Genomic DNA, 40,750 nt, shown 5'->3' with positions numbered 1-40,750 from the left:
AGATGGGACTCGTGTCACTGCTCGATCATCTACACTATATCCAATGTGTTTCATGAACCGCCGGATGCGGAACCGCATGTCCGGTGGTGTGGGAGGACGGCGGGGGCAACTCCGCCTCCTACCCGATTGTGAGGTGATACGAGCGCAATGGCTTCCCCACAGCAAGTGATCGACGTCCACACGCACATCCTGCCACCGGAAATTATCGCCGCCGAGGGCGACTTCCGCAAGCGCGACCGCCACTTCGACAGCCTTGCCGGATCCTCCGTGAACAGGTACGCCACCGCATGTGACCTCATTGAACAAATGGCGGACACCGGAGTGTCCATTTCAGTAACATTCGGGTTCGCGTTCGCGGATCCCGGCCTTTGCGCGGAGGTCAACGACTACATAGCGGAGACGGTTAAACAGTATCCTGAGAGGCTGGTAGGTTTCATGTGCGTCCAGCCTGCCGACCCCGGCCTGGAGCGGGAAGTTTCGCGGTGCATCTCGAACGGCCTCCGGGGAATCGGGGAGCTGTTCCCCGACGGTCAGGGCTTCTCGCTGCGCGGGGGACTGTCCAGAGTGGCCGGGATATGCCGTGAAGCGGGGCTTCCGCTGCTCGTGCACGTTAACGAGCAGGTGGGCCACGCATACCCCGGCAAGGGGTCCCAGGGACCCGAAGAGGCATTCGGCTTCGCGCAGGCAAATCCCGATCTACGAATATGCTTCGCGCACTGGGGTGGAGGATTATTCGTATACGAGCTCATGCCCGAGGTCAGGTCAGTCCTCGCGAACGTGTTTTACGACACAGCGGCCTCCCCCTTCCTCTACGAGCCCGCAGTGTACCGGGCTGCCTCCGTCTCGGGGTGTATCCACAAGGTACTCTTCGGGAGCGACTACCCGCTGCTTTCGCCGCGCCGGTACTTCAAACAGATGGATTCCCTGCCACTACCTGAGGAGGACGCCAGAATGGTACTCGAAACCAACGCCAGGAGGTTCCTGGGCATCCCGTGAACGACGGAGATCGCGCCGACCTGCACGTACATACTACGGCCTCGGACGGAACGTACACCCCCTCGCGCGCGGTTCTGGCGGCGAAGCGGGCCGGCCTCGCGGCGGTGGCAATAACCGACCACGACACTGCCGGCGGAGTCGCTGAAGCGCTGCGGGCGGGGCTGGAGGCTGGGATCGAGGTAATACCGGGCCTCGAGATCAACACCGACTTCGGTAGCACGGAGATCCACGTGCTCGGGTACCTCGCATGGCCGCTCCCCGAGAGGCTGTCGGGGCTCCTGGCAAGGATGAGAGAGGCTCGCGAGGGCCGGGTGGACGAGATGGTGAGGCGATTGAGCAGGGCCGGGGTGAAGATCAGCGCCTCGCGGGTGCGGGAGATCGCCGCTGGCGGCGTGGTGGGTAGGCCACACGTCGCAAGGGCAATGGTTGAGGCGGGATCCGTCCGCTCGGTCCCTGAGGCGTTCGAGTTGTACCTGAACGTCGGCAGGCCTTGTTACGTCGAGCGGTACAAAATCACGCCGCACGATGCGGTCAGGGAACTCGTCGTGGCTGGAGCGGTCACTGTGCTGGCGCACCCGGGTTCGGCGCGCCGGGATGACGTTATTCCCGAACTCGTAGGCGCTGGCCTGCGAGGGATCGAGGTGTATCACCCCGACCACGACCACGCGGCCGTGGCAAGGTATCTCGAGATTGCGTCGGAGTACAGTCTGCTCGTCACGGGCGGTTCAGACTCGCACGGGGAGGACGAATACGGTTCCACGATAGGGCGGGTCACCGTGCCGCACGTGGCCGTTACCAGGATGAAGGCCATAAGGGCGGAGATGGAATACGGCCCCAGCGCACCAGATATAATAGCAACCGGAAGGACAAAGCCGGGAGGCGATCAGGGTGAGGTGCACCGGGCCCACGGTCGACGACCTGGCGCGGGAGATACAGCACCTTGAGGACAGGGTGAGGGCGCTCCGGCTGGGCAGGCGCGTGCTCATGAACATAATTTACGCGCAGGTAGCGGACAGACAGGTTTCAATGGCCCGGCTGCGCTCCGAGAATCGCCGCCTGAAGGACGCCAACGTGAGGTACGCAAGAGCCATCCTCGAAAGCCACAACCGCGTTCGCCGGCTTGAGGAGCAGCTCGAGCGCAATTCCCCTCAGTCGGGCGGTTCGGGCGCCCTGGCCTGCTCGGGCCAGGCCTCGTCGTCGTAGACCTCGTCGTTGAGCGCGTCGATAGACCACGATTCGCTCCACCAGAGAGGATGAGCCCCTCCGGCTCCGGCTCCGACTCCGACTTCGGCTACGGCCTCCATTATCGCGTGAGGTGTGCGGGCCTTATGCCCGCTTGCGGGGGCGCCACTGTCGCCCATGGAGAAAACCTCCTCCGCCCCAAAGGGTGCTCTCAGATTCCGGGGGCGCCAAACGTCCTCGCCAGGACCTCTGCGAACAGCCCCATCGACCTTACCGCGAGGGCTCTCGGGACGTGCTCGGAACCGACCTCGATCAGAAGCGCCCCTGGATCGAGGTCCTGGTTATAGTGTCCCCGCGCGAGGAAGATCCCCTTTATCAGCCCAGGGTACGATGCGTCGGCGGCGGCCTTTATTCGCCTGGCGACGCTCAGGTTCGCCGCCATGAGAGGGTTCTGCCTACCCACAACGAGCAGGATCTGGCACGTGGTCTGGCCGCCCACGTCGGTGAGGTAACCGCTCGCGGGGCCCCCGTCTCTGTGGATGTCGAATGTCAAATAGGGCTGGTACTTGAGGTTGGAGTAGGCGGTCCTGCGCGAGCGGACGTAGGCCATCGCATCGTGGGGCGCGTGTACCGTCTGGTCGTGGATGACGGCGTATCCGACCGATTCGAGCGCCTGCCGCAGGGATCCGCCCACAGCGACGATTCCGCCCCGTCCGGGGGTGGACGCCGAACCATCGCCTGGCACGTATGACTCGTCCGTATGGGTGTGATAAATCACTATGACGCGCGTGGTCAGCCCGAGGGGCATCGCCGACAATCCCCCGGGGCCACCGTTCGCCGCCGCGCCGTGGGCGTAGCACGGTTCGGTCACGACCGGCTGTTCCCCCTCGGTGACTGGTTCCGCCCTTGCGTAGTCGCCGCCTACCTCCACTACCCTGTACGACCGGTTGGATGATGCCACGAACCCGTCCCCAGTGAACACCGGGAGTGAGGTGTGGAGCAGGACCTCGCCGCCGGGTCCGCTGATGACCCTGCAGGCGCCGCGGAGTTCCCGCGCGTGGCCGGTCAGGCCGTCGCGGAATACAGTGATCGCGGCGCCGGTCACTGCGATCGCGAGGAGCAGCGCGGGCGCCCAGCGCGGTGTGGGATGTCTGGGTCTGGTGTCAGAACGGCCCATAATCAATATGATCCCAAGGGCCGATCAAGCGTATACGGCCTGCGGCGCTCGCGCCGGAAAGGAAACGCAACCGGACGCGTAGAATCTTGCGGGAATCTATTCCACAACTGCCAAGGAGGCGCCAATGGAAACAGACTGCGCCATACCGCTTTCGAAGGTCTGCGACGATCTCGGGGTCACGCCCTCCGTCCTGAGGAAGATCATCGCCGATTTCCCGGATATACTCGGAATCCCTTCCGGCGCTCGCGAGGCCGGGGTGGAACCGGGCGATGGGGAAAGGGAACCGTGGCTGGACCTGCTCGAGGAGGGCACTGAGAGGGCGCAACGGGCCGAGGAGGCCGCGACGGAAGCCGGGGATGCTCCGGAAGCCCACGGCAGCGCTGTGACGGGTGGGCTCCCCGCGAGCCTCGTGCCTGTCATACGGCGAATTGTCGCCCTCCGCAACGACGGCGCGTCTGATGAGGAAGTACGGCGCCTCATGACCGATAATCCTGAAGCCTCGCCCGAGGAGAGACTGGAATCCAAGCTCGACAGGCTTACCAGGGATCTCGAACTGAGCGAGAAGCGGCGGGCGGAAGACAGAGACAGGCTCCTGACGGCCCTGATGAGGACCCACCAGGAGGTCAGGCAACTCAGGACTGAATTGATCACGCATGCGTCCAGGCGGACGCGGAGGAAGTCGTTCCTCGGGAGGCTTTTCGGCGGTTGAACCGGCATTTCATCTCCGAGGGGCCGGTGTGGATCCACTTCGGATACGGCGAGGGCCAGGAGCGGGATTGCAGTTCCTGCTCCTTCGAGTTTTCGCTCACGGGAGAGGCTCCTGCGGCGACCAGGGATTGCTGGAAGGTGGAGGTCTGGCTCGGAGATTCCCCCCGCGGAGAAGCCCTGCTGGACGTACTTATGGACGCCGCAATGCGGGACCGCCGGTTGATGGGCAAGGTAAGCGTTAACCCGATGCCGAGGGAGGCCACCGGTGGGTTCGACCGGGTAGCGTTCATGTATTTTACAAGCAGAGAAGAGGCGGAGCGGTTCGCGGAGCGCCTCTCCGCGCTCCTTGATGCGGGCGACTGGAGGCCCGCCGTCCGGCGGGGCTGCTGGCATTTCGAGCCGGTCGCCGGGCCGTGGGAGACGTGGGCCTAGCCTCCGGCCTGGCGACGGCCGGACCCTGCGCCCCACAGCCCCTTCATCGACGATAGGATGCTCTCGTCGATCCTGGGATTCGACCCGCGCAGGCCTGACACAAGTCTCTTCAGCGCCTGGCGCGACGTTTTTCCGGCCGCAGGGCAGTCAGCTCGGATTACCGGCAAGTCGAGTGTGCGCGCGACATCGAGGGTCATGGCCTCCGTGCAGTACACCAGCGGGCGTACCACGGTCAGGTCTTTTCTCGAGAGGTAGGTGCTGGGGGAGAAGGTGGTCGCCCGGCCGGAGAAGAACACGTTCATGAGCAGGGTCTCGAGTGCGTCATCGAGGTGATGGGCGAGAGCGACCTTGTTGCACCCGAGTCTGCGGGCGGCGTTGTTGAGTGCGCCCCGCCTCATGTTCGCGCAAAGGGAGCACGGGTTTCCCTCGTGCCGCACATCGAATACTATCTTTCCGATGTTTGTATCTTCGACGTGGTGTGGGACGCCTAGTGACTCACAGAACGAGGCTGCGGGGGAAAGGTCGGTTCCCCAGCCGAGGGACACGGTGACGGCCGCCAGCTCGAATTCAACAGGCGCCACGCGGCGAAAGTGGGCGAGAGCGTACAGGAGGGATAGGCTGTCCTTACCGCCGGAAAGCCCCACGGCCAGCCTGTCGCCGTGCTCGATCATGTTGAAGTCCGATATGGCCGCCCCCGAACGGCGGATGATGGCGCGAACCACCCTGTCCAAAGCCGCTTCCCCTCGTACCCAGCGATTCTCCCCGGCAGTATTGTTTCCCTGCAAGCAGGGGTTTTCGCAGGTTTGGTAGAAACGATTGGCCGGTTGGGTCGTAGGACGGGCAGTATGTCCCTGATGGAATGGGGGAACTGAATGGTTGAGATCATCGGGAGGATCGGGGGGTCTCTGATCGGCTACAGCCTCAAGTGCGAGGTCGAGAGCAAGTCGGTCACTGGGAGGCTGGGGGGCGTCTGGGCGGGTGGCTCATTGAACCTGTTCTACGACAGGGGATCTGGCACGCTGCGCGGACGGATCGGAGGAACCCTCTTCGGCAAGGATGTATGGGTCCGGCTTACGGATAATAAGGCCGAAGGGAGGTTCGGAAGCCCGCTCGTGGGCAAGGATCTCGTACTGGAGTGGTCGGAAAACCGGGAAAGGATAACCGGCAGGTGCGGAGGCAGAGTCCTCGGCTTCGACTGCACGCTCGAGTCGCGAGGGAATGGCCTGCTGGGCCGCGTCGGAGGCGGTATCCTGGGAATGGACGTAAACGTATCCTACACCCCCGGCGTTCTCCCGTTGCTCGCAGCGGTGCTCGTCGCTATGACCTACTACTACATGAAAACCGTGCAGCGCTCCTATGCGGCGGGCGGGGGACGATGACTGAAGTGCGGGATGACCCATCGTTGAAATACTCCATCCTCACGTTCGGCTGCCAGATGAACGTCCGCGATTCCGAGATCATGGCTGGTTTACTGGAAGGACGCGGCTACACGCCCGCCGCATCTCTGGAGGATGCGGACGTCATCGTCGTCAATACCTGCTGCGTCCGTGAGACGGCCGAGAGGCGCATTATGGGGCGTCTCGGAGATCTCAAGCGACTCAAAGACCGCAAGGCCCACCTCGTGATCGCTGTGGGCGGGTGCATGACCCAGCAACAGGAGATCGCCGAGCGGATCAGGACAAAGCTCCCGCACGTCGACCTGGTGTTTGGGACATTCAACATGCGCGAGCTGCCCGATCTCGTTGACGCCGTGAGGTCGGGGGGAGGCCGCGTGTTCGATGTGTGGACGTGCGAGAGGCCCGAGGCGGGACCGCAACCGTTCGTTCGCGGCCGGGGCGTGACCGCCTACGTTACCATCATGCACGGCTGCAACAACTTCTGTTCCTACTGCATTGTCCCGTACGTGAGGGGAAGGGAGCGGAGCAGGAAGGCGGATGACGTGGTCTCCGAGGTAAAGGACGCGGTCTCTGCCGGATTCAAGGAGATCATGCTGCTCGGGCAAAACGTCAATTCCTACGGTAAAGACGCCGGTGACGACCGCGGCTTCTCGTCGCTCCTCAGCACGCTCGATTCGGTGCGAGGCATCGAGCGGATCCGCTACATGACGTCACACCCGAAGGACTTTTCCCAGGACATAATCGATGCCGTCGCGTCTTCCCGGCACGTTTGCGAGCACTTTCACCTGCCTGTCCAGGCCGGCGCCGATAAAGTGCTCCAGGCGATGAACCGCGGGTACACTCGCGACCGGTACATGGACCTGATCGAGAGGGTCCGCATGGCAGCCCCGGGGGCCTCGGTGACTACGGATATCATAGTCGGTTTCCCGGGCGAAACCGAGCGAGACTTCGAGGATACCCTCGACCTCGTGAGGACCGTGCGTTTCGACATGGCGTACACGTTCATGTACTCGCCGCGGAGCGGGACGAGCGCAGCCGCGATGCCCGGCCAGGTCCCCATCGAGGAGCGGCGACGCAGGCTGGCCGCGTTGACGAGGGAGATCAACCCCATCGCCCTGCGCATCAACCAGGGACTCGTCGGGTCGAGCGTCGAGGTGCTGGTTGAAGGGCCCAGCGAGAAGGACCCCGCGGTGTCGATGGGGAGGACCAAGACCAACAAGGTGGTGTTGATCCCGGGGGAGGTCGCGCGGAACTCCCTGGTCGAAGTGGGGATCGTGAAGGCGCGCACCTGGACCCTCGAATCTAGCCTCCCAGGTAAGCCTTCTTCACCTCCGGGTCTTTCCTGATCTGCTCGCACGGGCCTTCCATGACGATTCGCCCCGTCTCGAGCACGTAGCCCCTGTCGGCCGCCCGCAACGCCTGGTAGGCGTTCTGCTCGACGAGGAGTATCGTCACCTCCTCGCGGAGCTTGTGCACCTCGCGGTATATCTCCTGTACGAGCACGGGCGCGAGACCCATCGAGGGCTCGTCGAGGAGCAGCAGCTTCGGCGCCGACATGAGCGCCCTGCCTATGCACAGCATCTGCTGCTCGCCGCCTGAGAGTGTGCCCGCCAGCTGGGTCTCGCGCTCTTTCAGGCGGGGGAACAGGCGGAACACGCGCTCCATGTCCCGGCCGATCTGGTCCTGATCCTTCCGGAGGAATGCGCCCAGTTTCAGGTTGTGTTTGACCGTCAGGTTTCCGAATATGCGCCTGCCCTCCGGAGCGTGGGCTATGCCGCGGGCCACGATCTCGTGGGACGGCACCCCCACGATCGTCTTCTCCAGGAAGGTAACGTCACCGGAGCTCACCTTTACCAGGCCCGATATGGTCCTCAGGAGGGTACTCTTCCCGGCGCCGTTCGCGCCGATTATGGTCACGACTTCGCCCGGCCTGACCTCGAGAGAGACGTCGTCGAGGGCGTGGATGCCGCCGTAGTAGACGTTGAGACTCTCGACCTTAAGCATCACGTTCCTCCTCCCCGAGGTAAGCCTCGATGACGCGCGGATTGCCCTGGATCTCGGCCGGCGTGCCCTCGGCTAACAGCTGTCCGAAGTTCAGGACGTACATCCTGTCGGAAATGCTCATGATCACGTCCATGTGATGCTCGATTATGAATATGGTCAGGTCGAACTGCCCGCGGATCTCCCTGATGAACGATATCAGGTCGCGGCACTCGTATGGGTTCATGCCGGCGGCCGGTTCATCCAGCAGCAGGAGCTCGGGTTTCAGTGCCAGCGCCCTGGCGATCTCCAGGCGGCGTTGCAGGCCGTACGGAAGGCTCGACGCGACGTCGGAGGCCCTGGAGTCCAGGTTGAGCATCTTGAGGAGCTTCCGCGACCAGTCGTCGAGCTCCGACTCGTACTTGTGGTACTTCGGCGTGTGCAGGAAGCCGTCCAGGAGCGAGTAGTTCGCTGCCGCGTGCGCGGCGGTCCTCACGTTCTCGTATACTGTGAGGTTCTTGAATAATCTGATGTTCTGGAACGTGCGCACCGCGCCAAGGTGGGCTACCTGGTACGGCTTTAACCCGACCAGGCTCCTGCCGCGGTACCTGACTTCGCCCTTCGTGGGGGTGTAGACACCGGTTATGAGATTGAAGATCGTGGTCTTGCCGGCGCCGTTCGGCCCTATCAGCCCGATGATCTTCCCTTCGTCAACGTCGAGCGAGACGTCGTTGACAGCGACCAGCCCGCCGAACCTTATCGTGAGACCCCTTACTTCGAGGACGGCCACTGCCTACCCCCCTTTCCACCGGCGAAGCCGCCGGCCAGCGAGCGCAGGCCGGCCCAGGTGAGTTCGCGGCCACCCATGAGGCCCTTGGGCCTCGCCAGCATCATGATGAGGAAGAGGAGGGCGTAGAACACCATCCAGCCGCGCCTCAGGAAATCGCCGGCCTCGGTGAGGCCGATCCTCGACGCGAGCGTGGCGAGGTTCCTGAACACCTCAGGTACCAGCGTGATGCAGATTGCGCCGACTATGGAACCGGTCAGGCTGCCGAGGCCCCCGAGAATGACCATGGAGACCGATTCAATCGACTTGAGGTAGTTGAATATGTCGGGGTGCAGGTACATGGTGAAGTGCCCGAGCAGCGCGCCGCCCAAACCGGCGAAGAACGACGATATGATGAACGCGAGCACCTTGTAGTAGGTGGTGTTAATGCCGACCGACTGCGCTGCGATGTCGTCTTCCTTGACCGCCACGAAGCAGCGCCCCTGTTTGGAATGTACGACGTTGGAGAGCAACCACAGTGTGCAAACAAGGGTCAGGGAGGCAACGGGCAGATACGTCCTGAACGGAACGCCGGCCATCCCGAGCCCGCCACCGGTCAAATCAGTCGTGTTGTTGAGCACGGCCAACATGATGTACTGGAAGCCGAGAGTGACGATGGCCAGGTAATCGCCGGCAAGCCGGAGCGAGGGAAACCCTACGAGGAAGCCGAGTACCCCGGCGAAGATCCCGCCTGAGACGAACGAAACCACGAATGGCAGCTTCAGCCGGACCATTAGAATGGCGGACGTGTAACCGCCGACCGCCATGAAGCCGGCGTGGCCGAGGCTGAACTGCCCGGTGAAGCCGGACACCAGATTCCAGCTCAGGGCGAGCACGGAGTTTATTGCCACGAACGTGAGTATTCCGGTGAAGTAGTTCGGGAGGGTCGCCTGGAGCAGCGACCCGAGCACCCAGGCGCCGACGACGAGTACAGCCAGCGTCGTCAGCCCCCTTGCGAAGGCCTTCGATCCGTTTACGCTCATGTCGTCACACCTTTTCCTGTAACCCCCGGCCGAGCAGACCGCTGGGCTTGAAAAGCAGTATCAAAACGAGCAGCACGAATGCTATGGCGTCCTTGTAGTTGGACGATACGTAGCCGGCGCCCATTGTCTCGAGGATCCCGATGAGGTAGCCGCCCAGGTATGAGCCCGGGATACTGCCGATGCCACCAACGACGGCCGCGGCGAACGACTTCACCCCGAACAACCCGCCGAGGTACGGGTTCACGTTGAACTTCATACCGATGAGCACGCCGGCGGCGGACGCCATCGTCCCGGCTATGAAGAAGGTGTAAGCGATGGCCAGGTTGATGTTGATCCCCATCAGCGCGGCCGCGTCGCGGTCGTACGCGAGCGCCTGTATAGCCACACCCATCTTGGTGTAGTTGACAAAAACGTACAGCAGGACCATCAGTGTAATCGCCACGCCCGTGAGGAGCAGGTCAACGGGGGGGATCGTGGCCACCCCTCCGAGGGAAATCGTTGAAGAACTCAGGACTTTCGGGAACACGAAGAAATCCGCGCTGTAAAACACGATTATTGCGTTTTCCACGAGAAGCGACACGCCGATAGAGGTGATCAGTAAGTTGAGATTGGGCGCGCCCTGCAGGCGAAGGGGCCTGTACGCCTGCCTTTCCACCATGATGGAGAAGAGCCCGCTTACCACAAGGCTGCCCCCGAAAGCGACCGCGAACGGGAGCTTCAAGGCAAGCATCCCGAACAGCGAGACGTACGCGGCGAACGTCAGGACGCTGCCGTGGGCGAAGTTGATGAACCGGAGCACGCCGAACACAAGGGTATACCCGACGGCCACCAGGGCATAAACGCTGCCTATCGCGAGGCCGTTCAAGAGTTGCTGCGTGAACTCCTTCATTAGTGTGGGCTCCTTTGAGGTATTGCCATAATGGAATACCGGGCCCCGCGAGTCGGGGCCCGGTCACCAATCACTTGTGTTACTCCGGCGTCACCTTAGTCACGAACACGAACCCGTTGCCCTTGACCTGGATGACGACGACCGGTTTGTTGAGCGGGTTGTGGGTCTTTGGGTCCATGGTGAACTTACCCGAGGGAACCTCGATGTCCTTGACGTTCTCCATGGCATCGCGGATCGCCTGGGGCTCGGCCTTGCCGGCCTTCTTGACCGCCTCGCCGATGACCATCATTGCCTCATAGGAGAAGCACGCGTTGCTGTTCGGCTCCTCCTTGAACTTATCGCGGTACTTCTTGGCGAAAGCCTGCGCCTTGGGGTCGGGGTCGTCCGGCGCGTACAGAGTGGTGAGGTACACGCCTTCCGCTCCGTCGCCGCCGATCTCGATCAGTTTCGGCGCGTGCGACGCGTCGCCGGCGAGGAAGATGGCATTAATCCCGAGTTCCTTCGCCTGCCTCAGTATGAGGCCGTTCTCGGCGTAGGTGTTGGGAATGATGATTGCTTCAGGATTGGCTTCCTTGATCTTGGTGAGCTGCGGCTTGAAGTCCTGGGTTTGGTCGGGATAGGTCTCTTCGGCGATGATCGTGCCGCCGTTCTTCTGGAACCTCTCCTTGAAGAACTGGGCAAGTCCCTTGTTGTAATCCTGCGCTATGTTGTAGAGGAGGGCCGCCTTCGTCTTGTTAAGGTTCTTCGAGACGAAGTTCGCGAGGACGGCGCCCTGCAGCGGGTCGATGAAGCAGGCGCGGAAGTAGAATGGGTTCAGTTTGGTCACATCTTCGGGGTCCATAACGACCTTCGGGTTGGTGGACGTCGGCGCAATGGCTGGGACCTTGAGCTGCTTCACGACGGGGCCGGCAGCGATCGAGTTGGAGCTGGCGACCTCGCCCATGAGCGCGACGGCCTTGTCCTGCTCGATTAGCTTGCGGACGACGTTCGGGACGTTCTCCTTCTTGGACTGGGTGTCCTCGTACACGGGAACGACCTTCTTGCCGAGGAGTCCTCCGGCGGCGTTGATGTCGTCGATCGCGAGCTGGGTTCCGTTCTTGTTGAACTGCCCCTTTGCCGCGTTGGCGCCCGTCAGCGGATAGAAGCACCCGATCTTGATCTCGGATGATCCCCCGCCGCAGCCGCTGAGCACGCCGGCAAGCATCACGGTGACGAGAGCGAAGGCGGCCGCTTTGAGACTAGATGACCCCCGAAAACCCACGTTCTGCACCTCCTGTACTTTCTCGGGGCTATGGCCCCTTTTCTGTTCTCGATCAGGCAACATTCTGCCAACTCATCCCGAATTCCTCCTTGCGCTGCCGCCCCAAGAGGTTTTTCGTGGACACGGGCAGAATTCACGGCCTGGCGGGAGGGGTAAAGTGGACGCCACGACACCCATGCTGAGACAGTACAAGGACATAAAGCGGCAGTACCCCGGCATGCTCCTCTTCTTCAGGCTCGGGGACTTCTACGAGCTTTTCTACGAGGACGCCGAGGTGGCGTCGCGCGAGCTGGAGCTGGTTCTTACAGGAAGGGACGCGGGGAGAGGCGAGAGGGCTCCGATGTGCGGTATCCCGCACCACGCCTCGACTCAATACATATCGCGGCTCATCTCGAAGGGTTACAGGATCGCGGTGTGCGAACAGGTTGAGGATCCGCGGACCGCAAAAGGCCTGGTTAACCGCGAGGTAGTCAGGGTCATCACCCCCGGAACCGTTACGGACGGGGAGATGCTCGACGAGAGGCGAAACAACTACATCGCCTCGGTATCTCTCATCCGGGGGGGAGGCAGGCGAACCGTTGCCGGCGTTGCATTCGCCGACGTCTCGACCGGGGAATTCTTCACGACCCAGGTGGAACCGGACGCCGGGGCGGCGGGCGCTGCCGTGGCGTCCGCGGCTCTGCCCGAGCTCCTCAGGGTTACGCCCTCGGAGGTCCTGGTCCCCATGGCGCTGCAGAACGACCCCGCAATCAGGACGTTTAGGCAGCAGTGCCCCGCGTCGATCGTGACAGTGTACGAGGAGAGGGCATTTGCCCCCGATGAGGCGGCTTCGACGATGATGCGGCAGTTCGGGGTGGCGTCTGTCTCCGGTTTCGGCCTCGACGGTATGCCCGCGGCGGTCTCGGCTGCCGGCGCCCTGCTGCGCTACGTGCGGGAGACGCAGAAGTCTACGGTCGCCCAGCTATCCTCGGTGCGGGTATACCGCGCGGGCGACTATGTGTCGATCGACCCATCCACCAGGCGCAACCTCGAGCTTGTCAGGCGGGACCAGGACGGGTCGCGACGCGCGACGTTGCTGTGGGTGCTCGACAGGACCGTGACGGCCATGGGCGCCCGGACCATCACGGCCTGGATCGAGAGGCCCCTGCGCAATGTCGCCGCTGTTGAGGAGCGGCTGAACGCCGTGGGCTTCCTTGTCGACAGCCCTCAGATACGCATGCGCCTGCGGGAAAGCCTCCGTCAGGTATACGACATGGAGCGGATAGCCGGGCGAGTGTCCACGGGGTCGGCCAACGCCAGGGACCTCGTCGCGCTCGCGCAATCGCTCGAAACACTGGGGGAAATACGGTCGTTCCTGCTCCGGTCGCTCGGGGAAGCCGGGCCGCCCGCCCTCATCAGGCAGATCGTCGAGGCCATCGCCCCTCTGGAGGACGTCTCGGGGTTGATTGCCCGCGCTATCATTGAGGACCCGCCGATGACGCTCCGGGATGGCGGGTTGATAAGGGACGGCTATGACGCGACTGTGGACTCCCTGAGGTCCTCTTCAAGGGACGGCAAGAGCTGGATCTCGCGGCTCGAACAGTCCGAACGTGAGGCCACGGGGATCAAGTCGCTGAAGGTGGGTTTCAACAAGGTATTCGGGTACTACATAGAGGTAACGCGGCCGAACCTTCACCTCGTGCCGCCGCATTACATCCGGAGACAGACGCTGACCGACGCCGAGCGATTCGTCACACCCGAACTGAAGGACAGGGAGTCGCAGGTGCTGGGTGCGCAGCAAAACCTGTCGGAACTCGAGTACGGGATCTTCTGCGACGTTCGCGACAGGGTGGCCGCGCGGTGCGCCGAGATCCAGAAGAGGGCCAGGGCTGTCGCAGAGGCGGACTGCCTGGCGTCCCTGGCGGAAGTGGCGGCGGAATGCGGATACTCGAGGCCCGCGGTCCTTGACGAAGCGGTCATTTCGATAAAGGACGGGCGCCACCCGGTCCTCGAGAAGGTACTCGGCCCCGAGAGGTTCGTCCCCAACGATATCGGCCTCGACGCCGCCGGTCAGCGGGTGCTCCTGATCACGGGACCCAACATGGCCGGCAAGTCGACGATCCTGGCGACTACCGGCCTGATCGCACTCATGGCTCACATAGGTTCATACGTCCCGGCTGCCGCCGCCACAATCGGCCTGCTCGATGCGGTGTTCTATCGGACGGGCTCCTACGAGGACCTGTCCGGCGGGCGCAGTACCTTCATGGTCGAACTCAGCGAGGTAGCCGGCATTCTCAACTCGGCGACGGCGCGCAGCCTCGTGCTCGTGGACGAGCTCGGGCGTGGCACCAGCACTTACGACGGCATGGCGCTCGCCCAGGCGGCGCTCGAGTACCTTCACGACGAGGTCGGGTGCCTGACGCTGTTCACCACCCACTACCACGAGCTTGCGCAGGTCGAACGTCGTCTCGCCGCGGTGAGGAACTTCCACGTCACGGCGGTGGAGAAGAACGGTGAACTCACGTTCCTCTACCGGTTGACCCCGGGCAGCGTCGACAGGAGTTACGGCGTCAATGTCGCGCGGATGGCGGGATTACCGCGGGAAGTCATAAGACGGGCGCAAGTCATCCTCAGGTCGCTGGAGGAGCAGAGCCCCTCGAGGCCTCGCCAGATATCGCTGCTGGAGACGGCAGCCGCTGCTGGAGGCGGCGAAAGATCTGCCGGTGGCGCGGGCGGCGAGGATCCGGCCGGCCCGGACTCTGCCGAACGCCTCACTCCGGCGGAGGCGGAAGTCCTCGCCGCGATCAGGGGCGCGGACGTCAACAACATGACCCCCATGGAATCGCTCGCGAGGCTTTCTGAGATGCAGAAGACCCTGAAGGAATCCGGGTGACCCCCGCGCCAAGCGCGCGGCTGGGGTCGGACAGGGGGTGTGTCACCTGGGCAGGATAGCCGTACTCGATGAGGTAACAGCCAGCAAAATAGCCGCGGGCGAGGTGGTCGAGCGCCCCGCGTCGGCGGTGAAGGAGCTTGTGGAGAACGCGCTCGATGCCGGCGCCACGAGGATCGCGGTCGTTGTCCAGGCGGGAGGGAGGCGTCTCATCCGCGTGACCGACAACGGGAGCGGCATGCCCGGGGACGACGCCGTGCTCGCGTTCTCCAGACACGCCACCTCCAAGATACGTCGGGTGGAGGACATCGCGGGTGTGAGTACCATGGGCTTCCGCGGGGAGGCGCTCGCCAGCATCGCCGCTGTTTCGCGAGTTGAGCTCAGGACGCGCCCGTCGGATTCCCCGTCGGGCACGCTGGTGGTGGTGGAATGGGGGAGGCTGGTTTCCTCGGAGGAGTGCGCGGCGCCCCCCGGAACGACAGTCGAGGCGGGTAACCTGTTCTTCAACGTCCCTGCGAGACTCAAGTTCCTCAAGAGCGATGACGCCGAGTCGGCGCGGATTACCGACGCCCTTTACGCGCTGGCGCTGGGAAACCCCGGCGTCGCCTTCAGCCTCGGCGTGGACGGTAACGTGGTGATGAGGACGCAGGGGACCGGCTTTCTGAAAGACGCTATCGCCTCCCTGTACGGCACCCAGCTGGCGGACCGGATGCTCGCGCTCGGGGGCGGGACGCCCGCCAGCCCGGCGGCCGGCGACGGCGTTCGGATAGGCGGGTACGCGGGCGACCCCGGGACCGCCCGCGGCGCCAGGTCTATCCAGTACATATTCATCAACTCGAGGCACGTGCGATCCCCATCCATACGCGCTGCCATCGAGGAGGCATATTCCGGCCTGATACACGGGCGGCGCTACCCCGTTTTCTTCGTGAACATCCTGCTCCCGCCCGCATGGGTGGATGTGAACGTCCACCCCCAGAAGACCGAGGTCAGGATATCCCGCGAGATTGACGTGAAGCGTGCGGTTTACGCCGCAGTGCGGGCGGCGCTCTCCGCGTGTAACGGCGTCGAAATCGCAGGCCCGTCGACGGCACGGGCCTCCACCGGAACCGGATGGGTTCGCGAAGGCCCTGGCGGAGTACAGTCGAACGACTCAACGGCGGGCGCAAGCGCGGGCCTCGCGTGGTCAGGCCGCGAGGCAGTCGCGGCATACGGGCCGCCTGAGCGCAGTCACAGCGCTGCCGGAGGCGAGCCACTGCCTCCCGGCCCCGTCCCTGGGCCCGCAGCGGGCCCCCTTGCCGGGCTCCGCGTGGTCGGGCAGGTATTCGACTCCTACATCCTGGCGGAGGGGCCCCGAAGCTTATGCATTATCGACCAGCATGCGGCGCACGAACGGGTGGCGTTCGAGCGGTACGCGCGCAGGGAAGAGCCCGTTGCCAGCCAGACGCTGGTCGTCCCCGAGGTCGTCGACCTGCCGCCGGGCGAATATGAGGCGGCGCTCGATGTACTTGATACGCTGCGTGAAATGGGGTTCAATGTCGAGCCTTTCGGCAATAATACCCTACTGCTCAGGGGCATCCCGTCGGGCTTCGACTCGACGCACACTCGCGGGCTGCTCCTCAGCGTTGTACAGGCGGCGTCGGCGGCGCCGCACGGCCGGAGTCCCGTGGAACTGGCCGCTCGCGCGCTGGCCGCATGCCACTCAGCCGTGAGGGCGGGAAGCAGCCTTTCGGAGTTCGAGGCCGCGCAGCTCCTGCGCGACCTCGCGGCGACTTCGGATCCGTTGAGGTGCCCCCACGGCAGGCCGACCGTGATCGAACTAGGCATCGGCGAACTGGAGAGACGATTTGGCAGGAGGTAGCACGTGCACCACACGATGCCGCTGTTCGTGCTGACCGGCGCGACCGCCACGGGTAAGACCGTCCTGGGCATCGAACTTGCGCTCAGGCACGGGGGCGAGATCATCTCCGCCGACTCGATGCAGGTATATCGCCACATGGACATCGGCACCGCAAAGCCCCCACTGGAGGAACGCCGCGGCGTCCCACACCACCTCATCGATATCCTCGACCCCGACCAGCCGTTTTCAGTCGCCGAGTTCCAGCGGCTGGTGCTGGAGGCGGCGCGCGCGATAGTGGGGAGGGGGCGGCTCCCGATGATGGTCGGCGGGACCGCCTTGTACATTCGAGCCGTCGTAAACGAATACTGTTTCCCCGACGCTCCAGGCGACGAACGGATACGCGCCGAACTGGGGGAAGTGGCGAACAATCTGGGGGCACGCGCGCTCCACAACATGCTGTCGGAAGTCGACCCGGTCTCGGCGGCAAGGATCCACGAGAACGACCGGAGGCGCCTGATACGCGCGCTGGAGGTCTACCGGCTGACCGGTGTGCCACTATCCGAGTTCGCCCGGCGCCGCGGCGAGGGGTTGCTCGACACGCTGGTGGTCGCGCTTGATGTGCCCAGACCCGAGCTATACAGGCGGATCGACGCCAGGGTGGACAGGATGATCGCCGCCGGGCTGCCGTCGGAGGTAAGGCGCCTCCACGAAATGGGGTACGGGGAGCGGCTGTTCTCGATGCAGAGCCTGGGATACAGGGAGATGATCGATTTCCTGTTCGGTAGAAGCACCCTCGAAGAAGCGGTGCGACTACTGAAGCGCAACACCCGCCGCTTCGCCAAGCGGCAGCTCACCTGGTTCAGGAACGACCCTAGAATAACCTGGGTGAACGTTGGAAATAATCGCCCAAAGGACTCCGTTCTGGAAGAGGTAACCCGGCTTATTGAAGGAAAACTGTTGCCAGCGTAGAAAAGGGTAGCAGAGCATGGGAACGAGGTGCGTTCTGGATGACCAAGCCTCAGATCAATCTGCAAGATAGCTTCCTGAACCAAGTACGTAAGGATTCGGTTTACGTCACGATCTACCTGGTCAACGGGTTCCAGATTAAAGGGCTTGTCAAGGGATTCGACAACTTCACCGTAGTGATGGACAGTGACGGAAAGCAGCTCCTCGTGTACAAGCACGCGATCTCCACGATCACTCCTGTTCGCCCCGTCAACATGGCCATAGGCGAACTCAGACGGGAAGCCTCCGAACAGTAGGGCAGACACGCCGGGATTGACAGTCCCCTCGCACAGCCTGCGACAGCATGTGGGTTGTTTGCCGCCGGGCTTGCCCCTTGAATTTCGCCCTGGAGCGAGGCTTCCTGGGGCCATTCATTACTCATCAATGTTCGCCGCCCCCAGTATTATAGATTCACCGCGAGCCACCTCGTGAAGGAAATAGCCGCCCCACGTAGAACATTTGCAACAGCGGTAGGCAGGGTCACTACTCATCAGGGATACCTGCGACTGCTCCATGCGACCTTCATAGTCTTCAGAAAGGGGAGAAAAGCGCAACGTGAGGAAGACGGTAACAAGAACCAGGGCAGCGCCCGTACCGCTGTCGCCAATATCGCAGGCGACCTGCATTCGGGGGCTCATCTTCACTTCGGGACAGCTGGGGCGCGATCCCGCCACGGGAAAGCTTGCTGGCCCGGGGATGACAGCACAGGCGCGACAAGCCCTGGAGAACCTCCGGGCGGTCATCGAGGCCGCGGGCGGGTCGCTCGAGACGGTCCTCAGGATCGACTGTTACGTGACGGATCTAGACCTCGTACCCGAGTTCAACGTCGTGTTCGGCGAGTATTTCCCCGCCGAGCCACCTGCCCGGGTTTGCGTCGAAGTGCAGCGGCTGGCCGCGGGGGCGCTTATCGAGGTACTGGCAATTGCATCTGTCGAGCAATAACCCACGCCCGATAGCGAGCGTGCTGAATAGGGGGGCTTTCGATGCTGGTAGCTGAAGCGATCGTAAAAGGGCTACTCGACGCCGGGGTCAGGGAGGTCTTCGGGCTGCCTGGCGGCGAGGTGCTCGACTTCGTTGAGTGTGGCCGGAGGGCCGGTCTTACCTTCACCCTCACGCGCCATGAGGCGGCCGCTGCGTTCATGGCCGACGTTACCGGCCAGGTATCCGGCAGACCGGGAGCCTGCCTCTCCACACTTGGCCCTGGAGCGACGAACCTCTTGACTGGCGTGGCGAACGCCTACCTCGACCGGTCGCCCATGATAGCGATAACAGGTCAGCTGTCCACTGAAACTTACAGGCAGATGCCGCACCAGCGAATCGACTTGTGCTCGCTTTACGGTCCGGTCACGAAATGGTCGGTCAGAGTCACTCCGGACAATGCGGATGTAGTGGTTCCCGCCGCGATAGAGGTCGCCATGAGGCGGCCCCGAGGACCCGTTCACCTAGAACTCGCGAGCAACGTGGGTCGCTCTCAGGCAGTCCTTCCGGGTTCGCTGGGGGATGGGGCCTCGCCGCCCCGGGCCGAACAGCACAGCACGGTCAGCATGGTTCAGGTAGTCGAGCGCCTCCGCAAGTCTCAGCGCCCCGCGGTGTGCGCAGGCATCAATGTGGATCCCGTATCGGTCGCTGGACCACTCCGGGAGTTCGTAGAGCGTCACGGCGTTCCGGTGCTGCTGTCTCCCAAAGCAAAGGGCGTGTTTCCACACGACCACCCGCTTTTCGTCGGGATTGCCACCGGTATGGCCGCGGACGATCGGGTGCTGGAGTTCATCAAGGGGTGCGATCTCATCCTCGGTGTGGGGTTTGACGCAAGTGAGGCCGACAAGACGTGGCCGGCGACCGCGCCCATAGTGTGGCTGGAGGAATCCCCGAGGGACCGCGCGGAATGGGAGGGGGACTATCTCGTTGGATCAATCCCAGCCATCCTCGCCAGTCTGAGCAAGGGCTACTCCGGCGGACACGAATGGACCAGCGAACACCTGGCGTCGGCGCGTGCGGCAATACGGGAGAAGGTAGCCCCGGGCGGCGCTTCTTCCGCCAACGGCCTGTCTCCTGCAGCCGCACTGATGGCCATCAGGGAGGCACTCCCCGCCGGCGGTGCATTCGTCTGTGACGTCGGTTCCCACAAGCTACTCGCGGGCCAGATCTGGCCGGCCAGCCAGCCGCTGACGTTCTTCATGTCCAATGGCCTGTCGTCGATGGGCTACGGTGTTCCCGGCGCCATCGCCGTCAAGAAGTGCATGGGCGAGAGGCCCGTGCTGGGAATCATCGGCGACGGAGGGTTCGCGATGATGGTCCACGAACTTGAGACCGCCGTTAGATTGAAGCAAGGCGTTGTCTACGTGGTATTCAACGACGAGTGCCTGTCGCTGATCAGGGTCGTCCAGGCAAGAAGGAAGTACGAACGCTACGGAGTGGACTTCGGGCCGGCGCGTTGGGCTCAAATAGCGGAGGGCTTCGGTGCCAGGGGCATGTCTTGCGCGTCCCTCGAGTCACTGAGAGACTGCGTACGCGCCAATCTCTACGGGGACTGCCCGGTGGTAATTGAAGTCAAGATCGACCCGGCGGAATATGACCACCAGATATAGACGGGGACTCGCGAGGCCGGGAGGCGTACTCGAGGTGCGATGAAACCACTTCCACGATCTGATTTGGAGTACCTTACACTGAAGGCAATACACGAGGCCGCCGGTGCCGCCGTCGGGTCCTGGGCCTTGCGCGAGACGCTGGCCAGGCACGGGTACCCCATCAGCGAGGCTACCGCCGGCCGAATCCTTCACGAGCTCGACGCCAGGGGATTCACCACCAGGGTCTCAAACCGCGGAAGGATGCTTACGCAGTCGGGGGTCGAGCGTTTCGCATACCTGGATGCCGGCCGGCGGGCGTTCGGTACAGGCGGGGCCGAGCGCCTGCTTGACGCCAGCAAGTGCAAGCAGCTGTTGGAGGTGCTCCAGGCCAGGCGCGCGATCGAGCGCGAGACGGCCAGGCTGGCTGCCATAAATGCGACGGCCCTGGACGCCGGGCGAATGGGGGAGGCCCTCATTGAGCAGGAAAGACGCATCAACCAGGGCGAAACCGGCTCGGACATGGATATGCTCTTTCACCGGCTGGTAGCCAGGGCCAGCGGAAACCGCTCTCTGGAGGCCGCCTACGAACTCGTTTCACAGGATACGGAGCTTGCCCCCCTTTACGAGTATGTGAGACTCCACGTGAAGGGCCGCCTTGTTGACGAGCACCGCAAGGTGTACCGGGCTGTTGCTGATGGAAACCCCGAGGCGGCCGAGAAGGCCATGCTGGATCACATCGACGGCGTCATGGGAGACATCAGGAATTACCTCATGTTGCACACCAACTAGGTCCAGGGCTGATCAATGGTGTTTCGAAGCGATGATCGGGGGCGCGTTTCAGGGCAGGGCGGAGTGCACCGCCCTGCCCTGAAACTGTCTGTATGCCGGGGAGGAATCAGCCGGCCAGGCGTCGAACACCCGGCATGACGGATATCGTATCCGATATGCCGTATCGTCTGACAATTATGGACAGGAGGTGAACGCGTGGTAGAAATGGTCCCCTTGAAAGTGAGGAATGGTCTGTGCGTGGGCATTTCGGTCCAGCTCCCGAAAACCAACCTGCTAGCGATAGCTGCTCCCAGGGGTTACGTGATGTGTGGCCTGGTTGACCTGAAGCGCCTCGATGATCTGCACAGGGAGCGGGAAATCGTTGGAGCCAGGGTTACTGGCGTGAGGTCGCTGCGAGACCTCCTCGACGCAACCGTCGATGCCGCCACAGAAGCGGCGCGCTCACTTGGGGTGACCGAGGGTATGACGGGAGAGGAAGCGTTGAACCTGATGTTCTAGTATTGACTCAGCCGAATTAAGGGGGTAAGCGCAACATGCCACCAAAGAGAAGCGCTTTGTTGATCCTGGTCCTCGCGCTCGTGGTCGGGTTAGTCTTGCCAGGTTGTAGTAGTGGAAAGAAATTTCCCGCCAAGCAAATCGACATGATCATTCCCTGGCCCGCAGGCGGGGCCTCGGACCTGGCCGCCCGGCTGATTGCCAAGCACGCGGAAAAGGAGCTTGGCGTAGCCATAAGCCCCACCAATGTGGCAGGCTCTAACGGCGCCATGGGCTGGGCACAAGCCGCGAAGGCGAAGAACGATGGGTACACCGTCTGCCTGGCCACCTTCGACATCCTTACGAATCAGGCCATGGGCACGTCTCCGGTCAAGTACGATGATTTTGAGTACCTGATGCAATTCACGGCGCAACCCTTCGGCGTTATGGTGCACGGAGACAGCCAGTTCAAGACGCTTCAGGACCTTGTTGAGTCCGCAAAATCGAACCCCGAGAAGGTGAAGATCGGCACGACGCCCCTCGGCGGCGTATTCCACCAGGCGGTGGCGCTGCTCGAAAAAGCCTCCGGCGCCAAGTTCTCCGTAGTTCCCTTCAAGGGCTCGCCGGACCTCAATGCGGCGCTCCTCGGCAAGCACATAGATGCCCAGATGAACACGATTTCCCTGGCCGACCAGCACATAAAGTCAGGGACTATCCGGCTGCTCGCTGTGACGACAGACAGCCGCATGCCGGATTACCCGAACGCCCCAACGCTAAAGGAACTCGGGTACGACGTGGTGTACGAGTCCTGGCGCGCGATAGCAGTTCCGAAGGGAATCTCCGCGGATGTGAAGAAGGTCCTGGAAGATGCCTTCGTCAAGGCGTACAAGAACCCCGAGTTCCTGGAATCCGCGAAGAAATCGAAGTTCGACCCGTTCTTCAGGGATGCCGCGGAATTCAAGAAGTTCGTTGATAACCTGTATCCCAGGGTTGTCCAGGTGGTAAAGGACCTGAACCTGACCGGCAAGCAGTGATTACCCTGGCGTTCCGAAATACGACGAGGTCGAAAGTGGGGCAAACGATGAAAGCCAAACTGTTGCACCCTGATGTGGTGGCAGGATTGCTGGCCATCGTGGTTTCAGCTGTGTTCATCAATGCGGCTGGCAGGCTCCCATCCTTTGAGGTCAATCTGGCGGGGCCCGAGTTCTTTCCTCGGGTCTCCGCCGGCCTGCTCATTGTCCTGGCCCTCCTGCAAATAGCTGCAAAGCTGAGGCCGCTCACCGAAGATGGGGCCGAGGATGGGTATCGGGCCGGTGACGAAAACACTACGACAGTGCTGCTCGCCGTCGGGCTATCGGCCGCCTACTACTACGCAATGGTGGTCATAGGCTTCATGCTCTCCACGTTTCTTTACTGCGTGTCCCTCACCCTTGTCACGCAGGAGAAGCGGGACCTGAAACGCGCCGCGGGCAACGCGGTGATCGTCGTGGCGGTGGTTCACGTGGTCTTCTCCTACCTGCTAAAGGCGTCGTTGCCTGCAGGAAGCCTGTTTAGATGAACACCTTGAAGGGGGCGACCAGATGTCCCACCCTATAGCATACGCGCTACAAGCTGTGTTCCAGCCGTCAAACTTCCTGGTGATGATGCTGGGGGCCGTGATAGGGATCGTCTTCGGCGCGGTACCGGGGCTCACGGCTACGTTGGCGATCGCTCTACTGATCCCGTTTACGATTGGCCTTCCCGCAATTCCTGCCCTGCTCCTGTTGCTGGCGATATACTGTGGAGGTATGTACGGCGGCTCAATCACCGCCATCACCATCAGGACACCGGGGACTCCGGCCGCGGCGGCCACAGTCCTCGATGGCTATCCGCTCGCCCAGAAGGGGCAACCCGGCAAGGCGATCGGGGCCGCCCTCATCGCTTCGACCTTCGGAGGGCTGGTGTCGGCGCTGATAATGATATTCCTCTCGCCGCCGCTCGCGCGTTTCGCCCTGGCGTTCTCGCCTGCCGAGTACGCCGCGGTGGGAGTGTTCGGCCTGACGACGGTGTTCGCGGTTTCCGGAAAGTCCCTCCTGAAGGGCGCTATGGCGGCGGCCTTCGGCCTGCTCCTGTCGACTATCGGCCTTGACCCGATCCTCCCGGTGCCGCGGTTCACTTTCGGCAGCCTGGCGCTTGCTGGAGGCGTGCCGTTCCTGCCCGCCGTGATCGGCTTCTTCGCGATGGCGGAGGTGCTCCGGCTGGCTGGAGCAAAGAACCGGGTACAGGTTGTTAACACGAACATAGGCAGGGTGTGGCCGACGCTGGACGAGCTGAAGAGGATACTGAAGGCTGCCGTCCGCGGAAGCCTCATAGGTACGTGGGTCGGGATTCTCCCGGGCGCCGGGGGCACGATCGCGGCGTACATGGCATACGGGGAAGCAAGGCGCACATCAAGGAATCCCGAACTATTCGGCACGGGTATTATCGAGGGGATCGCCGCGCCTGAATCGGCGAACAACGCTGTCTCCGGCGGCGCGATGATACCCATGCTTACCCTGGGAATTCCCGGAGACGCCGTCACCGCGGTGTTGCTGGGCGCCTTGACGATCCAGGGTCTCCAGCCCGGGCCAATGCTGTTCAAGGATAACCTCGACGTGATCTACCCGATCTTCGCCGGAATGATACTGGCCAATCTGATCATGTTCGCGGTAGGATTCTTTCTCATCAAACCGGTAACCCTGATGGCCACCATCAGGAAGGAGTATCTTGTCGCTACCGTGGCGGTGTTCTCGATAATTGGGGCATTTGCGGAGTCGGGCTCCACGCTGCAGGTGATGTTCGCCATAGCGTTCGGGGTGCTCGGCTACTTCATGGAGAAATACGGCTATCCGGTAGCGCCGGTGGTACTCTCCCTGATCCTCGGACCAATGATCGAGAACGCGGTAAGGCAGGCGCTGATCATGTCACACGGGTCGTGGTCCATCTTTGTGACGCGCCCCATCAGCGCTACTCTACTCCTGGTGGCGGTGCTTACGATGGCGGTTATGGTCCGCCGCCAGCTCGTGGACCGCCGCGCGCAGGTTTGAACCTCGGTCAAACAATCTACCTGTGGCTATAGTGCTGGGGGGTTGAGAAATGAAGAGGGTGGCCGAGATAACCCGAGAAGTCGAGATCGTTGCGAGAGAAGTAAAGGGCCATTGCGCGGCAGGCATCAAGCCGGGTGATAAGATCGTCCTGAAGGGCGCCAACATTTGCAAAGAGAAATCCGGCCCCATATGCGGCTACGCGTTTTGCGGGTTGTATCCCGTGGTTTTTGCCGTCCGGCTGGGTGTCGACCTCGACAATCTTGGACTTGAGGGCCGCCTCTGGCAGTGTGCCGACCCGGGTCAGCCCTACACACCCGGGGGCACGGTGCTGTTCGAAGTCCGCCCGTTCAAGGGGCTTAAGGAGTAGCTGGCCCGACCGCCGCCAGGCCGGGCGCCGGTTTCGTGGGAGGTCTTAGCCGATCATGGCATCGCTTGAACCGCTTGAAGGGGCATTGCCCCTCACCGAACGCGCGTATCAGAGTATCAAGGCCGCCATTATCAACCTCGTGCTGAGGCCGGGCCAGCCTCTTGTGGAAACGTCGCTGGCGCAGCAGCTGCACATTTCCAAGACGCCGGTGAGAGATGCCCTCCGCAAACTCGAGAAGGAGGGACTGGTGGTCTTCTATCCATACAAGGGCTTTTACGTCGCCCCGATTTCGCGCGAGGATATACGCGAAGTGTATCACCTCAAGAGCCTTCTCGAAGGCATGGCGGCCCGCGTGGCTGCGCGTACGCTTACCAAGGAGCAGATCGAGGAGGCGGAAAGCCTGATCGAAGGGGCTGATGACGCCATCCGGAGAGGGGATGAGGACGCCTGTAGGGCCCTCGGCGACCAGTTCCACAGGTTCCTGATCGCGGCAGTGAGGAACAGGCGGCTTGAGGCCCTGATGGACAACCTGAGTGACCACCAGGAAAGGTTCTTCAAGCTGATCTTCGGGATACCCGGAAGGCTCCAGCGCAGCACACTCGAGCACAGGCGGGTATTCGAAGCGATAGTAGAGGGAGACGAGCTCAAGGCCGAAGCCGCTGTGCACGCGCATATGGAAAGTTTCATTCAAGAATTTCTTGAAAACGAAAAAATCAAAGAAATCACTGACCCATAAAGGAATTGTCCTCGTTCTGTCACGGGACGGCCGCGCCGCATAACTTACGATAGTACGGACTGCGGTTTCGCGGCGGAACGGGGTGTTCTTGTTTGAGGCCCCCCGGCGAAATCGTTCGCCCTGCGCAGAGGTGTTTCACCTGCTTCGGCACGAATCCCCGACCGCGGCTGCGCGGGGCGGGGAGATGTCAGCGATCTTGGCACTCAGGTTGTCGAGTTCCGAGACCCGGGCCGATATTTCCGCCCTGCCACTCTTCTGCCTTTCGAGTGTTTTGTTGAAGAGACCCTCCGTAAGCGACAGGAGATCCTGGAACCGTCGCTGCATCTCTCTCTTCAGTAGAGAAGTACTATTATTCAGCCGCGCTAAGACATCATACCGGATTCTCCCACACTGCCGGTCGACAAGCATGTATGCCTTTTCGGTGGTTGCCCTACGAATCATTTCCCTGGCCACCCTCTTGGGCAAGAACGATTGGAGAGTCCCAGGCTTAAGAGGCAGGAGCGTGGGCAGCTCATCGAGCCGGAAGTAGAAGTCCGTTTCTTGTTGAAAGTGAATAGGCTCCGAGCGGATTTCGATCTCCATGTTGTACAGTCTTGCGGCAGAGGCCTTGATATCCGCGATGCGCGGCGCTATCCTGCATGCGAGGTGACCGGCAATCTGCCTAAATCGATCTTCTGCTAGGCTGACTGCGGCCTCCCGAAAACTGGTGAAATACTGAAGGATCCTAGCCTTGACAAATTGGGTGAGTATCTCGGGTAGGTTCTTGATAGAGGCATCTTCGGTTTCGCTCCAGCAGATGTCGAGCTCTCTCGTAATGGATGCGGTTGCCTGAGCCTTGAAGTTCTCGATTTCCTCGATGACTTCTGCAGACAGTCTCTCGACTTCGCCATCTAGAATCCATTCTGCTTCCATCTGCTCCCTCTCGATTCTCTTGGCCAGATCCGAGAACTCCTGTGCTTTGGCCGCAAGCTCGTCATACGGAGTGGTAATGGCCTTACGTTCTAGGGAGAGAGCAAGTTCGAGGTCCGCCAGGAGGTTCGCGGTCTTCCGCCCAACTGATTCAAGCAGAGTCTCACCTTTTCCCTTAACCAGGAATCCACCGATGTCAGATTCGAATGCGGGCAGCATGCTCTCGTGAAGTATCTCCGTGTTACCGCTTTTCTTTGCCTCGAGAGCCAGCCTCGCCGAAATGGGATATAGTTCAATTCCAGCGCTCCCCACTTCGGAGGCAATGACCCCCTGCGTGAAGGTTAATGACTCGGCCATATCCTCCTCAGCCAGGTAGTCGACTTTGTTCTGAACGAAGAAAATCTTGTCTACATACTTGCGTACATCCCGTATGAAATCACACTCCGCTTTGCTGATGGGCGGATCAGCCGACACAACGAATATGGCTGCGTCTGCTTTGGGGATGTATTCATACGCTGATTTCGTGTTGTGCATATAGGTAGAACCGACGCCAGGAGTATCAACGAGAACCAGGCCATCCGCCAAGAACGACGACTGAACAAATGCCTCAACTTTACCCACGCGTTTCCGGTTGAGAGGGTTGTATTTCTCGGTGGCGTACTCGTGAATCTCTTTGAGATCTATGGTTTTCTTGCTGCCGTCCATAAAATGCACCATCGCACAGTCATTCTCGGCGTATGCGATTTCGGTTGCCACTGATGTCAAAGGGGTAACCCCTGCAGAAACGACCTCTTTCCCCAGCATGGCGTTGATGAGAGTCGACTTACCCCTCTTGAACTCTCCTAATACTACCAAATTGAATCGCCCCTGGCGCAGTTGTTCGGATATCTGTTCTGCCGCCTGTCGTACCTCAGGCCGTCCGGCACCTTCGGCTACTTCTTGAACTAACGATAGAGCCTTCAGAAGGGCAGCTTTTTGAGATGCGTACTGCTGAAGCATTGGAGTCCCTCCATCACAAACAAAATAGCCCCTGTCAACACGACAGGAGCCATCAACCCGTGAACGTAAACCCCCGACTCGTCCGGGTAATTTCGGCGAGCCCCATCACCTTTAGGTGGTATTGTACCATTTCTTCAGTCGCCGATGCAACCAAGCGCGGGCTCCATGTGCGGGCTCCACGTTAGTGAGGGCGCAGTGGAGGAGTGGATAGAAGCGCTCCATCATCCCCTTGCTGTCGTTAGACGGAGGGCAGCTTTCTTTCTGGGACAGGTCGGTCCGGTCGCTTCGAGCAGTACCCCCTCTGTAGGTTGCAGCCCAACGGTCCATAGGCTATAATTCAGAACAGTATAGGCGATGGGGCTCGCCAGGTGTCCTCTGTGATGATGGCTCCTACGGATAACCGTGGGAGCCTTACTCATAGTTGGGAAGCGTCATGGCCACTCAAGACTGGCCAATAGAGCAACCCAGGATTGGACTAAGAGGTTTACGCTTTGACGGGGGTTGAGGCATGCTAGTAGCAATCGCAGTGGGTGGAGCATTCGGCGCAACACTAAGATACCTTGTGTCGCTGTACTTTGGGAGCCTGCTGGGAGTGATTTTCCCGTGGGGCACACTGGCTATCAACCTCTCGGGGAGCTTTTTTACAGGAATGCTCCATTCGTTTACGCTCGCCGGCACTTTATCCTCTCAATCTCGGTCCTTTGCGGCCATCGGGCTGCTTGGTGCCTTCACGACATTCTCGACGTTCACCCTGGAGTCTCTCATAATGCTTCGGGAAGGCGACGTATTCAGGGCCATCGTTTACATGGTTGTTTCGACGGCTTTAGGGGTACTAGGTGCTTTCATTGGATTGGGTACCGGCCAAATGCTGGGAGGTGGAGGTATGTAGTTGTGAGAATTGAAGGATTTGGGGCGGACAGTCGGATACACTCGGCGCGATTACTAGATCTATCAACCGATTTGCCTTTGCTAGTTGAGATTGTCGACAGGCGCGAGCGAGCGGCCAATAGCGCGTAGGAGGAAGAATCCTTGATGGATATGTTCACTGCGTACTCTCTCATCCGTGAATTGAAGACCAATGTTCGGAGAGCATTCGTCGGTAGAGAGGAAACCATGGACCTTCTCGTTGTTGCCCTGCTAGCGGAAGGGCATGTACTGCTGGAAGATGTTCCGGGAATAGGGAAGACCACGCTGGCGAAAGCCCTTGCAGAGTCCCTCGATTGCTCGTTCCAGAGGATTCAGTTCACCCCCGACCTGATGCCATCGGACGTGACTGGACTCAACTACTTCAACCAAAAACTGGGGGAGTTTCAATTCCGGCCTGGGCCGGTTATGGCGCATATCGTCTTGGCGGACGAAATCAACAGGGCCACTCCTAGAACACAGTCCAGCCTCCTGGAAGCCATGGGAGAGCGGCAGGTGACGGTGGACGGAGTAACACGCGAGTTACCTCGGCCGTTCATGGTCCTGGCAACGCAGAACCCCATCGAAATGGAGGGCACGTATCCATTGCCGGAGGCACAGCTGGATCGGTTTATGCTTAGGATTAGCCTGGGCTACCCTGAAAGGGATCTGGAAATGGGTATTGTCCAGCGTTTTGGAACACTCGACCCGCTATCGGACCTGGCCCCAGTGCTCTCGCCGGAACAGGTACTGGGACTGCAAGGCGCCGCCAAGACTGTCAGGGTAACAGATGTGGTACTGGGCTACTTGGTCGATGTTGTGAGGGCAACGCGAACCCACTCCTCGTCCCGCCTGGGCGCCAGTCCGCGGGCGACGCTTGCCATGTACCGGTGTGCCCAAGCCCACGCGCTCACCCAAGGGAGGGATTTCGTAGTACCCGACGACATCAAACGACTGGCCGGGCCGGTATTTGCTCACCGCCTCCTTCTGAAAACCCAGAGCCGGCTTGCGGGTGGGAACGCGGAGAGGCTCGTAGGGGAAGCGCTCGATTGCACACCCGTTCCGGTGGAAGACCTTGCTGGAATGCCGGTGAGATGACATGTTCTCCGCCTCATGGACCCCGTTGTTTATCGTGCTTGGTGTCTTAAGCCTGCTGTGGAAGCAGCGCCTGCTGTTCATGGCGAACGTATCGGTGCTGGCCATAAGCCTGGCTGCCTATAGCTGGGGAAAGATCAGCCTGAAGCGAGTATCTTATAATAAGGAGATTCACCCGCTCAGGACTTTCCCAGGGGAGCCGGCAACCCTGACTATAACCCTGGAAAACCATAAGCTCCTGCCCATCACCTGGCTTCAGATGGAGGAAGATGTTCCAGAGGACCTGATCCTGAAGGGAGGACGCCTGGGTATCCATTATATCCCCGGGCGCAAGAGACTGCTTTCCTTCGTATCGTTGGGCTACTACGAGCGGGTCCGCCGCCAGTATGAAATCCGGTTCCCCCGGCGCGGCTATTACTCTCTCGGCCCAGCCAGGCTCACGTGTGGAGACCCTTTTGGGTTCTGCAAGGAAACGCTGGCGCTCAAGGATACGACCCACCTGATTGTCTATCCGAGGATTCTACCCCTGGAGGCACTGGGGTTACCAGCGCGGCGGCCGCTTGGTGATACCAGGGTCAGCGACCGGCTGCTGCAGGACCCATCCTTCGTAGCCGGCATACGCGACTATGATCCTTCGGACAGCTTCAAGCGCATTCACTGGAAAGCGACTGCTAGGACAGGGAGCCTCCAGGTCAAGGTATATGAGCCCAGGGCCGAGACCTGCACGGCGGTCTTTTTGAACGCCGCCACATATGACCCTCCCTGGCTGGGATTGGACGTTGACCTTCTCGATCAAGCGATTACCGTAGCCGCCTCAGTGTTCAGTCTCTGCCTTGAGAACCGTTATGTGGCAGGAATCTTCTCAAATGGTTGCGTCGCGGGCACCGGCACAGGTTTGAAGATACCCCCCAGCCGTTCCCCCGAAATGTTGGAGGAGGGACTCGCGGCACTGGCCAAGATGCATGGCCCATCCGGTTCAATTTGTACGTTGTTGGATTCGGAGGTTCCGGGACTTCCACCTGGTTGTGGCGTGGTACTGGTCACAGGGTTCACAAACGAGGAGCTAAGAGACTCCATCCTGGCCGCCAGGGATACCGGTCGGCAGGTAATCGTACTGCTTGTGGGGCAAAATGCTCACCTGGATCAATGCCCGGGGGTAACCGTGCGTCGAGTCCATTTAGATGGGGGTGCACCGCTTGAGCTCCAGATCGGGTAAGCCGTTCGGCGTCACGGATGCGCTGGTCCTGGCCATGGAGATGGCTCTTTGGTACGCCTGGGAAATCGTCATCTTCTCCGCCGTGGGTTTAGATGCTTATGTTGAGAAGCCCGTACTGTGGGTTCAGGCTCTGGCGATCACTGCTGGGTCCCTGGTGACGGAGAATCTTTACCAGAGAAAGGTGAGCCTGGGTTACCTTCGGGCGGGCATTGGGGTGAGCGGGCTGGTTTCCACGGCAGCTCTCGCAGCGATTCTCGCACCGGCTCCCGGAGATGCATTTACGACCAGTCTAATCATCCTTCTTTTCCTCTGGTGGCGCGGGGCTGTGGTTGTGCAGTATTACCGGAATCATGGGGCGCTGAGCGAGCAATTTGCCAGCCTTACACTGCGATTGATCTTGTTGCTTATCCTGTCGCCCATGATGGGCTTGCCCAGCGACTCTACCGGACGGTTGGTCCTTTGCATGGCGAGTTTCTTCGTCGCGGGATTACTGGCACTGGCAGGCACAAGTATGTCGGCCATCATCCTACAGGCCGAGGAGGTGGGACAGCCGGGGCCCCCCCACGGGAAAGCCTGGCGAAGAATCGCCATAATCGCGGCGCTGGGCGTGGTGGTAGTTCCAACCGCCGCTGGTTGGCTATTGGCGGGCCGTGATGTGGTTGGGGCCGCCGCTGTCGTTAGACGGTTCCTCCTGTGGATTGCCGGCGTACTGTTAGGAATCGTGTTGCCGATTGCAGTGATAGTGGGGCGGGTCATTGAACCCCTGATGCGGTGGATCGCAAGGCGTCCCGCGAGACTCCCGCCGATCGGGGTAACCATCTCTTTCGCCGACCAGCTCAAGGAAGAAACCCTGCGCAGTCTTCCGCCATGGTTGGTCGGGCTTGTATTTGCGCTGGGCATTCTTTTTGTCGCCTATGTCATGCTGTCCATCTTCATGAGCTCCATCTGGCTCAGACTGGAACCCGAGGAGGAGGGCGTCTTGGAAACCCGTGAGTCCATCTGGTCCTGGGCTGAATTACCGTGGCTGGCTGCCGGGCACCAGACTTGTGAGCCGGGGTCCTGTGGCGAACCGGCAGATGGAGGAGACCCTTCTCGAGTAAGGACAGCCTACCGCCGTTTGCTTGGCCTGGGGGCCAAGGTAAACGCCGGACGCCGAAGTAGTGAGACTCCGTATGAATACCTTCCCAGGTTCCTGGCTGCCGCCCCTGCGCCGCGGGGGGCAGTGGAGTTCCTTACCAACCTTTACATCCGTGTCAGATACGGAGCATACACAGTCGAGGCTGGCGAATACGAAGAGCTTGACCGGTGCCTGGCGGAGATTGTGCGGTCTGTAAATAGAATAGGAAACAACAGGGTATGACACCTGGGAGTATGGGGGACAGATCAAGACCGGCGCGCCGCGGTTTGCTGGCAGAGTTCGCGGATGTTGCGTGCAGGCTGGCAGGGCTGGAGCTGCACTCCAGTAGGGCTAGGCCCTACTGGAGTGTTCTGTCGTTTTGACGTGCCGGCACTAGAATCGGTGTGATGCGGCATATGGCAGTTGCAGATCCCACGCCCGCGCGTCTTCAAGTGTAACGCTCCTACCGAAACTGGCTCAGCACCAGGGCGCCGGCCAACATCATGAACGCCGAATACGCGAAGGCCATCGGCGGGCTTGCGTTCCATAGGCCACCTACCACTAGGCTTGAAACCAGGTCGCCAACCCCGTTGACGACGCCCAGCAGCCCAAGAGCGGTGGCTCGTACTCCGGAGTCGGGTACAAGATCCGCTGTTAGTGCCCCTTCAAGGGTATCTTCCACCGCAATATATAGTCCAGCGCCCGTGAAGAGCAGAAATAGTATGGGTAACACGTAGTTGGGGAATGCGAACAGTGCCGAAAAGCCAAGCATGGTAACCGCGCCAATTGCATATCCGAAGACGAGAACATACCTACGACCTAACCGATCGCTGAGGAGTCCGACCGGGTACGAAAAGAGCGTGTACGACACGTTCCGGAGGACATACAGTATCGCAGCCACCTGCGCCGCTCTGGTGATGCCCCAGGATGGTTTCAGAATCTGGGTGGCCGCAAGTATCAAGAGGGTATGTGAGAAGTCTCCTATTCCAAATGTGGCGATGCCGACCAGGTATCTCCGGAATCCCGATGGCATGCGGTGTAAGGTCGCCCAGAACTTGTGTTGAGATTTCCCGGCGCCGTGTTTCTCTTTGACTAGCGAAGCGAACGCAACCGCGGACCCAACGCCGGGCAGAAGGGTTAGCAGGAATATGCCTCTTAATGCAGGTACGCCGGAGCCAGGGCCGGCTTGCTTGAAGAAGCCCAACAGCGCGGCTGCCGTGAGGGGTCCCACTATAGCACCCAAGGTGTCACCCGCGCGGTGAAACCCAAACGCCTTCCCGCGATCCTTCTGATCCACTGAATCCAACAGCATGGCATCGCGCAGCGGTCCTCTCACGCCGCGTCCAAGCCAACCAAGTGCCCTGGCAACCATCACAAGCGCCCACCCGTTGGCGAACGCAAACAGCGATAAGGCTACACCGGTTATGAAGTATCCGGCGACCACTATGCCTTTCCTGCGGCCAACTTTATCCGAATACCAGCCTGCGCCTAGCTTTACAAAACTTGAGAGCGCATCCGATACGCCCTCAATCGCCCCAAGAACCAGAGGGGGCGAACCAAGCGCCGTCAGGAATGATGGAAGTACCGATGTCGCCATCTCGTGGCTGGTGTCGGAGAGGAAGCTCGTAACGGCCATCCCCCAGACGTTCCTGTTGAGCCACGACGAACGGGTTGTACTTGCCCGCGCGCTTGCCATGAACCCACCCCATTTTCTTGTAGAAGCAAAAAGCCCCTACAGGTAATTGTAGGAGCTATCACGAGGGCTGATCTCGAATGAATGGGCGAGCTCCATCGCCACCTCTCTAATATTATGCCTACTCGGCTTCCGCGACAATCCAGAATGTGGGCATCAACCCCCGCGCGCCTTGCAATCCAGGGATGTCTCAATTATAATTCAACGTAACACAGGCGATGGGGCTCGCCGGATTCTTCGCAAGATGATAGCTCCTACGATTGCTCGTAGGGGCTTTCTCGTTTACCACCGTGGAGGTCCAGTGCTGCGAACCTATCTGGGGGGCGATAACGTGAAGCGTCGCTTTATCCAGGCTGTGTCCGTAGGAAAGAACACCGCCGACCAGGCAATCACAGGTGACAACAATGTCAATGATATGTGCCCGGACATGCTCCGTACAGAGGAATATCTCCGGACAGCGGAACTTATGAACGAAAGCCAACGGCGCAGCCTATCGGTTATCCTCGCTCTGCTTGATGAGGCCCTTTTTGACTTTGAGGCCTGGGCGGACGGTCGGGAGCGGCGAGGTATTATGTATAGCGAAACAAACGACTTGAGCCCGGCACAGAGGGAAAAGGTTCGCCGTCATGTTATTGCCCTGAGAGAAGAAGTGGACGTCTTGCGCAGTGATCTAAACCTTCAGATGCGCACGCAATCTGTGCGTGCAAGTATCTTTGCCAGGGCGAGCAGCCTATGGGAAGGGTTGGTGGACTCCGAGCCTCGCCGATTGCGACGATATGGTGAGGTAAATCCGGAGATGGAGGAGTATCTGGCTCCCAGGGTAAAGGCGCTTGTTTCGAGACTTGAAGAAATAATTTCCTGCCTGAGGATGGGTGCTAAATAGCAAGCGCTCTGCACAATGCGGCGATCGACTATCTAAGAAGGCAGAGGTTGATCGGGACTTCTTGGTAGATACGCGGTCGGGGTCTTGCGTTGGGCAGACTTAGATCATATAATGGGTATAGATGCACATCCTAAGTCGTACATTAACTTATGGAGGGATGACGTTGCCGAAACCACCTAAGCGGCGTAACGTTGCCTTCTTCCCATATGTGAGGTACTTCAAGCCGGCGGGGGTTCCGATGGCCGACCTTCAGGAAGAGGTATTGACCGTGGAAGAGATGGAGGCCTTGCGGCTGAAGGACCTCGAAGGGTTGGACCAGGACTCTTGTGCGGAGAAGATGGGCATTTCACAGAGTACCTTTCAGAGGATGCTTGCCGCTGCCCGATTCAAACTCGTAAGGGGGCTGGTGGAAGGAAGGGCTATCCGCATCGAAGGCGGCAACTACGAACTGGCAGGGAACCGGTTGAGGTGTCTCGGGTGCGGTAAGGAATGGGAGGCGGGAGTCGTCAAAGCGGATAAGGAGGACGAGGAAGCCCCCGCGTTAACGTGTCCGAGATGTGGGCGGGGACCTGTGGCGGTAGTTCTCGGCCGCACAAGTGGACCGCCGGCGGGAGCTCCGTGGGGGCGTGGATACGGGCCGAGGCGGCGTTGGTAGCACATTTTACTTTGTGAGGGGAGGCTGGTGAAATGAAGGTTGCGGTCCCCGCACAGGGAAAGGGGATGGATTCCCAGGTCGATCCCAGATTTGGCCGGTGCCTGTATTTTGTCGTGGTGGACACTGAGACGATGCGGCACGAATCGTTGCCCAATCCGGGAGTTGACGCGCCTGGAGGGGCGGGAATGAAGACTGCTCAGGCGCTGGTGCAGGCGGGCGTCTCGGCGGTTATCGTGGGTAACGTGGGTCCCAACGCTATTTCCGCACTTCAGGCTGCAAGGATTGACGCGTATTCGGGGGTCAGTGGGACCGTAGCGGAAGCTGTTGAGGCGTACAAAGGCGGCAATCTGGCTCCGATCACTGGCCCTACAGTATCCCAGCACTTCGGCGCCGGCCGCATTTGAATTTTGAAGCCAGCGAGGTCTATCGCTTATTCGACGACGTTGGGGGTGATCTGATGAAGATAGCAGTGGCCACGGAGGGGATAAACGTTTCGCCGCACTTCGGAAGGTGTCCCGAGTACACGTTATTCGAGATTGAGAATGGCGAGGTAAAGAGCCGCACGATAATTCCCAATCCGGGGCATGAACCGGGATTCCTCCCGGGATATCTTGGGCAGCTTGGAGTCTCCTGCATAATTGCGGGCGGCATGGGGCCCAGGGCCCAGGCGCTTTTCAGTGAGCAGAAGATCGAGACCGTTACCGGGGTATACGGAAGCGTTGAGAAAGCGGTTGCACAGTACCTCGCTGGAACCCTTGAGCGGGGCGAGAGCGCCTGCGACCATCCAGACTCCGATGGGTGCGAGCATCACTCCTAGGCCTGTTGGCCTTGGTCGACAAAGAGCGATAGGAGGTGAGACTGATGCTTCGTGGCAGGGATATCTATGGTCCTGGCTTCTGGAAGGGCGGCGCTGGTAGGCCCGGACTGGGGGGCTCCGGAGGTCTCTGGGGGGCGAACTGCAGGCTTTACCCATGGCTTCCCAGGAGGTGGTGGGCATTTGTGCCCGCACTTGCAGGGGCTGGCGCGCTGGCGGCCTGGGCGCCGTGGAGACAGGCAGACGTACCGCAGGATGAAGGCGAGTTTCTGCGGAGGCAGGCCGAACTGCTGAGAACCGAGCTGAACGACGTGGAAAAGCGGTTGTCAGAAATCGAAGACCGCGGCAATAAGGACCGGGAATGACGAGTAACCCCGGATCGGTGATCGAGGCGGCAGGCGGTGGCCCCTCGCCGGCCTGCCGCCGTTTTCGGGGGTGTTCGGGGTATGAAAGTATGCGTTGCGAGCGGCAAGGGCGGGACTGGCAAGACGACCGTCGCGGTGAATATGGCGTTCGCGGTGAGCGGTCTCGGGGAACCGGTTCAGCTCATTGACTGCGATGTGGAGGAGCCGAACGCTCACCTATTCGTAAAGCCATCCTGGACGGTCAGGCGGAGCGCATTCACCCCCGCACCACAGGTCGACGAAAGCCGCTGCACCAACTGCGACGTATGCTCAGAGGTGTGCCAGTTTCATGCCATTCTCGTTTCTCCGAATAGGGTGTTTATCCTCGACGAGCTGTGCCACTCTTGCGGGGCGTGTGTAGAAATGTGCCCGGAGAAGGCGCTCAAGGAGACTCCCAGGCAGATAGGCGAAATTGAGGAAGGGATTAGGTCCCGCATACGCTTCGTACACGGTAGGCTGACTCCAGGCGAAGCAATGTCCCCCCCGCTAATCAGGCAGGTCAAACGGCTGGCATGGGAGGAAGGAGCTATCATACTGGATTGCCCGCCCGGGACTTCCTGCCCCGTTGTGGAATCGGTTAAGGGCTGCGACTTCTGCGTTCTTGTCACCGAACCTACCCCGTTCGGCCTCAACGACCTGGAGATTGCGCTGGACATGCTGAGCCAGGTACGCATACCGGGTGGGGTAGTCATCAATCGTTGCGACCTGGGCACTGGCGAAGTATCGGAGTACTGCCGCAAGGCAGGCATCCCCGTTCTCATGCGCATGCCGTATGATGAAGACCTGGCGCGGCTCTACGCGAGAGGGATACCGGTCTCCACCGTCTCCCGCGAATGGGAGGAGTGTTTCCGCATGCTCTGGGACAGGGTTGCCAGTGCAGCGGGCAAGCCGTCGTGCGAGCCAGGCGCCGGGCTGAGCGGTGCGCACAACCGTCTCGGGCAGGTGACGGATTGATGAAAGAGTTGCTGTTGTTGAGCGGAAAAGGTGGGACGGGAAAAACGTCGATAACGGGTTCTTTTTCCGCACTGTCTGGTGACTCGGTCCTTGTGGATTGCGATGTGGACGCTGCTGACCTTCACCTGATAGTGCATTGCAGGAAAGGGCCTGAAAACGAGTTCGTGGGATCCAGGAAAGCTGTGATCGAGTCATCGAGATGCTCCGCATGCGGCAAGTGCATTTCTGCCTGTAGGTTCGAAGCTATCAGCGGGTATGTGGTGGATGAAACGTCCTGCGAGGGGTGTGGGCTGTGTGTACGGGTGTGTCCGGAGAACGCTATAGAGATGGTGGACAGCATCTCCGGTCACTGGTTTCAGTCAGATACCCCTTACGGCCCGCTCATACACGCGCGGCTGGTGGCCGGCGAAGGAAACTCAGGTAGGCTCGTGGCGGTCCTGCGCGAGAGAGCCCGGCAGGTGGCAGAGACGACCGCCAAGGACATGGTAATCCTGGACGGACCACCGGGCATGGGGTGCCCTGTCATGGCATCGATGGCAGGGGTCTCCCTCGTTCTACTCGTGATCGAGCCCACGGTGTCCGGTTTTCACGATTTCCGCCGGATTCTCAAGGTTTGCGAACCCTTCGGCGTAAATACCGCAGCCTGCATAAACAGGTTCGACCTGGATGAGGCGGTCTCGAGGCAGATCGAGAGCAGGTGCCGCAAGAAGGGAGTCCCCGTCTTAGGGCGGATTCCTATCGACCACGACGTGACGAGAGCTATGGTTCAGGGAATGCCGGTAGTGGAATATTCGAATGGACCGGCTGCAAGAGAGATTCAGTGCATGTGGCAGAGGATACAGGAGGCGTTTACGGCATGACAGGAAACGAGGGCATTTCCAAACTCCCCCAGGGCCAATTGAACGACATACAGCACGTGATAGCCGTCATGAGTGGTAAAGGTGGCGTGGGCAAGTCATCGGTGGCTGCGCTTCTTGCCGTCGAGGCGTCGAGGCATGGCTACGCCGTCGGGGTAATGGATGCCGATATCACCGGCCCCAGCATTCCGAGAATGTTTGGGCTGTCTCAGAAGGCAGAGACCACAGGCTTGGGACTGGTGGCGCCCAAAACCAGATCCGGCATACGAGTGATATCGCTTAATCTGCTATTAGATCATGAAGACGACCCCGTAATCTGGAGGGGCCCCCTTATCGCTTCGGCGGTGAGACAGTTCTGGACGGACGTCATATGGGGCGACCTAGACTACCTGATTGTAGACCTGCCCCCAGGGACTGGCGATGCTCCTCTGACGGTGATGCAGTCGTTGCCGGTGGAAGGGGTAGTGATCGTCTCGTCACCGCAGGGCCTCGCCGGCATGGTTGTGAGAAAGGCCATCAAAATGGTCAAGCAGATGGACATCCCTGTTCTGGGAGTAGTCGAAAACATGGGTTTCGTAAGGTGTCCCAAGTGTGGCGAGAACATCTATCCATTTGGAGAGCCATCTGGTCAGGCACTCGCCGAGACTACCAACGCAAGGTATCTGGGGTCCCTGCCACTTGACACGGATTTTGCGAAGGCGTGTGACAGCGGTCTAGTTGAGGAATACCGGGGTGAAGCGAGCATAAGCTTCGCCAATGTCCTGGGGAAGACCTGATCGGCATCGTGGACACGCTCCCTGGAATGCAACTACGCTGGCGATCACTCCCTGCAACCGGGGTTACCTCGATGGTCGAAGCGAGTGATCGCCTTACGGCCACGTGAGACCTCCCAGGCTCCGCGGGGTAACTCCGTGGCGGGGACTCCGTCACAAGTTATCGAGACCATAGCGCTTGATCTTTCGGTATATGCTGGAACGACTCATCCCAAGCTCCCGCGCGAGCAGCTCTTTTGCGTTAGGTGCATTCCCGTATCGCCTCAAACCCTCGGCGATCGCTTCTTTCTCCCACTCGTCGGCGGGCATGAGCAGGCTGCCAGATGCCGGATCGAGCGATACTCCCATCGGACTATGTGAGGATTTCTTGCGGATGCGCGGTGGCAGATGCGCAGGCTCGATCACGGTACCAGTGCAGGCATGCAGCATGTATTGAACGGTGTTTTCCAGTTCGCGCACATTGCCGGGCCAGGAGTACTCGCACAGCAACTTCCTTACGGATGGAGAGATCTGCGTCTCAAGGTGGTTCATACCTCGAGAGTAGCGTTGCAGCATAGCGTCGAGAAGGAGTCCGATGTCGCCCTTACGCTGGCGCAAGGGTGGGATGTGAATAGGTATTACACTTAGACGATAATAGAGGTCCTCACGGAATTCGCCCTGTCGTACCATCGTCTCAAGGTCTCGATTGGTAGCCGCCACTACGCGCACATCCACGTAGACAGTGCACGTGCCCCCGATCCTCTGGATCTCACGCCTATCGAGAGCCCTCAGGAGTTCTGCCTGTAACCGTAGAGAACAGTCGGCCACTTCGTCCAAGAAAATGGTCCCACCAGCAGCCAGCTCGAACTTCCCGGGCTTGCCGCCCCGTTTGGCACCTGTAAACGCTCCCTCTTCATAACCAAAGAGTTCGGATTCGAGGAGGTCTTCAGGGAGAGCCGCGCAGTTGACAGCCACGAAGGGTCCATCAGACCGGGGGCTATGGTAGTGGATAGCCCGGGCAAAAAGCTCCTTACCCGTACCGCTCTCTCCTGCCAGGAGGACTGTAGCGTTACCAGCGGCGGCAACAAGGGCCATTTTCTTTGCCTCTTGGAGGCGTGGATCATTGCCCAGGATGTGGTCGATGGCCCTGTCCGGCTGGCGCTCCGAAATCTCATAAACCATACGATGGGCTTCTTCTGCGGTTCGGAGAAGGGCTACCGCTCCCACGACCTTGCCCTGGCTGAACAGGGGAGTCCCTGTACTGATATGGCGCAATCGTCGCGACCGGCCGGGGAGGATGACTTCCCTGTTGACGTGGGCGGTTCCGGATTTCAGGATCCCCAGTACAGGTGCTTCGGGAATGAAGTCAGCCAGCGGCTTGCTCACAACACACTGATTGTCGAAACCCAGAGCCTCGTATGCCACCCGGTTGCAGCACACAACGATCCCCATGTCGTCGACAGCTATGATTCCTTCTGCAATTGCGTCGACGATGCCGTTCAGGCGGTCACGTTCTTCCGCCAGCTTGCGGGAAGTGACTTCACTACGTAGGGACATGGCTACGAGTCTCGCTATGTGGTGGAGGAATGAGGAGTACTCGACCTGACGGTGGACGATTCGTTGCCGCTGCTCCTCAGTGAATGCGACCAGCGACAAAACCCCGACGGGCTGGTCTTCCAGGGACAGTGGGAAAGCCAGGTGACACGTCTCACGACAACGGTCGTGTTTGTCGCACGTCGAGCACGCCGGATCCTCGCGCGGCCGCGAAACGAGGCAGGGAGCACCTGAACGCAACACGGAACCGAAGGAACACAACAAGGGCAGCTGCTCGTCCACCACGCTGCTGTAGGCGCCGGTACCCGCCACTCGCACCAGAGACGCGTCCACGATTGTTACATCCAAGTCCAGGATGGTGGACACCGAAACGGCTACTTCCTGAAGAAATGATTTCATGGGTTG

At 60.7% G+C, this 40,750-nt stretch carries 44 protein-coding genes (1 of these 44 only partly in view); 33 read left to right on the top strand and 11 right to left on the bottom strand.

The annotated features are described in order from the left end of the window. Positions 1-147: 147 nt before the first annotated feature. Genes HPY55_12630 through HPY55_12620 form a run of 3 tightly spaced genes read left to right on the top strand, consistent with a single transcriptional unit; the run spans position 148 to position 2,199 of the window. Positions 148-996 carry an amidohydrolase family protein gene (locus tag HPY55_12630; protein NPV71471.1) on the top strand — a complete coding sequence of 283 codons (849 nt, stop codon included), beginning with the start codon at positions 148-150 and terminating at the stop codon, positions 994-996. Then, the gene (locus HPY55_12625; protein ID NPV71470.1) at positions 993-1,940 is read left to right on the top strand and encodes a PHP domain-containing protein; all 948 of its coding nucleotides are present in this window, start codon (positions 993-995) and stop codon (positions 1,938-1,940) included. Before HPY55_12630 ends, HPY55_12625 begins: the two co-directional genes overlap by 4 nt. After that, complete coding sequence (locus HPY55_12620; GenBank protein NPV71469.1) at positions 1,885-2,199, top strand: translation initiation factor 2; 315 nt, start codon at positions 1,885-1,887, stop codon at positions 2,197-2,199. The genes HPY55_12625 and HPY55_12620 overlap by 56 nt, the downstream gene beginning before the upstream one ends. Here the strand turns inward: HPY55_12620 and HPY55_12615 are convergent. Both HPY55_12615 and HPY55_12610 read right to left on the bottom strand, forming a co-directional pair. After that, positions 2,145-2,357: a hypothetical protein gene (locus tag HPY55_12615; GenBank protein NPV71468.1), complete on the bottom strand. Its 213-nt coding sequence runs from the start codon at positions 2,355-2,357 to the stop codon at positions 2,145-2,147. The genes HPY55_12620 and HPY55_12615 overlap by 55 nt on opposite strands. Before the next feature lie 32 nt (positions 2,358-2,389). Then, positions 2,390-3,355: a stage II sporulation protein P gene (locus HPY55_12610; GenBank protein NPV71467.1), complete on the bottom strand. Its 966-nt coding sequence runs from the start codon at positions 3,353-3,355 to the stop codon at positions 2,390-2,392. A 124-nt stretch (positions 3,356-3,479) separates the two neighbouring features. Here HPY55_12610 and HPY55_12605 point away from each other — a divergent pair, with 124 nt between their 5' ends. Both HPY55_12605 and HPY55_12600 read left to right on the top strand, forming a co-directional pair. Next, positions 3,480-4,064 carry a hypothetical protein gene (locus HPY55_12605; GenBank protein ID NPV71466.1) on the top strand — a complete coding sequence of 195 codons (585 nt, stop codon included), beginning with the start codon at positions 3,480-3,482 and terminating at the stop codon, positions 4,062-4,064. Then, positions 4,061-4,495, top strand: coding sequence for a hypothetical protein (locus HPY55_12600; protein ID NPV71465.1), 435 nt, complete (start codon positions 4,061-4,063; stop codon positions 4,493-4,495). Before HPY55_12605 ends, HPY55_12600 begins: the two co-directional genes overlap by 4 nt. Here HPY55_12600 and HPY55_12595 read toward each other — a convergent pair. Then, positions 4,492-5,166, bottom strand: coding sequence for a tRNA 2-thiocytidine biosynthesis protein TtcA (locus HPY55_12595; GenBank protein NPV71464.1), 675 nt, complete (start codon positions 5,164-5,166; stop codon positions 4,492-4,494). The genes HPY55_12600 and HPY55_12595 overlap by 4 nt on opposite strands. 201 nt (positions 5,167-5,367) lie before the next feature. On the opposite strand from HPY55_12595, the gene HPY55_12590 reads away from it, so the two are divergent. Both HPY55_12590 and miaB read left to right on the top strand, forming a co-directional pair. After that, positions 5,368-5,874, top strand: coding sequence for a hypothetical protein (locus HPY55_12590; GenBank protein NPV71463.1), 507 nt, complete (start codon positions 5,368-5,370; stop codon positions 5,872-5,874). Further along, the gene (gene miaB / locus HPY55_12585; protein ID NPV71462.1) at positions 5,871-7,238 is read left to right on the top strand and encodes a tRNA (N6-isopentenyl adenosine(37)-C2)-methylthiotransferase MiaB; all 1,368 of its coding nucleotides are present in this window, start codon (positions 5,871-5,873) and stop codon (positions 7,236-7,238) included. The genes HPY55_12590 and miaB overlap by 4 nt, the downstream gene beginning before the upstream one ends. Here miaB and HPY55_12580 read toward each other — a convergent pair. The 5 genes from HPY55_12580 to HPY55_12560 form a co-directional block, all read right to left on the bottom strand. Further along, positions 7,195-7,896 carry an ABC transporter ATP-binding protein gene (locus tag HPY55_12580; protein ID NPV71461.1) on the bottom strand — a complete coding sequence of 234 codons (702 nt, stop codon included), beginning with the start codon at positions 7,894-7,896 and terminating at the stop codon, positions 7,195-7,197. The two genes, miaB and HPY55_12580, sit on opposite strands and share 44 nt — an antisense overlap. Then, positions 7,889-8,662 (bottom strand): ABC transporter ATP-binding protein, encoded by a 774-nt coding sequence (locus HPY55_12575; GenBank protein ID NPV71460.1) that lies wholly within the window; start codon positions 8,660-8,662, stop codon positions 7,889-7,891. The genes HPY55_12580 and HPY55_12575 overlap by 8 nt, the downstream gene beginning before the upstream one ends. Then, positions 8,644-9,681, bottom strand: a complete 1,038-nt coding sequence (locus tag HPY55_12570) for a branched-chain amino acid ABC transporter permease (protein ID NPV71459.1) — start codon at positions 9,679-9,681, stop codon at positions 8,644-8,646. The genes HPY55_12575 and HPY55_12570 overlap by 19 nt, the downstream gene beginning before the upstream one ends. A gap of 4 nt (positions 9,682-9,685) precedes the next feature. Continuing rightward, on the bottom strand, positions 9,686-10,570 hold the full coding sequence (locus HPY55_12565; protein NPV71458.1) for a branched-chain amino acid ABC transporter permease: 885 nt from the start codon (positions 10,568-10,570) through the stop codon (positions 9,686-9,688). A gap of 79 nt (positions 10,571-10,649) precedes the next feature. Further along, positions 10,650-11,831, bottom strand: a complete 1,182-nt coding sequence (locus HPY55_12560; GenBank protein NPV71457.1) for an ABC transporter substrate-binding protein — start codon at positions 11,829-11,831, stop codon at positions 10,650-10,652. Between the two features lie 175 nt (positions 11,832-12,006). On the opposite strand from HPY55_12560, the gene mutS reads away from it, so the two are divergent. The 13 genes from mutS (at position 12,007) to HPY55_12495 (ending at position 25,540) form a co-directional block, all read left to right on the top strand. Next, positions 12,007-14,703 (top strand): DNA mismatch repair protein MutS, encoded by a 2,697-nt coding sequence (gene mutS, locus HPY55_12555; GenBank protein NPV71456.1) that lies wholly within the window; start codon positions 12,007-12,009, stop codon positions 14,701-14,703. Positions 14,704-14,740: 37 nt separating this feature from the next. Next, entirely contained in the window at positions 14,741-16,558 is a 1,818-nt protein-coding gene (gene mutL / locus HPY55_12550) for a DNA mismatch repair endonuclease MutL (GenBank protein NPV71455.1), read from the top strand. Between the two features lie 15 nt (positions 16,559-16,573). After that, on the top strand, positions 16,574-17,506 hold the full coding sequence (gene miaA / locus HPY55_12545) for a tRNA (adenosine(37)-N6)-dimethylallyltransferase MiaA (protein ID NPV71454.1): 933 nt from the start codon (positions 16,574-16,576) through the stop codon (positions 17,504-17,506). A 38-nt stretch (positions 17,507-17,544) separates the two neighbouring features. Then, complete coding sequence (gene hfq / locus HPY55_12540; protein NPV71453.1) at positions 17,545-17,799, top strand: RNA chaperone Hfq; 255 nt, start codon at positions 17,545-17,547, stop codon at positions 17,797-17,799. A 298-nt stretch (positions 17,800-18,097) separates the two neighbouring features. Beyond that, the gene (locus tag HPY55_12535) at positions 18,098-18,484 is read left to right on the top strand and encodes a RidA family protein (GenBank protein ID NPV71452.1); all 387 of its coding nucleotides are present in this window, start codon (positions 18,098-18,100) and stop codon (positions 18,482-18,484) included. Positions 18,485-18,525: 41 nt separating this feature from the next. Beyond that, entirely contained in the window at positions 18,526-20,130 is a 1,605-nt protein-coding gene (locus HPY55_12530) for a thiamine pyrophosphate-binding protein (protein ID NPV71451.1), read from the top strand. Positions 20,131-20,169: 39 nt separating this feature from the next. After that, on the top strand, positions 20,170-20,898 hold the full coding sequence (locus HPY55_12525) for an FCD domain-containing protein (protein NPV71450.1): 729 nt from the start codon (positions 20,170-20,172) through the stop codon (positions 20,896-20,898). Between the two features lie 204 nt (positions 20,899-21,102). Continuing rightward, entirely contained in the window at positions 21,103-21,396 is a 294-nt protein-coding gene (locus HPY55_12520) for a DUF1805 domain-containing protein (GenBank protein ID NPV71449.1), read from the top strand. A gap of 35 nt (positions 21,397-21,431) precedes the next feature. After that, positions 21,432-22,406, top strand: a complete 975-nt coding sequence (locus tag HPY55_12515; protein NPV71448.1) for a tripartite tricarboxylate transporter substrate binding protein — start codon at positions 21,432-21,434, stop codon at positions 22,404-22,406. A 47-nt stretch (positions 22,407-22,453) separates the two neighbouring features. After that, positions 22,454-22,930: a hypothetical protein gene (locus HPY55_12510; protein NPV71447.1), complete on the top strand. Its 477-nt coding sequence runs from the start codon at positions 22,454-22,456 to the stop codon at positions 22,928-22,930. A gap of 22 nt (positions 22,931-22,952) precedes the next feature. Then, positions 22,953-24,437 (top strand): C4-dicarboxylate ABC transporter permease, encoded by a 1,485-nt coding sequence (locus HPY55_12505; protein ID NPV71446.1) that lies wholly within the window; start codon positions 22,953-22,955, stop codon positions 24,435-24,437. Between the two features lie 49 nt (positions 24,438-24,486). After that, on the top strand, positions 24,487-24,804 hold the full coding sequence (locus HPY55_12500) for a TIGR04076 family protein (GenBank protein NPV71445.1): 318 nt from the start codon (positions 24,487-24,489) through the stop codon (positions 24,802-24,804). Positions 24,805-24,859: 55 nt separating this feature from the next. After that, the gene (locus HPY55_12495; protein ID NPV71444.1) at positions 24,860-25,540 is read left to right on the top strand and encodes a GntR family transcriptional regulator; all 681 of its coding nucleotides are present in this window, start codon (positions 24,860-24,862) and stop codon (positions 25,538-25,540) included. Positions 25,541-25,675: 135 nt separating this feature from the next. On the opposite strand, the gene HPY55_12490 is transcribed toward HPY55_12495, so the two are convergent. Beyond that, entirely contained in the window at positions 25,676-27,448 is a 1,773-nt protein-coding gene (locus HPY55_12490) for a hypothetical protein (protein NPV71443.1), read from the bottom strand. A gap of 508 nt (positions 27,449-27,956) precedes the next feature. On the opposite strand from HPY55_12490, the gene crcB reads away from it, so the two are divergent. From crcB to HPY55_12465, 5 genes are read left to right on the top strand one after another with little or no spacing between them, the layout of a single operon-like run. Continuing rightward, a complete protein-coding gene (crcB, locus tag HPY55_12485) occupies positions 27,957-28,337 on the top strand; it encodes a fluoride efflux transporter CrcB (protein NPV71442.1) in 381 nt (126 codons plus the stop codon). Continuing rightward, positions 28,235-28,465: a hypothetical protein gene (locus HPY55_12480; protein ID NPV71441.1), complete on the top strand. Its 231-nt coding sequence runs from the start codon at positions 28,235-28,237 to the stop codon at positions 28,463-28,465. Before crcB ends, HPY55_12480 begins: the two co-directional genes overlap by 103 nt. A gap of 15 nt (positions 28,466-28,480) precedes the next feature. Beyond that, positions 28,481-29,449 carry a MoxR family ATPase gene (locus HPY55_12475; GenBank protein NPV71440.1) on the top strand — a complete coding sequence of 323 codons (969 nt, stop codon included), beginning with the start codon at positions 28,481-28,483 and terminating at the stop codon, positions 29,447-29,449. Position 29,450: 1 nt separating this feature from the next. Further along, the gene (locus tag HPY55_12470; protein NPV71439.1) at positions 29,451-30,662 is read left to right on the top strand and encodes a DUF58 domain-containing protein; all 1,212 of its coding nucleotides are present in this window, start codon (positions 29,451-29,453) and stop codon (positions 30,660-30,662) included. Next, positions 30,643-32,022, top strand: coding sequence for a DUF4129 domain-containing protein (locus HPY55_12465; protein NPV71438.1), 1,380 nt, complete (start codon positions 30,643-30,645; stop codon positions 32,020-32,022). Before HPY55_12470 ends, HPY55_12465 begins: the two co-directional genes overlap by 20 nt. A gap of 220 nt (positions 32,023-32,242) precedes the next feature. Here HPY55_12465 and HPY55_12460 read toward each other — a convergent pair whose 3' ends face one another. Further along, positions 32,243-33,475, bottom strand: a complete 1,233-nt coding sequence (locus HPY55_12460; protein NPV71437.1) for an MFS transporter — start codon at positions 33,473-33,475, stop codon at positions 32,243-32,245. A 328-nt stretch (positions 33,476-33,803) separates the two neighbouring features. Between HPY55_12460 and HPY55_12455 the strand changes: the two genes are divergently transcribed. The 8 genes from HPY55_12455 to HPY55_12420 all read left to right on the top strand — a co-directional run bounded on the left by HPY55_12455 (position 33,804) and on the right by HPY55_12420 (position 38,815). Then, the gene (locus tag HPY55_12455; protein ID NPV71436.1) at positions 33,804-34,355 is read left to right on the top strand and encodes a hypothetical protein; all 552 of its coding nucleotides are present in this window, start codon (positions 33,804-33,806) and stop codon (positions 34,353-34,355) included. A 163-nt stretch (positions 34,356-34,518) separates the two neighbouring features. Beyond that, positions 34,519-35,010 carry a DUF134 domain-containing protein gene (locus tag HPY55_12450; protein NPV71435.1) on the top strand — a complete coding sequence of 164 codons (492 nt, stop codon included), beginning with the start codon at positions 34,519-34,521 and terminating at the stop codon, positions 35,008-35,010. Between the two features lie 32 nt (positions 35,011-35,042). Further along, the gene (locus HPY55_12445; GenBank protein ID NPV71434.1) at positions 35,043-35,414 is read left to right on the top strand and encodes a NifB/NifX family molybdenum-iron cluster-binding protein; all 372 of its coding nucleotides are present in this window, start codon (positions 35,043-35,045) and stop codon (positions 35,412-35,414) included. 53 nt (positions 35,415-35,467) lie between these two features. Continuing rightward, entirely contained in the window at positions 35,468-35,827 is a 360-nt protein-coding gene (locus tag HPY55_12440) for a dinitrogenase iron-molybdenum cofactor (GenBank protein ID NPV71433.1), read from the top strand. 44 nt (positions 35,828-35,871) lie between these two features. After that, positions 35,872-36,189 (top strand): DUF5320 family protein, encoded by a 318-nt coding sequence (locus HPY55_12435; GenBank protein NPV71432.1) that lies wholly within the window; start codon positions 35,872-35,874, stop codon positions 36,187-36,189. Between the two features lie 81 nt (positions 36,190-36,270). Further along, the gene (locus tag HPY55_12430) at positions 36,271-37,182 is read left to right on the top strand and encodes a P-loop NTPase (protein ID NPV71431.1); all 912 of its coding nucleotides are present in this window, start codon (positions 36,271-36,273) and stop codon (positions 37,180-37,182) included. Then, on the top strand, positions 37,182-38,042 hold the full coding sequence (locus HPY55_12425) for a 4Fe-4S binding protein (protein ID NPV71430.1): 861 nt from the start codon (positions 37,182-37,184) through the stop codon (positions 38,040-38,042). The genes HPY55_12430 and HPY55_12425 overlap by 1 nt, the downstream gene beginning before the upstream one ends. Beyond that, the gene (locus HPY55_12420; protein NPV71429.1) at positions 38,039-38,815 is read left to right on the top strand and encodes an Mrp/NBP35 family ATP-binding protein; all 777 of its coding nucleotides are present in this window, start codon (positions 38,039-38,041) and stop codon (positions 38,813-38,815) included. Before HPY55_12425 ends, HPY55_12420 begins: the two co-directional genes overlap by 4 nt. 150 nt (positions 38,816-38,965) lie before the next feature. Here HPY55_12420 and HPY55_12415 read toward each other — a convergent pair whose 3' ends face one another. Beyond that, positions 38,966-40,750 carry the 3' portion of a sigma 54-interacting transcriptional regulator gene (locus HPY55_12415; GenBank protein NPV71428.1) on the bottom strand. 24 nt of this gene lie beyond the right edge of the window, so 1,785 of the gene's 1,809 nt are visible here — the last part of the coding sequence; its start codon lies off the right edge, out of view; it ends in the stop codon at positions 38,966-38,968.

This window comes from Bacillota bacterium, assembly GCA_013178305.1.
Taxonomy (GTDB): Bacteria; Bacillota; Sulfobacillia; order JABLXB01; family JABLXB01; genus JABLXB01.
Note: the sequence above shows the minus strand (reverse complement) of the source record. Positions and strands in the feature narration are given on the sequence as shown.

Bases quoted from the DNA above. Each gene is read 5' to 3' on its own strand.
- HPY55_12605 (NPV71466.1), top strand. From the start codon at position 3,480: ATGGAAACAGACTGCGCCATACCGCTTTCGAAGGTCTGCGACGATCTC.
- HPY55_12590 (NPV71463.1), top strand. From the start codon at position 5,368: ATGGTTGAGATCATCGGGAGGATCGGGGGGTCTCTGATCGGCTACAGC.
- HPY55_12515 (NPV71448.1), top strand. From the start codon at position 21,432: ATGCCACCAAAGAGAAGCGCTTTGTTGATCCTGGTCCTCGCGCTCGTG.
- HPY55_12565 (NPV71458.1), bottom strand. From the start codon at position 10,570: ATGAAGGAGTTCACGCAGCAACTCTTGAACGGCCTCGCGATAGGCAGC.
- crcB (NPV71442.1), top strand. From the start codon at position 27,957: ATGCTAGTAGCAATCGCAGTGGGTGGAGCATTCGGCGCAACACTAAGA.
- HPY55_12615 (NPV71468.1), bottom strand. From the start codon at position 2,357: ATGGGCGACAGTGGCGCCCCCGCAAGCGGGCATAAGGCCCGCACACCT.
- HPY55_12495 (NPV71444.1), top strand. From the start codon at position 24,860: ATGGCATCGCTTGAACCGCTTGAAGGGGCATTGCCCCTCACCGAACGC.
- HPY55_12525 (NPV71450.1), top strand. From the start codon at position 20,170: ATGAAACCACTTCCACGATCTGATTTGGAGTACCTTACACTGAAGGCA.
- miaB (NPV71462.1), top strand. From the start codon at position 5,871: ATGACTGAAGTGCGGGATGACCCATCGTTGAAATACTCCATCCTCACG.
- HPY55_12420 (NPV71429.1), top strand. From the start codon at position 38,039: ATGACAGGAAACGAGGGCATTTCCAAACTCCCCCAGGGCCAATTGAAC.
- miaA (NPV71454.1), top strand. From the start codon at position 16,574: ATGCCGCTGTTCGTGCTGACCGGCGCGACCGCCACGGGTAAGACCGTC.
- HPY55_12580 (NPV71461.1), bottom strand. From the start codon at position 7,896: ATGCTTAAGGTCGAGAGTCTCAACGTCTACTACGGCGGCATCCACGCC.
- mutS (NPV71456.1), top strand. From the start codon at position 12,007: ATGCTGAGACAGTACAAGGACATAAAGCGGCAGTACCCCGGCATGCTC.
- HPY55_12440 (NPV71433.1), top strand. From the start codon at position 35,468: ATGAAGATAGCAGTGGCCACGGAGGGGATAAACGTTTCGCCGCACTTC.
- HPY55_12520 (NPV71449.1), top strand. From the start codon at position 21,103: ATGGTCCCCTTGAAAGTGAGGAATGGTCTGTGCGTGGGCATTTCGGTC.
- HPY55_12490 (NPV71443.1), bottom strand. From the start codon at position 27,448: ATGCTTCAGCAGTACGCATCTCAAAAAGCTGCCCTTCTGAAGGCTCTA.
- HPY55_12510 (NPV71447.1), top strand. From the start codon at position 22,454: ATGAAAGCCAAACTGTTGCACCCTGATGTGGTGGCAGGATTGCTGGCC.
- HPY55_12570 (NPV71459.1), bottom strand. From the start codon at position 9,681: ATGAGCGTAAACGGATCGAAGGCCTTCGCAAGGGGGCTGACGACGCTG.
- HPY55_12425 (NPV71430.1), top strand. From the start codon at position 37,182: ATGAAAGAGTTGCTGTTGTTGAGCGGAAAAGGTGGGACGGGAAAAACG.
- HPY55_12610 (NPV71467.1), bottom strand. From the start codon at position 3,355: ATGGGCCGTTCTGACACCAGACCCAGACATCCCACACCGCGCTGGGCG.
- HPY55_12475 (NPV71440.1), top strand. From the start codon at position 28,481: ATGGATATGTTCACTGCGTACTCTCTCATCCGTGAATTGAAGACCAAT.
- hfq (NPV71453.1), top strand. From the start codon at position 17,545: ATGACCAAGCCTCAGATCAATCTGCAAGATAGCTTCCTGAACCAAGTA.
- HPY55_12505 (NPV71446.1), top strand. From the start codon at position 22,953: ATGTCCCACCCTATAGCATACGCGCTACAAGCTGTGTTCCAGCCGTCA.
- HPY55_12500 (NPV71445.1), top strand. From the start codon at position 24,487: ATGAAGAGGGTGGCCGAGATAACCCGAGAAGTCGAGATCGTTGCGAGA.
- HPY55_12595 (NPV71464.1), bottom strand. From the start codon at position 5,166: ATGATCGAGCACGGCGACAGGCTGGCCGTGGGGCTTTCCGGCGGTAAG.
- HPY55_12435 (NPV71432.1), top strand. From the start codon at position 35,872: ATGCTTCGTGGCAGGGATATCTATGGTCCTGGCTTCTGGAAGGGCGGC.
- HPY55_12445 (NPV71434.1), top strand. From the start codon at position 35,043: ATGAAGGTTGCGGTCCCCGCACAGGGAAAGGGGATGGATTCCCAGGTC.
- HPY55_12430 (NPV71431.1), top strand. From the start codon at position 36,271: ATGAAAGTATGCGTTGCGAGCGGCAAGGGCGGGACTGGCAAGACGACC.
- HPY55_12460 (NPV71437.1), bottom strand. From the start codon at position 33,475: ATGGCAAGCGCGCGGGCAAGTACAACCCGTTCGTCGTGGCTCAACAGG.
- HPY55_12630 (NPV71471.1), top strand. From the start codon at position 148: ATGGCTTCCCCACAGCAAGTGATCGACGTCCACACGCACATCCTGCCA.
- HPY55_12530 (NPV71451.1), top strand. From the start codon at position 18,526: ATGCTGGTAGCTGAAGCGATCGTAAAAGGGCTACTCGACGCCGGGGTC.
- HPY55_12470 (NPV71439.1), top strand. From the start codon at position 29,451: ATGTTCTCCGCCTCATGGACCCCGTTGTTTATCGTGCTTGGTGTCTTA.